The organism is Cognatundibacterium rugosum, assembly GCF_014284365.1.
Taxonomy (GTDB): Bacteria; Pseudomonadota; Gammaproteobacteria; order Burkholderiales; family Burkholderiaceae_D; genus Undibacterium; species Undibacterium rugosum.
The window spans coordinates 1-57,671 of record NZ_JACOGG010000010.1 but is presented as its reverse complement, the minus strand read 5'-3'; the positions used below and the strand labels follow the sequence as shown (position 1 = coordinate 57,671).

At 49.9% G+C, this 57,671-nt stretch carries 56 protein-coding genes and 1 pseudogene (1 of these 57 running past the window's edge); 30 read left to right on the top strand and 27 right to left on the bottom strand.

From position 1 onward, the window contains the following. The 10 genes from H8K47_RS10765 to H8K47_RS10720 all read left to right on the top strand — a co-directional run. Positions 1 to 323, top strand: partial view of a 23S rRNA (adenine(2030)-N(6))-methyltransferase RlmJ gene (locus tag H8K47_RS10765; RefSeq protein ID WP_186881412.1) — the 3' portion only. The gene continues 610 nt to the left of window position 1, outside the view; only the last 323 of its 933 coding nucleotides appear in the window; its start codon lies off the left edge, out of view; it ends in the stop codon at positions 321 to 323. A 249-nt stretch (positions 324 to 572) separates the two neighbouring features. Further along, complete coding sequence (locus H8K47_RS10760) at positions 573 to 2,225, top strand: 3-(methylthio)propionyl-CoA ligase (protein WP_186881411.1); 1,653 nt, start codon at positions 573 to 575, stop codon at positions 2,223 to 2,225. Positions 2,226 to 2,404: 179 nt separating this feature from the next. Continuing rightward, positions 2,405 to 3,646, top strand: coding sequence for a branched-chain amino acid ABC transporter substrate-binding protein (locus H8K47_RS10755; protein ID WP_186881410.1), 1,242 nt, complete (start codon positions 2,405 to 2,407; stop codon positions 3,644 to 3,646). Positions 3,647 to 3,754: 108 nt separating this feature from the next. Further along, entirely contained in the window at positions 3,755 to 4,702 is a 948-nt protein-coding gene (locus H8K47_RS10750; protein ID WP_186881409.1) for a branched-chain amino acid ABC transporter permease, read from the top strand. Between the two features lie 3 nt (positions 4,703 to 4,705). After that, positions 4,706 to 5,992, top strand: coding sequence for a branched-chain amino acid ABC transporter permease (locus H8K47_RS10745; protein ID WP_186881408.1), 1,287 nt, complete (start codon positions 4,706 to 4,708; stop codon positions 5,990 to 5,992). Continuing rightward, positions 5,989 to 6,753: an ABC transporter ATP-binding protein gene (locus tag H8K47_RS10740; RefSeq protein ID WP_186881407.1), complete on the top strand. Its 765-nt coding sequence runs from the start codon at positions 5,989 to 5,991 to the stop codon at positions 6,751 to 6,753. Before H8K47_RS10745 ends, H8K47_RS10740 begins: the two co-directional genes overlap by 4 nt. Continuing rightward, entirely contained in the window at positions 6,750 to 7,457 is a 708-nt protein-coding gene (locus H8K47_RS10735) for an ABC transporter ATP-binding protein (protein WP_186881406.1), read from the top strand. Before H8K47_RS10740 ends, H8K47_RS10735 begins: the two co-directional genes overlap by 4 nt. A gap of 267 nt (positions 7,458 to 7,724) precedes the next feature. Then, complete coding sequence (locus H8K47_RS10730; protein ID WP_186881405.1) at positions 7,725 to 9,803, top strand: 3-hydroxyacyl-CoA dehydrogenase NAD-binding domain-containing protein; 2,079 nt, start codon at positions 7,725 to 7,727, stop codon at positions 9,801 to 9,803. Between the two features lie 198 nt (positions 9,804 to 10,001). Beyond that, complete coding sequence (locus H8K47_RS10725; RefSeq protein ID WP_186881404.1) at positions 10,002 to 10,691, top strand: histidine kinase; 690 nt, start codon at positions 10,002 to 10,004, stop codon at positions 10,689 to 10,691. 217 nt (positions 10,692 to 10,908) lie between these two features. Next, positions 10,909 to 12,513, top strand: a complete 1,605-nt coding sequence (locus tag H8K47_RS10720) for an ABC-F family ATPase (protein WP_186881403.1) — start codon at positions 10,909 to 10,911, stop codon at positions 12,511 to 12,513. Positions 12,514 to 12,582: 69 nt separating this feature from the next. Here the strand turns inward: H8K47_RS10720 and H8K47_RS10715 are convergent, their stop codons facing one another. The 6 genes from H8K47_RS10715 to H8K47_RS10690 form a co-directional block, all read right to left on the bottom strand. Beyond that, the gene (locus H8K47_RS10715) at positions 12,583 to 12,954 is read right to left on the bottom strand and encodes a VOC family protein (protein ID WP_186881402.1); all 372 of its coding nucleotides are present in this window, start codon (positions 12,952 to 12,954) and stop codon (positions 12,583 to 12,585) included. A gap of 115 nt (positions 12,955 to 13,069) precedes the next feature. Continuing rightward, a complete protein-coding gene (locus H8K47_RS10710) occupies positions 13,070 to 13,759 on the bottom strand; it encodes a helix-turn-helix transcriptional regulator (protein ID WP_186881401.1) in 690 nt (229 codons plus the stop codon). Positions 13,760 to 13,805: 46 nt separating this feature from the next. Continuing rightward, positions 13,806 to 14,381, bottom strand: a complete 576-nt coding sequence (locus H8K47_RS10705; RefSeq protein ID WP_186881400.1) for a hypothetical protein — start codon at positions 14,379 to 14,381, stop codon at positions 13,806 to 13,808. Positions 14,382 to 14,786: 405 nt separating this feature from the next. After that, positions 14,787 to 16,676 carry a ferrous iron transporter B gene (gene feoB, locus H8K47_RS10700; protein ID WP_186881399.1) on the bottom strand — a complete coding sequence of 630 codons (1,890 nt, stop codon included), beginning with the start codon at positions 16,674 to 16,676 and terminating at the stop codon, positions 14,787 to 14,789. Then, positions 16,676 to 16,963, bottom strand: a complete 288-nt coding sequence (locus tag H8K47_RS10695) for a FeoA family protein (RefSeq protein WP_186881398.1) — start codon at positions 16,961 to 16,963, stop codon at positions 16,676 to 16,678. The genes feoB and H8K47_RS10695 overlap by 1 nt, the downstream gene beginning before the upstream one ends. A 245-nt stretch (positions 16,964 to 17,208) precedes the next feature. Continuing rightward, positions 17,209 to 18,291: a DNA-binding protein gene (locus H8K47_RS10690; protein WP_186881397.1), complete on the bottom strand. Its 1,083-nt coding sequence runs from the start codon at positions 18,289 to 18,291 to the stop codon at positions 17,209 to 17,211. Between the two features lie 196 nt (positions 18,292 to 18,487). Between H8K47_RS10690 and H8K47_RS10685 the strand changes: the two genes are divergently transcribed. Beyond that, entirely contained in the window at positions 18,488 to 19,513 is a 1,026-nt protein-coding gene (locus H8K47_RS10685) for a site-specific integrase (protein ID WP_186881396.1), read from the top strand. Between the two features lie 37 nt (positions 19,514 to 19,550). On the opposite strand, the gene H8K47_RS10680 is transcribed toward H8K47_RS10685, so the two are convergent. From H8K47_RS10680 to H8K47_RS10640, 9 genes are all read right to left on the bottom strand, one after another. Beyond that, positions 19,551 to 20,663: an HAF repeat-containing protein gene (locus H8K47_RS10680; protein ID WP_186881395.1), complete on the bottom strand. Its 1,113-nt coding sequence runs from the start codon at positions 20,661 to 20,663 to the stop codon at positions 19,551 to 19,553. 153 nt (positions 20,664 to 20,816) lie between these two features. Then, the gene (gene urtE, locus H8K47_RS10675) at positions 20,817 to 21,515 is read right to left on the bottom strand and encodes an urea ABC transporter ATP-binding subunit UrtE (protein ID WP_186881394.1); all 699 of its coding nucleotides are present in this window, start codon (positions 21,513 to 21,515) and stop codon (positions 20,817 to 20,819) included. Positions 21,516 to 21,587: 72 nt separating this feature from the next. Next, complete coding sequence (urtD, locus tag H8K47_RS10670) at positions 21,588 to 22,442, bottom strand: urea ABC transporter ATP-binding protein UrtD (RefSeq protein ID WP_408057892.1); 855 nt, start codon at positions 22,440 to 22,442, stop codon at positions 21,588 to 21,590. Continuing rightward, positions 22,439 to 23,524, bottom strand: a complete 1,086-nt coding sequence (gene urtC, locus H8K47_RS10665; RefSeq protein WP_186881393.1) for an urea ABC transporter permease subunit UrtC — start codon at positions 23,522 to 23,524, stop codon at positions 22,439 to 22,441. Before urtC ends, urtD begins: the two co-directional genes overlap by 4 nt. Beyond that, positions 23,521 to 25,140 carry an urea ABC transporter permease subunit UrtB gene (gene urtB, locus H8K47_RS10660; RefSeq protein ID WP_186881392.1) on the bottom strand — a complete coding sequence of 540 codons (1,620 nt, stop codon included), beginning with the start codon at positions 25,138 to 25,140 and terminating at the stop codon, positions 23,521 to 23,523. The genes urtC and urtB overlap by 4 nt, the downstream gene beginning before the upstream one ends. Positions 25,141 to 25,308: 168 nt before the next feature. Next, the gene (gene urtA, locus H8K47_RS10655; protein WP_186881391.1) at positions 25,309 to 26,562 is read right to left on the bottom strand and encodes an urea ABC transporter substrate-binding protein; all 1,254 of its coding nucleotides are present in this window, start codon (positions 26,560 to 26,562) and stop codon (positions 25,309 to 25,311) included. A gap of 516 nt (positions 26,563 to 27,078) precedes the next feature. Further along, on the bottom strand, positions 27,079 to 27,348 hold the full coding sequence (locus H8K47_RS10650) for a hypothetical protein (RefSeq protein ID WP_186881390.1): 270 nt from the start codon (positions 27,346 to 27,348) through the stop codon (positions 27,079 to 27,081). A 170-nt stretch (positions 27,349 to 27,518) separates the two neighbouring features. Continuing rightward, complete coding sequence (locus H8K47_RS10645; protein WP_186881389.1) at positions 27,519 to 28,892, bottom strand: aldehyde dehydrogenase family protein; 1,374 nt, start codon at positions 28,890 to 28,892, stop codon at positions 27,519 to 27,521. Positions 28,893 to 29,009: 117 nt separating this feature from the next. Then, a complete protein-coding gene (locus H8K47_RS10640; RefSeq protein ID WP_329604166.1) occupies positions 29,010 to 29,780 on the bottom strand; it encodes an SDR family oxidoreductase in 771 nt (256 codons plus the stop codon). A gap of 314 nt (positions 29,781 to 30,094) precedes the next feature. On the opposite strand from H8K47_RS10640, the pseudogene H8K47_RS18380 reads away from it, so the two are divergent. Next, positions 30,095 to 30,271: pseudogene (locus H8K47_RS18380) on the top strand (helix-turn-helix domain-containing protein); the annotation flags it as partial. 30 nt (positions 30,272 to 30,301) lie between these two features. Further along, positions 30,302 to 31,003 (top strand): LysR substrate-binding domain-containing protein, encoded by a 702-nt coding sequence (locus H8K47_RS10635; RefSeq protein ID WP_329604169.1) that lies wholly within the window; start codon positions 30,302 to 30,304, stop codon positions 31,001 to 31,003. Between the two features lie 149 nt (positions 31,004 to 31,152). On the opposite strand, the gene hmpA is transcribed toward H8K47_RS10635, so the two are convergent. From hmpA to H8K47_RS10615, 4 genes are all read right to left on the bottom strand, one after another. Further along, positions 31,153 to 32,322 carry an NO-inducible flavohemoprotein gene (hmpA, locus tag H8K47_RS10630; protein WP_186881386.1) on the bottom strand — a complete coding sequence of 390 codons (1,170 nt, stop codon included), beginning with the start codon at positions 32,320 to 32,322 and terminating at the stop codon, positions 31,153 to 31,155. A 67-nt stretch (positions 32,323 to 32,389) separates the two neighbouring features. Further along, positions 32,390 to 33,388: an alternative oxidase gene (locus H8K47_RS10625; protein ID WP_186881385.1), complete on the bottom strand. Its 999-nt coding sequence runs from the start codon at positions 33,386 to 33,388 to the stop codon at positions 32,390 to 32,392. A 21-nt stretch (positions 33,389 to 33,409) separates the two neighbouring features. After that, positions 33,410 to 33,868: a group III truncated hemoglobin gene (locus tag H8K47_RS10620; RefSeq protein ID WP_222612773.1), complete on the bottom strand. Its 459-nt coding sequence runs from the start codon at positions 33,866 to 33,868 to the stop codon at positions 33,410 to 33,412. Positions 33,869 to 34,129: 261 nt separating this feature from the next. After that, entirely contained in the window at positions 34,130 to 34,585 is a 456-nt protein-coding gene (locus tag H8K47_RS10615) for a hypothetical protein (protein WP_186881384.1), read from the bottom strand. A gap of 332 nt (positions 34,586 to 34,917) precedes the next feature. Here H8K47_RS10615 and H8K47_RS10610 point away from each other — a divergent pair, with 332 nt between their 5' ends. Continuing rightward, positions 34,918 to 36,477, top strand: coding sequence for a sensor domain-containing diguanylate cyclase (locus H8K47_RS10610; protein ID WP_186881383.1), 1,560 nt, complete (start codon positions 34,918 to 34,920; stop codon positions 36,475 to 36,477). 318 nt (positions 36,478 to 36,795) lie between these two features. Next, positions 36,796 to 37,866: a lactonase family protein gene (locus H8K47_RS10605; RefSeq protein WP_186881382.1), complete on the top strand. Its 1,071-nt coding sequence runs from the start codon at positions 36,796 to 36,798 to the stop codon at positions 37,864 to 37,866. A gap of 97 nt (positions 37,867 to 37,963) precedes the next feature. Here the strand turns inward: H8K47_RS10605 and H8K47_RS10600 are convergent, their stop codons facing one another. After that, a complete protein-coding gene (locus tag H8K47_RS10600; RefSeq protein WP_186881381.1) occupies positions 37,964 to 38,350 on the bottom strand; it encodes a helix-turn-helix domain-containing protein in 387 nt (128 codons plus the stop codon). A 130-nt stretch (positions 38,351 to 38,480) separates the two neighbouring features. Beyond that, positions 38,481 to 38,726 carry a hypothetical protein gene (locus H8K47_RS10595; RefSeq protein WP_186881380.1) on the bottom strand — a complete coding sequence of 82 codons (246 nt, stop codon included), beginning with the start codon at positions 38,724 to 38,726 and terminating at the stop codon, positions 38,481 to 38,483. A 240-nt stretch (positions 38,727 to 38,966) separates the two neighbouring features. Here H8K47_RS10595 and H8K47_RS10590 point away from each other — a divergent pair, with 240 nt between their 5' ends. The 10 genes from H8K47_RS10590 (at position 38,967) to H8K47_RS10545 (ending at position 46,175) form a co-directional block, all read left to right on the top strand. Then, entirely contained in the window at positions 38,967 to 40,235 is a 1,269-nt protein-coding gene (locus H8K47_RS10590) for a replication initiation factor domain-containing protein (RefSeq protein ID WP_186881379.1), read from the top strand. A gap of 3 nt (positions 40,236 to 40,238) precedes the next feature. Further along, positions 40,239 to 40,538 (top strand): hypothetical protein, encoded by a 300-nt coding sequence (locus H8K47_RS10585; RefSeq protein ID WP_186881378.1) that lies wholly within the window; start codon positions 40,239 to 40,241, stop codon positions 40,536 to 40,538. Between the two features lie 2 nt (positions 40,539 to 40,540). Next, positions 40,541 to 40,738, top strand: a complete 198-nt coding sequence (locus H8K47_RS10580) for a hypothetical protein (protein WP_186881377.1) — start codon at positions 40,541 to 40,543, stop codon at positions 40,736 to 40,738. Between the two features lie 8 nt (positions 40,739 to 40,746). Beyond that, on the top strand, positions 40,747 to 40,986 hold the full coding sequence (locus H8K47_RS10575) for a hypothetical protein (protein WP_186881376.1): 240 nt from the start codon (positions 40,747 to 40,749) through the stop codon (positions 40,984 to 40,986). Further along, positions 40,976 to 41,173, top strand: a complete 198-nt coding sequence (locus H8K47_RS10570; protein ID WP_186881375.1) for a major capsid protein — start codon at positions 40,976 to 40,978, stop codon at positions 41,171 to 41,173. Before H8K47_RS10575 ends, H8K47_RS10570 begins: the two co-directional genes overlap by 11 nt. A gap of 1,414 nt (positions 41,174 to 42,587) precedes the next feature. Next, the gene (locus H8K47_RS10565) at positions 42,588 to 42,917 is read left to right on the top strand and encodes a virulence factor TspB C-terminal domain-related protein (RefSeq protein WP_186881374.1); all 330 of its coding nucleotides are present in this window, start codon (positions 42,588 to 42,590) and stop codon (positions 42,915 to 42,917) included. Between the two features lies 1 nt (position 42,918). Beyond that, complete coding sequence (locus H8K47_RS10560) at positions 42,919 to 43,218, top strand: DUF2523 domain-containing protein (RefSeq protein ID WP_186881373.1); 300 nt, start codon at positions 42,919 to 42,921, stop codon at positions 43,216 to 43,218. A 241-nt stretch (positions 43,219 to 43,459) separates the two neighbouring features. After that, positions 43,460 to 44,623 (top strand): zonular occludens toxin domain-containing protein, encoded by a 1,164-nt coding sequence (locus tag H8K47_RS10555; RefSeq protein ID WP_186881372.1) that lies wholly within the window; start codon positions 43,460 to 43,462, stop codon positions 44,621 to 44,623. Continuing rightward, positions 44,620 to 45,747, top strand: a complete 1,128-nt coding sequence (locus tag H8K47_RS10550) for a methyltransferase family protein (protein ID WP_186881371.1) — start codon at positions 44,620 to 44,622, stop codon at positions 45,745 to 45,747. Before H8K47_RS10555 ends, H8K47_RS10550 begins: the two co-directional genes overlap by 4 nt. After that, a complete protein-coding gene (locus H8K47_RS10545) occupies positions 45,747 to 46,175 on the top strand; it encodes a hypothetical protein (RefSeq protein ID WP_186881370.1) in 429 nt (142 codons plus the stop codon). The genes H8K47_RS10550 and H8K47_RS10545 overlap by 1 nt, the downstream gene beginning before the upstream one ends. A gap of 662 nt (positions 46,176 to 46,837) precedes the next feature. Here the strand turns inward: H8K47_RS10545 and H8K47_RS10540 are convergent. Then, a complete protein-coding gene (locus tag H8K47_RS10540) occupies positions 46,838 to 47,764 on the bottom strand; it encodes a LysR family transcriptional regulator (RefSeq protein WP_186881369.1) in 927 nt (308 codons plus the stop codon). A 200-nt stretch (positions 47,765 to 47,964) separates the two neighbouring features. Here H8K47_RS10540 and H8K47_RS10535 point away from each other — a divergent pair, with 200 nt between their 5' ends. Beyond that, positions 47,965 to 48,987, top strand: coding sequence for a zinc-binding alcohol dehydrogenase family protein (locus tag H8K47_RS10535; RefSeq protein ID WP_186881368.1), 1,023 nt, complete (start codon positions 47,965 to 47,967; stop codon positions 48,985 to 48,987). Between the two features lie 81 nt (positions 48,988 to 49,068). Here the strand turns inward: H8K47_RS10535 and H8K47_RS10530 are convergent, their stop codons facing one another. Beyond that, on the bottom strand, positions 49,069 to 51,156 hold the full coding sequence (locus H8K47_RS10530) for an esterase-like activity of phytase family protein (RefSeq protein WP_186881367.1): 2,088 nt from the start codon (positions 51,154 to 51,156) through the stop codon (positions 49,069 to 49,071). Positions 51,157 to 51,444: 288 nt separating this feature from the next. On the opposite strand from H8K47_RS10530, the gene H8K47_RS10525 reads away from it, so the two are divergent. Further along, a complete protein-coding gene (locus H8K47_RS10525) occupies positions 51,445 to 52,173 on the top strand; it encodes a hypothetical protein (RefSeq protein WP_222612772.1) in 729 nt (242 codons plus the stop codon). Between the two features lie 132 nt (positions 52,174 to 52,305). Here H8K47_RS10525 and H8K47_RS10520 read toward each other — a convergent pair whose 3' ends face one another. Continuing rightward, positions 52,306 to 53,292: an integron integrase gene (locus H8K47_RS10520; RefSeq protein WP_186881366.1), complete on the bottom strand. Its 987-nt coding sequence runs from the start codon at positions 53,290 to 53,292 to the stop codon at positions 52,306 to 52,308. Between the two features lie 105 nt (positions 53,293 to 53,397). On the opposite strand from H8K47_RS10520, the gene H8K47_RS10515 reads away from it, so the two are divergent. Then, a complete protein-coding gene (locus tag H8K47_RS10515; protein WP_186881365.1) occupies positions 53,398 to 53,880 on the top strand; it encodes a GNAT family N-acetyltransferase in 483 nt (160 codons plus the stop codon). A gap of 85 nt (positions 53,881 to 53,965) precedes the next feature. Continuing rightward, positions 53,966 to 54,370: a hypothetical protein gene (locus tag H8K47_RS10510; protein WP_186881364.1), complete on the top strand. Its 405-nt coding sequence runs from the start codon at positions 53,966 to 53,968 to the stop codon at positions 54,368 to 54,370. 372 nt (positions 54,371 to 54,742) lie between these two features. Here the strand turns inward: H8K47_RS10510 and H8K47_RS10505 are convergent, their stop codons facing one another. Together H8K47_RS10505 and H8K47_RS10500 are read right to left on the bottom strand one after the other, a co-directional pair. After that, positions 54,743 to 55,783, bottom strand: coding sequence for a hypothetical protein (locus H8K47_RS10505; RefSeq protein WP_186881363.1), 1,041 nt, complete (start codon positions 55,781 to 55,783; stop codon positions 54,743 to 54,745). 122 nt (positions 55,784 to 55,905) lie between these two features. Continuing rightward, positions 55,906 to 56,181: a phage integrase N-terminal SAM-like domain-containing protein gene (locus H8K47_RS10500; protein WP_186881362.1), complete on the bottom strand. Its 276-nt coding sequence runs from the start codon at positions 56,179 to 56,181 to the stop codon at positions 55,906 to 55,908. A 608-nt stretch (positions 56,182 to 56,789) separates the two neighbouring features. On the opposite strand from H8K47_RS10500, the gene H8K47_RS10495 reads away from it, so the two are divergent. Then, on the top strand, positions 56,790 to 57,275 hold the full coding sequence (locus tag H8K47_RS10495; protein ID WP_186881361.1) for a hypothetical protein: 486 nt from the start codon (positions 56,790 to 56,792) through the stop codon (positions 57,273 to 57,275). Positions 57,276 to 57,300: 25 nt separating this feature from the next. On the opposite strand, the gene H8K47_RS10490 is transcribed toward H8K47_RS10495, so the two are convergent. Next, a partial coding sequence (locus H8K47_RS10490) for an IS66 family transposase (protein WP_186881360.1) occupies positions 57,301 to 57,671 on the bottom strand: 371 nt, incomplete at its 5' end.

Sequence of the window (57,671 nt, the reverse complement as noted above, 5' to 3'; positions counted from 1 at the left end):
GCGGCACCTATGCAGTGTGGTACCCCATTTTGCAACGCATGGAATCCCGTGAATTGCCAGAAAAACTGAAGCGGGTTGAATGTAAAGAGTGGCTCAATGTGAGCTTATCGATCAGCGGTCCCGCACCCGATGGCTTTGGCTTACACAGCAGCGGTATGTTTATCCTGAATCCACCCTGGACCTTGGTGGCAACTTTAAAAGAAGTCATGCCTTACCTGGTCGCTGTGCTGGGGAAAGATAAGCAGGCCAAGTTTGAAATTCAAACTGGCACACCCTTAACGGGGCAAAATCCTCGCTTTAAGAAACCCGGAACTGCTGCCTGATCAGCGACACACAAACCGTAGCGTAAGCTGCGGTTTTTTTTTACATTCTCTTGATTGCTCACCGCACAGTCAAAGCAAATTGAAATCAGTGCGTCAGATTTTCAATACATCGGAAACAGTTGTTGCATTGCAGAATGAATAAAGATTGACCTTTCCGCACGGTCGTACAAAAATCTGCCATAAATTTAATTTAGTATTTTCGCTCTAAAACCAACGAAACACCAACCAGAATTGATGCGAGGAGAACAGATGTCAGCTTACCCAAAGAGCCCGTTAATGGGTCAAATGATGGAAAAACCGATGCTGATTTCCAGCATTATTGAGCATGCTGACCGCTATTTCGGTACGAGTGAAATTGTTTCCCGCCGCGTAGAAGGGGATATACATCGCTATAACTATCGCCAGTGCCATCAACGCAGCAAGCAGTTGGCAAATGCATTGACACAGCTTGGGGTAAAGCTTGGAGATCGCGTGGCGACGATTGCCTGGAATGGCTACCGTCATCTGGAGGCTTATTATGCAGTGTCGGGCTCAGGTGCGGTGTTGCATACGATCAATCCACGTCTCCATCCTGAACAAATCGTCTACATGATCAACCATGCGGAAGATCAGTATCTGTTTTTTGACATTAGCTTTCTTCCCATCGTGGAAGGGATTGCCGCCCACTGCCCAGGCGTGAAAGGCTTTGTGATGATGTGCGGCAGATCGCATATGCCTGCCGAAAGCAAGCTCAGCAACTTGCTGTGCTACGAAGAGTTATTGGCGGCACAAAGCAGCGACTACGACTGGCCCTTGTTCGATGAAAATTCTGCGTCCAGCCTGTGTTACACCTCAGGCACGACCGGACATCCGAAAGGTGCACTGTATTCTCATCGTTCAACCGTCCTGCATTCCTATGCGTCTGCGTTGCCAGATGGGCTGAATGTTTCCGCACGCGATACCGTATTGCCTGTCGTCCCTATGTTTCATGTCAACGCTTGGGGGCTGCCTTATTCGGCACCATTAACAGGCGGGAAACTGGTATTTCCTGGTCCATTCCTGGATGGCAAATCTTTGTATGAATTGTTTGAGCAAGAGCGTGTCACGTTCTCTGCCGGCGTTCCTACAGTCTGGCTGGGCCTGCTCAATCATGTGAGCCAGCATGGCCTGCGTTTTTCCAGCTTTAAACGTACGGTGATAGGCGGCTCAGCTTGTCCACCGGCCATGATGCACACCCTGCGTCATAGCTATGGCGTTGAGGTTGTCCATGCCTGGGGAATGACAGAAATGTCGCCTTTGGGTACGTCCTGCACTTTGCTTGCAAAACACATGGAGCTGCCGGAAACTGAAAAAGAAGCAGTGTTGACCAAACAAGGTCATGTCCTGTACGGCGTAGAGATGAAGATCGTAGATGATGCTGGTAAAGAACTGGCGTGGGATGGCAAAACCTATGGGAATTTATTGGTTCGCGGCCCGTGGATCATCAGTGCGTATTACAAAGGTGAGGGCGGCGATGTGTTGCACAATGGCTGGTTTGCTACCGGTGATGTGGCAACCATAGACGCCGATGGTTTTATGCAAATCACAGATCGCAGTAAAGATGTCATTAAGTCTGGCGGCGAATGGATAGGCAGTATCGATCTGGAGAATGTGGCGATGGGCCATCCTGCGGTGATGCAGGCAGCCTGTATTGGTGTATTTCACCCTAAATGGGATGAACGTCCACTGTTGCTGGTTGTGAAAAAGCAGGGTGCAGAAGTCACAAAAGAAGAGCTTCTGCAATTTTTTGAAGGTAAAGTCGCCAAGTGGTGGATACCGGACGACATTGCCTTTATTGATGCGCTGCCACTGGGAGCAACCGGCAAAATCCTGAAAAATAAATTGCGTGAGCAATTTAAAGAGCATCAGTTGCCGACTGTCTGATTCGGCGTTCAAGCGCTCAGGCCCGATTGGGTCTGAGCCTGTGCAGCACAAACAAGCTCAGGTTTCGCTGCTGGTCAAGCTGTAAAAAAACAAGTCAAAAATGAGCACCATAGTTTCATGCAAGGCTGTATCCGTCCTTAAGTTGTTCCATCAGACCATCTATACCGGAGAGTGAGCATATGACATGTAGCAATCGTGCAGTACGCATCGCAATAGGTACCTTGTTTTGCGCCAGCGCTTCCCTGAGTCAGGCCGAAACCATCAAAATCGCCTATATCGATCCACTCTCTGGCCCATTCGCACCGGTCGGACAAAACATCCTTAACTCGTTTCAGTATGTGGCAGACAAGGCAAACGCCGAAAAATGGGCGGGCGAACATAAGCTGGAGGTGATTGGCTTTGACAACAAAGGCAGTCCGCAGGAATCCCTGAATGTGTTGAAAACGGTGATAGATAAAGGCTTTCGCTATGTCACCCAAGGCAATGGATCGGGCGTAGGAATGGCCTTGCTGGACGCGATCAATAAACACAATGAGCGCAATCCCGGCAAAGAAATTGTTTACCTGAACCACGCCGCAGTCGATCCGGACATGACCAATAGCAAGTGCAGTTTCTGGCACTTTCGCTTTGACGCTAATTCCGACATGAAGATGGAAGCCCTGACCACCTATATGGCGGCAGATAAGAACATCAAGAAAATCTACATCATTGGCCAGAATTACTCCTTTGGACAGCAAGTGACCCGCGCCGCCAAGGAATATCTGGCCCGCAAACGTCCCGATATCCAAATAGTCGGTGATGATTTGCATCCTATCGGTCAGGTCAAAGATTTTGCCCCCTATATCGCTAAAATCAAGGCTGCGGGTGCAGATACTGTAATCACGGGTAACTGGGGTGCTGATTTGGCGTTGCTGATCAAGGCCGCCAAAGACGCGGACTTGAAAGCGAACTTCTATACCTATTACGCATCGACCACGGGGGTGCCGACAGCGATGGGCGCAGCCGGTATCGATCACGTGAAATATGTCGCCTATTGGAATCCGAATAACGAAACCTTCTCAGGTAAAGATATCGTGGAAGGATTCAAGGCGAAGTACAAAGACGACTATTATTCGATTGCGACATATTCCGTGTTGCTGGGGCTGTCAAATGCGATGAAACAGGCCAAGTCCACTGACCCGGTTAAAGTCGCTTTCGCCATGGAGGGACTGAGCTACCGCAGTCTGAACGGGGAAGTCACCATGCGTAAAACCGATCATCAGTTACAGCAGCCGCTCTATATCGCCACCTGGGTAAAAATCAATGGTAAAGACGTCAAATACGACCAGGAAAATACAGGGTTGGGCTGGAAAACCAATCAAAAAATTGACGCCTTCGTCGCTTCACAACCCTCTTCCTGTCAGATGAAGCGGCCATCATAAGTGAGCCCGAAAGAGAGCCACACGACGGTGTCGGCTCTCTTTTTTTGCCTGAAAATGCTGAATCACGCAGCGTTATGTACGCATACCAGTGGCTGGAAAGGATGTGTTGTGGAATTTATTTTGATAAGTCTGCTCAACGGCGTCAGCTATGGACTACTGCTGTTCATGCTGTCATCAGGGCTGACCCTGATTTTCAGTATGATGGGTGTGCTGAATTTTGCCCATGCCAGCTTTTATATGCTGGGCGCCTATTTCGCGTATATGCTGAGCAGCTATTTCGGCTTTTGGACTGCTTTTTTTCTGGCACCGCTGTTGGTTGGCATCTTGGGAGCAATGGTGGAAAAATACGGTCTGCGTCGTGTACACCGTTACGGTCACATCCCGGAGCTGCTGTTCACCTTTGGCTTATCTTATGTGATCGTAGAGCTGGTGCAGTTGATTTGGGGACGATCCAACGTCCCGTATGCGATTCCAGCTTCGCTGGAAGGTTCCTTATTTACTATTTACAGCACCACCTTTCCTGCTTATCGCGGTTTTATGATGCTGGTTGCACTGGCGATGCTGCTGGCGATTTATGTGCTGTTGACCAGAACCCGCATCGGTCTCGTGATACAAGCGGCGCTGACCCATCCTGAAGCGGTTGAGGCGCTGGGACACAATGTGCCACGCGTCTTTATGCTGGTGTTCGGCGGCGGCTGTGCGCTTGCCGGTCTGGCTGGCGTGGTGGGGGGCAATGCCTTTGTGACTGAGCCGGGAATGGCAGCCACGCTGGGCAGTATCATCTTTGTGGTGGTTGTCGTGGGCGGTATGGGCTCACTGGCCGGTGCGTTTGTCGCCTCGCTGCTGATAGGGATCGTGCAGACATTTGCAGTGGCCTTGGATCATTCGCTTGCCAGTATTCTGCTCAAAGCAGGCATGCCGCTGTCGCCGGATTGGCCCGCTTATGCCTTAGCTCAGGTTACCATCTCTCAGGCAGCACCGGTGCTGCCGTATTTGCTGCTGGTGTTAATACTGATCTTCAGGCCACGCGGCTTATTAGGTAACAGGGAGGGGTAGGCGATGCTGACGACGATAAGATATCAGCCGCTGAATTTGGCACGCTGGCTGATCTGGAGCAGTTTTGCGCTGCTGTTACTGATCGCACCCAAGCTGTTCACGCATGGTGCTGCGCTCTCGCTGCTGTCACAGATAGGCACGCTGATGATTTTTGGCCTGTCTTTTAATATGCTGCTGGGGCAGGGGGGGATGCTGTCCTTCGGACATGCCGTGTATTCCGGGCTGGGCGCTTTCTTTGCGATTCATGCCATGAACCTGGCCGGTGCGGGACAAATCCCGTTGCCTCTGCCTTTAATACCTTTGGCCGGCGGCCTGGCCGGGATGGGTTTTGGCATTCTATTTGGCTATGTAACTACAAAAAAATCGGGTACGACATTTTCCATGATCACCTTAGGAATGGTGGAGCTGGTATTCGCGTGTTCGCTGATGTTCCCTAAATTTTTTGGTGGAGAAGGCGGTATCTCGTCTAACCGGGTATATGGCGAAGCCTTATTCGGCATCAATTTCGGCCCCCAGATACAAGTCTATTACCTGATTGCGGTTTGGCTATTTATCTCTACCGTCGCGATGTTTGCATTTACCCATACGCCGCTGGGACGTATCTGCAATGCTGTACGCGACAATCCGGAACGTGCCGAATTTGTCGGCTATAACACGCAGTGGGTACGCTATCTGACGCTGATCGTATCGGCTTTTTTTGCTGGCGTATCAGGTGGCTTATCAGCGATTAATTTTGAAATCGTCACTGCTGAAAACGTCAGTGCAGTGCGTTCGGGTGCGGTGTTGCTGTTTACGTTCATCGGTGGCATAGGCTTTTTCTTTGGGCCGATGATAGGGGCGGTAATCGGCGTGTTTCTGACAGTCATGCTATCTGATCTGACCAAGGCCTGGCAGTTGTATCTGGGCGTCTTTTTCATCGTGATCGTCATGTTTGCGCCGGGTGGTATCGCCAGCCTGATCATGTTGCAGTTGCGTGTGATGGTGCATGGGATGCTGCGCAAAATTGCCCTGCCTTTCCTCAAAGTCAGTCTGAGCTGTGTACTGGCTTTCTGTGGCTTAGTGATGCTGACAGAGATGCTGTATCAACGCTCACTGGAACAGGCTGCGGGACCAATATTGCATTTGCTTGGGATGACACTCTCTGTACAAAATTGGCAGGACTGGGTACTTGCAGTACTGGTCTTGCTGACTGGGACCACTGGCTTCTTTTTCTTTAGCAAGCCCTATATGTATGTCTGGAACCTCGTTAACACCGAGATAGAAGATAAAATCAGGAGGTCACAGGCATGAGCTTCGCTTTGGAATTGCAGGATGTCAGAAAAAGCTTTGGACAGGCTGAAATTATCCGTGGAGCGAGTTTACAGGTTCCGGCTGGCCAGCGTTTCGCTATCATTGGCCCCAATGGCGCCGGAAAATCGACTTTATTCAATCTGATTTCGGGGCGCTTCGGTATCAGTAGCGGTGATATACGCTTAAACGGGCTTAGCATTGCGAACCTTGCACCCTACCAGATCAACCGGCGTGGTCTGTCACGCAGTTTTCAGATCACAAATATCTTTCACAGGCTCAGCGTATTTGAAAACTTACGCTGTGCTGTTTTATGGTCACTGGGCTACCGCTATTCGTTCTGGCACCGCCTCAATGCGCTGCGCAGAGTCACAGATCAGGCGGAGCAGGTTCTCGAAGAGATAGGCCTGAAACGCAGACGCGATGTGATCGCCGGTTCGTTGACATATGCAGAACAACGCGCACTGGAAATCGGTATCACCATTGCCGGTGGTGCGCAGGTCATTCTGCTTGATGAGCCAACGGCGGGCATGAGCCGTTCAGAGTCAGATGCGGCGGTCGAACTGATACGTCGTGTCACTAAGGGTAAAACCTTACTGATGGTAGAGCATGATATGAGTGTGGTGTTTGGTCTGGCCGACCAGATCGCGGTGGTGGTCTATGGACAGGTGATTGCCTGCGATACACCACACAATATCCGTAACAATCTCCAGGTAAAAGAAGCTTACCTCGGTGGTCATGCCCACACGGGAGAACCGGTATGAGCCATTTACTGGAACTCAGCGATGTACACGCGTTTTACGGTAAAAGTCATGTGCTGCACGGCGTGAATCTGCATGTTAACGCGGGCGAAATTGTGAGTCTGCTCGGGCGCAATGGTGTCGGGCGCTCGACTACAGTCAAAGCAGCCATGGGACTGGTCGATGCGCGTGGGTCCATATTGTTTAAAGGACAGCAGCTGTTAGGGCTGAAGGCCTTTGAGATCGCCCATAAGGGGCTGGGCTATGTGCCTGAGAACCGCGATATTTTCCCAACCCTGACGGTAGAGCAAAATCTGCGGCTGGGTGAAAAGTCGGGCAAAGCCGCTTCTTCACGCTGGCAGATCGATGATATGTATCAGATGTTCCCAAGATTAAAGGAGCGCCAGCATACCCAGGCTGGTGTGATGTCGGGTGGCGAACAACAAATGCTGACACTGTGCCGTACCTTGATGGGTGATCCGGATCTGATTATGATTGATGAACCCACAGAAGGGCTGGCGCCCAAAATTGTTGATCTGGTGGCTGAATACCTGATGACTTTACGACAGAAAGGCATATCTGTGCTGTTGGTTGAGCAAAAACTGGCAATTGCGCTTGATATTTCACAACGCGTGTATGTCATGGGACATGGCAGCATCGTATTTGAAGGTAGCCCGGCAGACTTAAAACAAGACCTGCGCATACGTCAGGAATGGCTGGAAGTGTAAAACAAAGACGCTGCGCCCGCTCGCTGCCGCGATATCATGGCGGTCATTCCGTATTTTCCTGCTCCGTGCATGACCATAATCTGAAGATTTTCGTCTGAAAAAACAATAAATAATACGATCGTACTATTTTTAATGTATAGTCAGACTCAGACCGGAAAATGCATGGCTGGCACAACGCTTACATGTAGCCAATAATAACCATAGAATGACCGGCATGTAGATCTGAGCTAACACATCCAATCTATCCAACAAAGCTGAGGAAGAGACATGAGTGCAGAATATCAAGTACAGGGCAATCTGGCAGTCATTAGCCTGAATAATCCACCGGTCAATGGCCTGGGTCACGCGACCCGCCAGGCCATTGTGCAGGGTATCAGCCGCGCACACGAAGATGCGGCCGTGACCGCCATTATCATTACCGGTGCCGGGAGAGCATTTTCAGGTGGTGCGGATATCAAGGAATTCAATTCACCAAAAGCCTTTGCAGAACCTAGCCTGCATACCGTCATCAGCGTGCTGGAGGACGCAGAAAAACCAGTCATCGCCGCCATCCATAGCGTGTGCATGGGTGGTGGACTCGAGCTGGCGCTGGGCTGTCATTACCGCATAGCGAGCCCGGGAGCGCAGATTGCGCTGCCGGAGGTGAAGCTTGGTATCTTACCTGGTGCCGGTGGTACGCAGCGCTTGCCACGTGCCGTCGGGCTTGAGACCGCGTTGAATATGATTGTTTCCGGCAATCCCGTGAGCTCAGAAAAACTGGCGCAGACTGCACTTTTTAATCAAATCGCCGAAGGGGATTTGATGACTGCCGCTACCGCCTTTGCCAATCAGGTGGCTGCCGTTCGCCCTTTGCCTAAGGTACGTGATATCCGGATTGACTATCCTAACTACGAAGCTTTCCTGCAGTTTTCCAGAAACACCGTCAAAGCCATGTCTGGCCCGTTCCCGGCGCCATTGGCCTGCGTGGACGCCGTCGCTGCCGCAGTCAGTAAGAAATTTGACGATGGCATACAGTTTGAACGCGAGTTATTCCTGAAACTGGTACAAACCACAGAATCGAAGGCATTACGTCACGCGTTTTTCGCAGAACGCGCGGCCAGCAAGCTGCCTGACGTGCCAGACGATACCCCGGTACGCACCATTAAATCGGTAGCTGTGGTTGGCGCTGGCACCATGGGTGGCGGCATTGCAATGAATTTTGCTAACGCCGGCATACCGGTGCGCATACTCGAAATGAAGCAGGAAGCGCTGGACAAGGGCCTGGCGACTATCCGTAAGAATTACGAGAACACGCTCAAAAAAGGCAAACTGACGCAAGAAAAATTCGACCAGCGCGTAGCACTGATCAGTGGCACGCTGGATTATCAGGAAATTGCCCAGGCAGATATTGTGATTGAAGCCGTATTTGAAGACATGTCGGTAAAGCAGCAAGTGTTTCAACAACTGGATGCAGTTATGAAGCCGGGAGCGATACTGGCCTCCAATACATCGACCTTAGATGTAGACAAGATCGCTGCCTTTACCCGGCGTCCGCAGGATGTCATCGGTACACATTTCTTCAGTCCGGCCAATGTGATGAAGTTGCTGGAGATAGTCCGAGGTAAGCAGACTGCGAAAGACGTATTGGCCACCGTCTTGGCTTTATCGAAAAAAATCCGCAAAACCGGCGTGGTATCCGGCGTGTGTGATGGCTTCATCGGTAACCGTATGATAGAACAGTATAGCCGTCAGGCTGGGTATTTGCTGGAGGAAGGCTGCACGCCTGAGCAGGTTGACAAGGCGGTGGAAAAGCTTGGTTTCGCGATGGGGCCGTTCCGTATGGGGGATCTGGCAGGTAATGATATAGGCTGGTATATCCGCAAACGCCGTTATGTGGAGAAGCCACATATCGTGTATTCGAAAACGGCTGATTTGCTGTGTGAAATGGGGCGCTTTGGCCAGAAAACCGGCGCTGGCTGGTATGACTACAAACCAGGGGATCGCAAGCCCTATCCATCGGCAGTGGTCAATGAGATGATCGTTAAGCACTCTGCAGATATAGGCGTGGAACGCAGAAAAATCAGCGACCAGGAAATCACGGAACGTCTGATTTATGCGCTGGTGAACGAGGCCGCCTATATCCTCGAAGAAGGCATTGCTAATCGCGCTTCTGATATCGACATGGTTTACCTGACCGGCTATGGCTTCCCGCTACATACCGGTGGCCCTATGTTTTATGCCGACACAGTAGGTCTGAGCAATGTGGTGAGAGCGATGGAAAAATACGCCAAGGGCCGCCACGGCGAAGCCTGGAAACCCGCGCCATTGCTGGCTAAGCTCGCAGCGGAAGGTAAAACCTTTAACTGAAACATAAACTCAATCTGAGTCGCTTTGATTCGCTGACTCAAACACTGGCCTCCTGCACTATGACAGGAGGCTTTTTTTGTAACCGATTTATCTGCCAGGCAATATCTGAGCATTTCTGCTAGACTCAGCCAAATCACAATCCAATCTCAACCCAATCTCAGCTGAATTCTACTGACATCAATAAATTACATTTGCACTATGGACCTGAGCACTTATTTAGAACGTAGCGGCCTTCAACAATATGCAGCTAACCCAGAATTTGAACAACAAGTGTTGGCTTACGCTGCGGACCTGAAGCTGGTTTTGGCGCACAGTGACGCAAACGATGTGCAATGGCAGTATCAGGTACCGGAGCTGGGTGAAGGTGGCGCCTGTTCTTTGTTTGGGCAATTAGCAGCGCAGCCTTTTGATCTGGCCAGTGCACTGGGCGGCATCAATGCGCAAAATACACAGATGCTGCAGAAAGTCACTGCACTGGTTCAGTTTTATCAGGCTCGCAGCACCAGTCACTGGTTTGGTGTGTACCGCAAACAGGAGCGTGCAGGTGCGGATGCCGTACTGATGAAACTGGCTTACTTCGGCGCTGCGTCACGCGCAGAATTCCCGTTGACCCCCGAATTTGCTGCAATCAGCAACAACAGCACGGTGGGTTTATCTGGACGCGGCAGAATTATCAATGATGTGGCCAGCTATGTTGCAGGCGGTGGCGAATACTATACCTGTGATCCTAAAGTGCAGGCGGAGGCCTGCCTGCCCTTGCTCAATGAACAGGGCGAAGTAGTGGGTATTATCGACTCGGAAGCTTTTGAGCAAAACCTGTTCACTGGACAAGAGTTGGCCTTATTGCTGGCTGTGGTGCTCGCATTGCCTGACATACTGCAAGCCTGAGCCTGCTTGCCTACACCAATCAGCAGACAGTATCCATGAATAAAGACGGGAAGCCCACGCTGGCTTCCCGTCTTTTTGGTCTATGACCCTCGCAAGCGATGTTATAATGCAAGGTTAAATCCCATTCGTAATTGCTTTGTATCCTACAGATCACGCAGCCCTATGCAGCGCCTGACGGACGCAATGCAGTTCACTTTCTATTGCAAAAGGTTCTTCAGTGCTCTCAACAGCTAATATCACCATGCAGTTTGGCCCCAAGCCACTGTTTGAAAACATCTCCGTTAAGTTTGGCGAAGGCAATCGTTATGGTCTGATTGGCGCCAATGGCTGCGGCAAATCCACTTTCATGAAAATCCTGGGCGGCGATCTGGAGCAATCCTCCGGTACTGTTATGCTGGATCAGAACGAACGTCTGGGTAAGTTGCGTCAGGACCAGTTTGCATATGAAGAAATGCGTGTACTCGATGTGGTCATGATGGGCCATACCGAGATGTGGGCTGCGATGTCTGAACGCGATGCGATTTACGCCAACCCGGAAGCAACGGACGAAGACTACATGAAAGCGGCTGACCTGGAAGCCAAATTCGCTGAATACGATGGCTATACAGCTGAGGCGCGTGCCGGTGAGTTGCTGTTAGGCGTAGGCATACCGATTGATCAGCATCAAGGCCCGATGAGTGCCGTTGCACCTGGCTGGAAGCTGCGTGTATTGCTGGCTCAGGCACTGTTCTCCAATCCTGATATTTTGCTGCTGGACGAACCGACCAATAACCTGGACATCAATACCATTCGCTGGCTGGAAGAAGTGTTGAATCAGCGCAACTGCACCATGATCATCATTTCCCATGATCGCCACTTCCTGAATCAGGTCTGCACCCACATGGCGGATATGGATTATGGTACGTTGAAAATCTATCCGGGCAATTACGATGACTATATGCTGGCATCGTCACAGGCACGTGCGCAGCAATTGGCGAACAATGCGAAAGCCAAGGAAAAAGTCGCTGAATTGCAGGATTTCGTACGTCGCTTCTCCGCCAACAAATCCAAGGCGCGTCAGGCTACTTCACGTGCAAAACAGATCGATAAAATCAAGATCGAAGAATTCAAACCATCCAGCCGTCAGAATCCTTTCATCCGCTTTGACGGTGAAAAGAAATTGCATCGTCTGGCAGTAGAAGTCCAGGGGCTCACCAAAAAATACGATCGCACACTGTTCAGCGGCTTTGACCTGATGGTCGAGGCTGGTGAGAAAATCGCGATTATCGGTGCTAACGGCGCGGGTAAAACAACGCTGTTACGCTGTATAGGCGGCACAGGCATCGCTGGTCTGGAAGCAGATCATGGCGTGGCAAAATGGGCTGAAAACGCCAATGTCGGTTATATGCCTCAGGATCCTACCGAAGAATTCGCAGTCGATAAAAACCTGACTGATTGGATTGGTGAGTGGACTCAGGAAGGTGACGATGACCAGGCGGTACGCTCTATCCTTGGACGTTTGCTGTTCGGTGGCGATGATGTGAAAAAATCCGTCAAGGTGCTGTCGGGTGGTGAAAAAGGACGCATGATGTACGGCAAGCTGATGTTGGGCCGTCACAATGTCTTGTTGATGGATGAACCAACCAATCATATGGATATGGAATCCATCGAATCACTGAACGTGGCGCTGGAAAAATATGCAGGCACGCTGATTTTCGTGTCGCATGACCGGGAATTTGTGTCCTCGCTGGCAACCCGTATTCTGGAAATCAAAGATAAAGAAATTATCGACTTCCATGGCACGTATGAAGAATATCTGAACAGCCAGGGCATCGAGTCTTAATTGCTTCGGTTTCAAGTCACAACAAAAAAGCCAGGTTAGCCTGGCTTTTTTATGCGCATTACGAAATGCTTAGTGCCCGGCGGGGGCAAATACACGCAGGCGATGACCATCCGGGTCGAGCACCACAAAGGTATAGCCAAAATCCATGTGAGTAGGCTCCTGAGCAACAGTCAGTCCACGCTGATGCAGAGAGGCGTATGCTTCATTGACCTCATCATTGCTGCCAAGTGCAAAAGCCAGCTCACCACCCACTCCATGACCAGCTACTGAGGGTTCCACCGTCTGACGGCTCCAAAGTCCGAGCATCATACCTGAGGACAGCATAAACATGGCAAAAGTAGGGGATGCTTCTATAGGGGATTTGCCCAACAGGTCTGTATAGAAGCGGACGCTGGTCTCTGTGCTGTTGACGTACAAAAGAATGAAGTTTGGATCGATCATTGAATTCTCCGCAATAGTGAATGAAGTCGGTTTGTACTGTAAAGACGGGTTTGCAGCCCGTTAATCAGCATCATAAGGTGACCTACTGTCATTTTCTGTCAGTAGTCAGCTTTCTCTATTGCGGCGGAATGTTTTCAATTTCACGCCAGGCTTTAAGTAGTACCTGACGACGTTGCGGATAGCGTTGACCGCTGACGCATAGAGAAACAATACGATCAGTTCGAAAATGCCGGTAGCTACTGCGCATTTCGCACCAGCCAATTAAAACCAGCACCTGATCGAAGTAGCCCATTGCGAATGGCCATATCGTACGTACCGTCAATACGTCCTTGAGATCGACATAATGTATTTCTAATTTGCGCTCAGCCCGGATTGCCTGGCGAATTTGGCGTGACATCTCATCATGTCCGCTTAGATTTTTGCATGGACCGACCATTAGGGTCGACGCATCAAGAATATGCCTGAGTTCATCCGGCAATACGGAAGCGATCTTAACAAGGGCATTTTTTGCTGCAGCCCCAAGTTTATCGTCAGTACGCTGTGCAACCCAGCGTGAGCCTAATACCAAAGCTTCAATTTCTTCCTCTGAAAACATCAGTGGGGGCAGCATGAAACCAGGGCGTAACACGTAACCGAGTCCAGGCTCACTTTCAATGGGTGCACCTTGTTGTTGAAGGCTTGCGATATCCCGGTACAGAGTGCGCAAACTAATGCCTAGTTCAGACGCGAGCTGCGTGCCTGTGACAGCCAGGCGACGACTGCGCAATATCTGAATCAGATCCAGTAGACGTTGGGCGCGTGACATGAAATGGCTATTAAATTAAAAAAATAGCCATATTTTGGATGATAAGCTAGTCTTCGTCCAGTGCCGTGCGCCCCTGAACCTGACGTCCCTGATACAACAAAACATCAAGCTGATCACGTAAGTTACGCGCAAAGTCACGCCCCTTGGCTTTCATGACGGCTTCCAGAAAGGGGATGCGTAACTGTTCAAAATCACCCAGATTACTTGCCCGCTCAACTTTGAGCTGCAAGGCGAATCCACGAAATCCCAGGTTAGCTTTGATTGTGTCATTGAAAAAACGGTAAACAGCATGGAACTGTTCTGGCCCTGACAATTCTGGTATGGACGAATCGCTAAGGTAGCTGGTTTCAGTAGATATATCTGGATTTGCATTTGGTGCAGTTTCCGCAACTTCATTGACCGGCGCAACGATCTCCATCGGCGAAATAAAATCACCGTCAATTAACTCTTGGACGCTGTTTTCATCCAAACCCAAGGGCTGAACTTTACGCAATAAATCAGCAGCACTTTGTTTGCCATCGACCATCACCAGCAAGGTACGTAAGCGGTTTGGTAATTGAAATTGTCGGGTGGCGATTTCCTGGCGCCCTTTGTCGGTTTTATCGTAAATACTGGCAAACATGCAACTGCATCTCCATCGGTTTTTCATTCAGGCAGCCCGCCGAATGATGATTTTCGGAAAGCATACCCGAGCGCCATGAATTTGGCTATCAATCGTGGGAGGTAGTGCGTTTTTGCAGTGAAAGTCTATTGTTTCTTCAGATAAATCACGGATCTGGACTGTGATCCTGCTGGCAAATCAGCTGTCGCCGGGTTACGGACCGAGGAGGATGAACATGCGCCACAACTGCTTGAGCAACTGTCACCGCAAGTACGGGATAAGGAACGGAAAAGGCTGGCCAGTGCGGGCGAGGATGATTGCAGATATAAATGCAAACGACTGGCCCATGGTCCCGGTAGCCACTTGAGCAACAAGTACGCAGCGGCCAGGATAAGCAGAGATATCGAGATCACGTTTTGCAGCATATTAGCCTCCAAAAAAGGTACGCGACACTTGATAAGTGATAAATGAAGCTGTATATGCAAGCCCAAACAGATAGGCGACCATCAGCAAAGGATAGCGCAGGGTATTTGTCTCACGTCTGACCACGCTCAGGGTGGCAATACATTGAGGTGCAAACACATACCAGGCCAGTAAAGATAAGGCCGTTGGCAGGCTCCAGGATTGGGCGATCAATGGTTCCAGCGAGCGCGCGAGCTCATCGCCGTTCTGCGACAACGCATACACCGTACCCAGTGCGGCAACAGCCACTTCACGTGCTGCCAACCCGGGCACCAGCGCAATACAAATTTGCCAGTTAAAGCCGATAGGCGCAAACACCACTTCCAGCATGCGGCCCAGATAACCAGCGATACTGTAGTAAATCGCAGGCTGAGTGGCATTATCCGGTGCGCCCGGGAAGCTGCTTAGGAACCACAGCAAGACCATGAGTGCAAGAATGATGGTGCCGACCCGGGTGGTAAACACTTTGACGCGCTCCCACAAACCTAGCAACAAATTGCGGCCATTTGGCAGGCGGTAATCGGGTAATTCGAGCATTAAGGGATGCTTTTCAGCGCTACCCCATTTTTTCTTGAACACCAGCGCCACTAACATGGCAGAGACAATACCCGCCAGATACAGTGCAAACAATACCAGCCCCTGCAGGCTCAACACCCCCAACACTTCGCGCTCAGGGATGAAGGCGGCAATAATTAAGGCATATACCGGCAGGCGTGCCGAGCAGGTCATCAGCGGTGCGATCATGATGGTCACCAGCCGGTCGCGCGGGTTTTGTATGGTGCGGGTGGCCATCACGCCCGGAATGGCGCAGGCAAAGCTGGACAGTAAGGGAATAAAAGCACGACCGGATAATCCGACCTTACCCATCACTCTGTCCAATAAAAATGCAGCTCTGGGCAGATAGCCGGAATCTTCCATCACCAGGATGAAGAAAAACAGGATGATAATTTGCGGCAGGAATACCAGCACGCTACCGGCACCACCGATCACACCCTTGACCAGTAAGCCCTGCAACATCCCTTCAGGCATATGGGTTTCAACCAGCCTACCAAAGGTTTCCATGCTGGACTTGATAAATTCCATGGGAATCTGGGCCCAGGCAAACACCGCCTGAAACACCAGAAACATCAGTATGGCAAAAATAAACGGGCCAACGACAGGATTTAATACCCACTGATCGATACGGAAACTCAGCCTGTGCAATGCCGCCTGTTGTGCAGCCGGACTGCGTACGCACTTCTCAAGTACTGCATTGACTTGGGCCTGTATCGCCTCTGGTGTCTGCTTGTCCAATGCCAGCGGCAAGGCACGTTGCTCAAAGCTTAGTTGTTGCGCTAATACTTCGAGTTCACTGAGCAAATTATCGATACCATGGCTGTCCACTGCGACCGTTTCCACAACTGGAATGTCAAGCTCTGCCTGCAGGCCAGCCACGTCAATTTCCAAGTGGTGGCGGCGCGCCACATCCATCATGTTGACGGCCAGGATGCAGGGCAGATTCAGGCTTTTTAGTTCAAACACCAGGCGTAGCCCACGTTTGAGATTGCTCGCATCCACCACGCACAGCACTGCATCCGGTAACGCTTCATTGGCGCGCTGCCCGGTAATGACTTCTTCTGTGATTTTTTCGTCCGGCGTAATCGCATGCAGACTATACGTACCGGGCAAGTCCAGCACCTGCCAGTGGCGACCGGAAGGAGACGTGAACTTTCCTTCCTTTCTTTCTATGGTGACTCCAGCGTAATTGGCGACCTTTTGGCGCGCACCGGTCAGGCGGTTGAATAATGCAGTTTTCCCGCAGTTGGGATTTCCTACCAGGGCAATACGGGGTGAGGCGAGGGTGGAACTTGTCATTAGCAGCTACCAGGCAGCGCCACACCGATCAGCGCAGCTTCAAAATGTCGTAAAGCAAAGGTGGATTGACCGACGCGGACGGCGACCGGCTCACCACCGAAATATCCCTTGTGCAAAATTTGCACCGTTTCACCACTGACAAAACCCAGCTCTTTCAGACGCCTCGCAATTTCAATATGATTTCCGGGCTGGTCATGTTGCTGGCTGCTGACATCGGTCACAACCGCTTGCGTGCCGACACGTAAGCGGTCCAGCGTAGTGGGAGCGCCATTCAAAAAAGCTTTCATAGAGAGCTGTTCCAAAGTAGGGTAAGGGAAGCGGAGCATAATTTGATGCAATGTGAACAAGAAACAACAAGCTCAGCACAGGCACATTAAATTACTGGTCTTTTCCACTTCTAAATGATAATGAGAATATATCTCAATATCACTCAGTGTACAACACTTCTATGGCTGATGCTGAAAATGCCCCACTTATCGCCGACTCCAATGATCTGCATCAATCAAGATGTACCACAATGCAGCCCGCTGAATTATTTGCTTTGAGCTGTGCCAGCGAGTCTGGCTGCTGCAACTGACATTTCTCTTTGCATGTCCTGTGTCAGCTTCAGCAGGCTGGCTTCGTATTGACGCCTTTCTGACTCATGCAATTCACGTATTTCTTGCTGTTCGAGCTCTAATTTGCGGCATTGTTTTTCTTGCTGTGCGTGCATGTGGCGCAAGATTTGCAGCTCGTCATGCAATTGCTGGCGTTTTTCTTCACTGATTGCCGTTTTCTCTGTGCTTGCGGCCAATTCCTGATCGCGCAGTCTTATCGTGAACTGCAACTCTTGCAGGTCGAGCTTGCTTTGCTCTGCGCTGGTTTTTAATTGCTGATGGCTATTCAATAGTGCCTCATACAGTTGCATCAGACTGGATTGTTCTGAACTTTGACGTGCAAACTGTTCTTGTAGTGCCTGCTGTTGCTGGCGGGCTTGCTGTAACTGCACGTCGAATTGAGATGACCTGGCCTCGAAGCTTGCACGTTCCTCCTGGCGCTGCGTCAGCGCTGCCTGTTGCAAGTGCTCGAACTGCCTCAGTTGCTGCGCATTTTGCTGCTTCAATTCACTTACTTGCTGCTCCTTATCAGTGAAACGCTGTGATAGCGCCTGATGCTCAGCATCCAGCTGCTGCAATGATCTGGATAATTGCGCACCTTGCTTTTCTGCATCTCTTGCGGATTGCCGCCATTCCGCAAGCTCTGCGTGCAATTGTTTAATGGTTGCCTGTAGTTGCTGTTGCTCGGCTTGCCAGTCGCTGCGCTGCGACGCAAAGCTTACCTCTTTTTCTGCAAATTCCGTCTCCTGCGTCCGCACGGCCAGTGCGGCGTCTTCTTTTAATGTTGCGTATAAGGCCTTGACCTGATTCAGTAAGCCTTCGGGCAGGCTGGCTTGCTGTAAGCGCGCCTCGCCTTCCTGACTTTCTTTCCATTGTTTGAGATAGGGAGCGATCGTACTTTTACTGCCGGTATCACCCATGGCTTTTCGTACATTGTCGACCGTCACGGTTTTTCCCGCCACCAGCAATTCGGTCGCTGCGCGGACTACATCTGAATACAGTATGCCAGCTCTAGCCATGATATCCTCAAATAAGATTCTAAATTACGTAATACGTAATATTACATTGAATTTAAATAAAATTCGATTTTAAAAATCAGAAAATAACAATCGATAATGTATATTATCGCGTGTTATAATTCGCAATAAAGCAAATCCAGGTGTAATGAAAAGCTATTAAAAAGCAAAACCTCATGTTCGGAATTTTCGCCACAAAATGAACCGTAGTCGCCAATCTAACCAGGAAAATGTTGTCCTTCCCGAGGAAAAGACGAGGGCGGCGATCACAAATGGCGGGGTAGGGGAGTTGGCATTGCGCCAGGCAACTTATATCCAGGCGGCCAGCTCAGACAACACAAGGCGTACTTATCAATCAGCGGTGCGACACTTCCTGACCTGGGGCGGCGTATTGCCAGCGAGTGAGCAGCAAATACGAAATTACCTGCTTGCGCATGCTGAACAGTTGAATCCGCGTACACTGGCATTACGATTGACCGCACTTTCGCAATGGCATCGCCATCAGGGCTTCGCCGATCCGACCGCGCATAGCGGCTTACGTAAATTACTGACAGGCATACAGCGCGTCAGCGGCAAGCCTAAAAAGAAAGCCAAGGCCTTAGAACTGGAGCAATTAGAGGTGCTGGTCACTTATCTGGACAGCCGGGATGAACTCAGCGCAAAGCGTGACAGCGCATTGCTGCAGCTCGGCTTTTTCGGCGGTTTCCGGCGTTCAGAACTGGTGAGTTTGCGCGTCGAACACATACAGTGGGAAAAAGCCGGCATTCGCATCTTGCTGCCACGCTCTAAGACTGATCAAAGCGGGGAAGGGATCAGCAAAGCCATCCCTTACGGTGAGCATATCTGTTGCGCCGCACTCGCCTTGAAAGTCTGGCTGGCCGCCGCCGGCATTTCGCAAGGACTGATTTTTCGCGGAATTAACCAATGGCAGCAAGTCGCAGAACTGGGCCTGCATCCGGCCAGTATGAATACCATCATAAAAAAGCATGCTGCCAATTGCGGTCTGGGCGAGACAACGGGCTTCAGCAGTCATAGTCTGCGACGTGGTATGGCGACCAGTGCTTATCGCGCCGGAGCCAGCTTCCGCGACATTAAACGTCAGGGCGGCTGGCGTTTTGATGGCACGGTACACGGCTATATCGAAGAGGCGGATTTGTTTGAAGAAAATGCGATGAAGACTTTACTCAGCAAATCAGGCGTAGGGAAGACTGGCAATAACAAATAAGTGCTACGCCCATTGTCCGTTCAGATTTCTTTCTGATTCACCCCGGCATACGATCAGAGTAAAAAATCCCTTTGAGCCGCTTTCTGAAAATCGCCATCAGTAATGCCAGGCTGAAAAAGACCATATTAAAACCGAGTATCTTACTGCCACCATAATCCACAAATGGCACGGAATTCGATGGCATGGTGGCAGCATTCAATCCACGGTCATAGCTGGCACCGATGACATGACCCTGATTGTTGATGGCATTTGTCAGATACAGACTTTTCCCGCTAGGATGCAAAATCATTTTATTGTCACGCCAGACAAAGGCGAGGCGCATATCCGGAACATCAACGATACCAACCACATGACCCTGATTATTGATGCCTGTCGCAAAGCTGTCACCAAATCCGATTTTTGCCCCCAGATCGATCATGCGCGTGCCGTCGTGGATGAAAGCATGCCAGCGTCTGTCTTTGGTTAGGGAGGAACCGACGACAACCCCATGGTCATTGAGTGCTGTCGCTGAGCTGAGTTGTCCACCCAAGGTACCCAGATCCTGCATACCTTTCGTTTCGTCATATAAAAACGCATGACGGTAACCTTCACTATCCATTGCGGTGCCGACAACCTGATCACGCGCGTTGATACTGCTGGCGTAACTGACTTTACCACCCAGGGTGCCCAAATCTTGCACCGCTGTTCCTTCTCTCTGGATGAATGCATGCCAGTCGCCATCTGGGGTATCAGAAAACCCCACTGCGGTGCCGCGATTATTCAATGCAGCACCATAGCTGTGGCGGCCGCCAAGGCTGGCTATTTCACGCCTGCCGTTTGCATTGCTATAAATAAATGCCCGCCAAATTCCATCGCGCTTAACCGAGCCGACGATTTCACCTTTTTCATTGATACGTTTGGCTTCACTTTCAGACTCGCCATTACCTTCCAGGCGCGTGAGTTTGCCTTTATCGAGAACGACTGCATGTGAAATGCCGTTTTTTTCCTTGATCACCGCAGCTACCTGGCCGGATGCATTCATGTCATAGGCGATAGATTCGCCGTAGAGCTTGCGTTCTATGCCAAGTGAATGAGTAGTTGCCAGGGTCTCAGCGCAGAACGCGCTCAACATCAAAGCCAGCAGGGCAGGGCGGTAAGATTTGCAGCGCATAACACATCCTCAATCAGCGAGTTGAATTAAGTTAGTGACGGTAAATTGCTTGGCACCAAATGATTTAACAGAATTGCAAATATACGGCGTTTTTACTTGATAGCAAGCTATTATTGCGCTGCAGTTGCTTGTATCTGACACATGACATTCATCTCAGACTGAGAGATGCCGTTTGACCTCCTCGTTGTCCATCATGTGCTGTGCCCCTGAGGCGACGACTTCACCTCGCGACAACACCACAAAGTGATCTGCCAGCTCACGCGCAAAGTCAAAATACTGCTCACACAGGATAATGCCCATCTCTCCGCGTTCGCGCAGTAAGCGAATCACGCGTGCAATATCTTTAATGATGGAGGGTTGGATACCCTCTGTCGGCTCGTCCAAAATAATCAATTTGGGTTCGGCGAGCAGAGCGCGCGCGATCGCCAGCTGTTGTTGTTGCCCGCCCGATAAATCCCCCCCGCGCCGGTGTAGTATATCCTTTAAGACCGGGAATAACTCGTACACTTCTGCTTTGATGGTTTTCGCACGTGCAGCGGGCAAAGTCGCCATACCCATCAGCAGATTTTCTTCCACAGTTAAGCGGGCAAAGATATCCCGTCCTTGTGGCACATAAGCGATGCCAGCCCTGGCACGCTGGTGAGGTGCCAGATGCAATACCGACTTTCCCTGAAACAGAATTTCGCCACCGGACGCTGGAAGTACGCCCATTATGCTTTTCAATAGCGTCGTTTTTCCTACCCCGTTACGCCCCAGCAAAGTCAGGCATTCACCGCGCTGTACCGACAGCGAAATGCCGCGCAGGGTATGACTGGAGCCATAGTGTTGATGCAGTTGCTTTACTTGGAGCATAATTTTTCCATGAAAATGACGGGTGTGAAGCGCATATCTTTGCGATCCCAGGTCTGGTTCTTCGCTGCTTATTCAACGTCCCAGATACACTTCGATGACTTTCTCATCGGACTGCACCTGTTGCATGGTGCCCTGAGCCAGTACAGCACCTTCATGCAAGACTGTGACTACGCCTTGCTGAGCAATCTCAGCCACGAAGCCCATGTCATGCTCGACTACCATGATGGAATGTTTACCCCTGAGGTCATTGAGCAATTCGGCGGTTCTGGCCGTTTCCGCATCTGACATGCCCGCCACCGGTTCATCAAGCAATATCAGTTGCGGCTCCTGGATCAGCAGCATACCGATCTCCAGCCATTGTTTTTGCCCATGAGACAGCAGGCCTGCCTGCCGGTAGGCTTGCCCAGACAAGCGAATCAGCTGCAAAATGGCAGCGATTTTGTCGCGTTGCTCGCTGTTAAGCCGAGCGAACAGGGTAGTGCCGACGCGCTTATCCATCTTCATCGCCAGTTCCAGATTTTCAAACACGGAATGTTGTTCGAACACGGTAGGGCGTTGAAATTTTCTGCCTATCCCGGCATGAGCGATTTCCACCTCTGTCATGCGCGTCAAATCCAGGCTTTGCCCGAAATAGGCCGTACCAGAGCTGGGCCGGGTTTTGCCTGTGATGACATCCATCATCGTGGTTTTTCCTGCGCCATTCGGACCGATAATGCAACGCAACTCCCCGACAGAAATATCCAGATTTAAATGCTTGATCGCTTTAAAACCGTCAAATGAGACGACTACATCTTCCAGATACAGGATGGCGCCGTGACGGGTGTCGACCCCCTCGGGTCTGACCCTGCCATAGGAGACGCCCTGATCGCCAACTGCAGACACATATTGCTGCCCCGGACGCAAGATGCCACTCATTACATAGCTCATACGATCTCCTTAGGTTTTTTCAATTGCGAGATCAGACCGAGTATGCCTTGCTGCATAAACAGCGTTACGAGGATAAAGAGCAAACCCAGCGCATAAAGCCAGAGATCAGGAAAAGCGGCGGTGAACCAGCTTTTCAGACCATTGACGGTGAAGGCTCCGATCACCGGACCCAGCAGGGTGCCACGCCCACCAACCGCGGCCCAGATCACCATTTCTATCGAATTCGCGGGCGACATTTCTGAAGGATTAATCATGCCTACCTGCGGCACATACAAGGCACCGGCGATACCGCACAGTACGGCAGACAAGGTCCAGACGAAGAGCTTGAACCACAATGGGTCGTAGCCGATGAACATCAGACGTGATTCCGAATCCCTGACGGCCTGTAACACCCGACCCAGTTTAGAGCTGACGATCCAGCGGCATAGCATTAAGCTGGCCAGCAACACGCTCAGCGTCACCAGATATAGCACTGCCTTGGTGAGCGGTTCAGTCAGACTGAAACCCAGTATGCGTTTAAAGTCAGTGAAGCCATTATTGCCACCAAAGCCAGTGTTGTTACGGAAAAACAGCAACATAAACGCAAAGGTCATGGCCTGGGTAATGATGGAAAAATACACGCCCTTAATTCTGGAGCGGAATGCAAAATAACCAAACACAAATGCCAGTATCCCAGGCACCATCACTACAAGCAGCATGCAATACCAAAAGTGTTCAGTCAGAGACCAGTACCAGGGATAGGTTTTCCAGTCGAGGAAAACCATAAAATCGGGCAAATCGCTCTGATATACGCCCTCGCGACCTATTGCCCGCATCAGATACATACCATGGGCATAAGCGCCCAATGCGAAAAACACACCGTGACCGAGTGATAAAATGCCGGTGTATCCCCAGACCAGATCCAGTGCCATGGCGGCCAACGCATAACACATGAATTTGGCGATGATCGCAATCGCGTAGCTGGACACATGCAAGGTATGGCCAGCCGGAAAAGCCAGGTGCAGTAATGGTAAGCTTGCTGCAAGTACCGCAATGACCAGGATGCCAGCCCATGCGGGACGGGAAAATAATTGAGACCTCATTCCACGCTCCTGCCTTTGAGTGCGAACAGACCCTGCGGCCTGCGCTGAATAAAGATAATGATGAAGATCAGGATCACGATTTTTGCCATGACTGCACCCGCCACCGGCTCCAGGAATTTATTCAGCTCACCCAGGCCAAAAGATGCAATCACTGTACCGGCCAGCTGACCAACGCCGCCCAGGACCACGACCATAAAAGAATCGACGATATAGTTTTGGCCCAGATCAGGCCCGACATTACCCAGCTGCGACAGTGCGACGCCGCCCAATCCTGCAATACCTGAGCCCAGACCAAAGGTCAGCATATCAATACGGCCAGTCGGTACACCGGTACAATCGGCCATGCGGCGGTTCTGTGTCACTGCACGCAGAAACAATCCGAGCCGGGTTTTATTCAGAATCAGCCAGACTGCCAGCACCACAGCCAGCGAGAAAACGATAATGACCAGCCGGTTATACGACAGTACCAGCGAGCCCAATACCGTAACACCTCCGCTCATCCAACCCGGATTGGACACTTCTACATTTTGTGCACCGAACAGGGAGCGCACACCCTGCATGAGTATCAGACTGATGCCCCAGGTGCAGAGCAGGGTTTCCAGAGGTCGTCCGTATAACCAGCGGATCACGCAGCGCTCCAGAATGATGCCAACTCCGCCAGACACCAGGAAGGCGGCGGGCAAGGCCAGTAACAGATACGCATCCAGCGCCGCCGGGAAATAGGTGCGAAACAACAACTGGCACAGATAGGTGGTGTAGGCGCCTATCATCAGCAATTCACCGTGAGCCATATTAATGATGCCCATCAGGCCAAAGGTGATCGCCAGCCCGAGCGCGGCCAGCAATAGCACGCTGCCCAGTGAGATGCCATAAAACAGGTTTCCGGCGAATTCCATTCTGGCCAGCCGGGCTTCTATTGCATGCAGCGTCGTGACCGCGGCGATACGTATGCCTTCGTCCGGTTCGCCATAGCTGCCATCCGCTTGTTGAGCCAACATGGCTTGCAGCACCGGGATCAGCTTGGGATTCGAACTATTGACCAAGGTTTTGACAGCGGCTTTTCGTAAGGCGGGATCATCTGCGTGCAGATTGGCGGTCGCAATCAGCATTTGCAACAGATTGCCTATCTCAGCATCGGTCTCTTTAAGATAGGCCTTATTCAGCAGAGGGAGCTGTTCCGGTGTCGCTTCTTTTTGTAAATCGAGTGCTGCCTGTAAGCGTACGTTGCGGTCGGCGGAAAATAACTTCATGCCGGATAAAGCGCTGTCCAAGACTGCGCGTAGCCGGTTATTCAATGCGATGGGCTCGGCACCATCGGGCAGCACAGCGAGGCCGCCATCTGCCAGCGCAGTGATGCGTTCTCCATCGACGATATACAGCGCATCGTCTTTCGCATACAGCGCTTCGTTTTTCATTGCATTGAGGATGGCAACAGCCTGTGCATCAGCCTGGGCTGCCAATTGACTGACGGCCTGTATACGTGCGTCAGTATCGTCACCGCTCAACGCATTACGCATGGCAGGCGAGAGCGTTACGGTTGCGTTCGCCCATGCTGCTGTACACAGCAGCACCCAGGTCAGAAGCAGCAAGGTAGTACGAAGAGGCTTTATAGGCATAGGTGATCGTAGTTGTTTTGGTTCGCTGCGGCATCAGAAGCACAGCGAACCCGACATGCATCAGCAGCGCCCCGGATATGGTTGTTGGCTTAGTGTGTGATATCCGGAGCGGGCAGGGTGTTGGCTAATAGCCGGTGCTGCGCTTCAATTCACAGCGCCGGCAACGGCTTACATTTTTTGTTTACCTTCATTCCCGGCTATGTAAGGGCTCCAGGGCTGAGCGCGGATCGCAGCCTTGGTTTTGTAGACCACACTGAACTGTCCATCTGCCTTGATCTCACCGATCATGACTGGCTTATGCAGATGATGATTAGTTTTATCCATCGTCAGCTCAAAACCCGATGGTGCCTTGAAGGTCTGGCCACCCATGGCAGCGATGACTTTATCGGTATCGGTGGACTTGGCCTGCTCCACTGCCTGCTTCCACATATGAATGCCGACGTAGGTTGCTTCCATCGGATCATTGGTGACGACTGTGGCGGCATTCGGGAGTTTTTTGGCGACGGCATAGGCTTTCCACTTTTGGATAAATTCGGTGTTGACCGGATTTTTAACTGACTGGAAGTAGTTCCATGCAGCCAGATGACCGACCAGCGGTTTGGTATCAACGCCGCGTAATTCTTCTTCACCGACAGAGAATGCCACCACAGGTACGTCAGTTGCTTTCAACCCGGCGTTTCCCAGCTCTTTATAGAAAGGCACATTCGAGTCACCATTAATTGTTGAGATCACTGCGGTTTTGCCACCGGCTGAGAATTTTTTGATATTGGCAACGATAGTCTGGTAATCCGAGTGCCCAAATGGTGTGTAGACCTCATCAATGTCGCTGTCTTTCACGCCTTTGCTATGTAAGAAGGCGCGCAGGATTTTGTTCGTCGTTCTTGGATAGACATAGTCGGTACCAAGCAGCACAAAGCGTTTCGCTGCGCCGCCTTCCTTGGACATCAGATATTCGGTCGCCGGTATCGCTTGCTGATTTGGCGCCGCACCGGTATAGAAAACGTTTTTCTCCAGTTCTTCACCCTCATACTGAACAGGATAGAACAGCAAGCTATTCAATTCTTTAAACACGGGAAGCACCGATTTACGTGATACCGAAGTCCAGCAGCCAAATACCACTGCCACTTTGTCCTGTGCGATCAGTTGACGTGCTTTCTCTGCAAACAAGGGCCAGTTTGACGCCGGATCAACAATCACAGGCTCCAGTTTTTTACCCATGACGCCGCCTTTGGCATTAATTTCGTCTATCGTCATCAGGGCCACATCTTTGAGCGAGGTTTCTGAGATGGCCATGGTGCCGGACAGGGAATGCAAAATACCGACTTTGATGGTGTCGGCGGCCAGAGCCTGCGACATCCAGCCGCTGGCGGCCAGTGTCATTGCTGCGACTGCGGTTGCTTTCAGAACGATGCGACGTGTCATGGTGACTCCTCTGCGTGGTTGATAAATAAGAGACTGCGGGTTTTTAACTCTTATTTAGCAGATAGTGTGCCAGCCATTGTGCGACGCAATAACACGCTCACCGGCAGAGCCGGAATCACTCGCAAACAATCTATACTCAGCCTGGGCAGGTCGCTGCAGGCTGTCGTCCGCTACTCTGTGACAGCTATTAAGGAAATCACTCAGATGTACTTACATCTGAGTCCGTCGGTATAAGTACTTTGCTGCCTTATCTTCAGTAGATTGTGCCAAAACAGGGATGAAACTTTCCCGATGAAAACTCTTGCGAAAAATCTCTACATTTCAGTGCGATTCCGCGCCAAACATGTGCGCCTGTGTTTTGTACTTAGGGTGAGTGCATCTTGCCGGCCTGTTTAAGACTGCCTGGTGCAGATATCGGGCTTGAAAGGAGACGGGGACGCCTTGGAGGGCAAGCGGTGTAGTGTGCACATAGCCGCTTGTTCAGGGTGGATAGCATCAATACGATTCAGCAACCAGTCAGGTACGCGAGAGTTGCCAGAATGTGTAGGCAGCGATAGTTGCTGGTATCAGGAAATTCAGCAGCAGTATAGGTAGCTCACTCTTGACACTGTAACCCGCATGCAGCACACCGACCGCCATATTCACCGCAACGACAACCAGCCAGAATGGGATGAATACCTTAGCAGCCAGCGCCATGCTCGCTGCAGAATTTCCCCATAGCCAGGCAAACAAAACGAAAATACCCAATTGTATGATTCCGCCAATGATCACGAAAATGATATGCATTTGTTTTACCTTATCAATAGTAAAGATACGCCCAGCTATTTAAACTGGGTTCAGCAGGTATTCTGCTACCGCTGAAGCTGTGCAGCCAATATCGTATTCACGTTTCCATGAATACGAAACAAAAATACCACGCGCAGATATGGTCCACATCAGCGAACACAGAACAAGCCCTAAGCAAACAAGCTCAGACTGGCCGCAATATCTTTCCCCGCATAGGGGGGGAATACATCAAGCACCAAATCTGGATTGCCGATCAGCAATGCTTTTGTATTGGATAAAGCGTCAAAGCCAGCTTTGCCATAATATTTACCTATACCGGAGTAACCGACTCCGCCAAATGGCAGACTATCAATCCAGCAATGTAAATTAGTCTGATTGACGCATCCTCCACCAAATGACACGCCAGACAAAAATAAATCAATTGCAGCCTGATCCTTGCTGAAGATGTAGGCTGCCAACGATTTGGGTTTGCGCTTAATGATATGTACCACCTCAGCCAAATCGTCGTAGGGCAGTACAGGTAATACCGGACCGAATATTTCTTGCTGCATGGCAGGGTCATCCCAGGTACTTGGATAGAGGATAGTCGGTTCAATAAAGCGGCCGTCAATATCAAAGTTACCGCCATGCACCACTTTGTCAGGCAAGATATAGGAACTGACCCGCTGTGTGTCGCGTTCTGTAATCATGCGCGCAAAATCGGGGCTCTGCTGTGGTTTTTCGCCGTACATTGTGACCAGCGAACGCTTCAGGCGACCGATAAATTCATCCGCAATTGAGCGATGGACATACACGTAGCCAGGTGCAACACACCATTGTCCCGAAATCGCATTATGCCCCCACGCGATACGGTCTGCCGCGACGTCGAGATTCGCGGTCTGGTCGACGACGGTCGGATTTTGCCCACCCAGCTCCAGCACCATTGGCGTCAGACGTTCGGCCGCTGCGCGCATAACGACTTTAGCAACGGTGGAGCTGCCGGTAAAGAAGATGAAATCGAAGGCTAGTTCCAGCAACGCTGAAATCTCTTCACGTCCACCAGTGACAACGTTGACCGCTTCGGGTGAAAAATATTTTGGAATTAACGCCTGAAACAGTGACGCAACTTTAGGGGTGGTGTTGGCAGGTTTCAAAATGACAGTATTGCCCGCTGCCAGCGCGGCGATGGCGGGATCGAGCAAGAGCAAAATAGGGGCATTGAACGGCCCTATAACTAAGGTAACGCCATATGGCTCCTTGTAAATCACGCCGGCGTTTCCGCTGGCTTCCAATCCCTTGGGAATCGCTACATGCTGTGGTTTCATTAATTCCACCAGATTTTTTCGGTAATAATCAATTACCCCCAGCGGCACAGTGATCTCAAACAATTGCTCAAATGGCGGTTTGTGAAAATCTTCATATAGCGCACTACAAAATGCCTGTTGATTTTCACGTAGCATACGCTCCATCCTGTCTAGCTGATCCAGCCTCCAGGCAAGGCTCTTGGTGGCATCGCTAAGGAAAAATTCTTTCTGACAGTTCAGTATTGATGCGTAGCGATTCATGTGCTTATCCTCTTCTTTGCGATTACGTAGTGCAGTTCCTGGCAGTAGGCATCGATTCCACCGTGAGTGGAAACAATGCCTACTGTTACATCCATGATTTCAAGCTGGAACGAGTGACTAGCGGGTGGTATATCCGCCATTTGCAAAGATAGTTTGTCCAGTGATCCACCAACCTTCAGTGACGAGGAAGCGGATCAGGGGAGCGATATCTTCAATGTCCGTCAACCCGGTTTTTGAATATTTACTCAAGGCAGCACCGGCTTTGTTGTAGGCCGTAGAATCGGCATTCTCCTGACCGTAAAAGAAGGGCGTGTCCATCGGACCGGGACCAACGGCATTCACAGAAATGCCTCGATCACCAAACTCTTTCGAGGCTGCACGTGTGTAGTGTTCAACAGGTGCTTTGCTGCCAGGATAGATACTGTAAAACGGTGTATAAGCGGCCAGCAATGAGCTAACGATGGTGACAATACTGCCGCGATCTTCCAGTACCCTTCCTGCTTGCTGGAGAAAGAAAAACGCTGCTTTTGAGTTTGCATCAAAACTCTTGTTGTAATCCGCTTCTGTCACTTCCAATATCGGTTTTTTAATCACAACGCCTGCCGTGTTGATGCCAATGTGGACTGCACCGAAGTGTGACTTGGCGAGATCAAAAAGTTTGTTGTTATTGTCAGCGACCGACAAATCACCCTGAAAAATAATTGTGTCTGCACCTTTCTCTCTCAATGCTGCTGCCGTTTTTTCAGTTTCCGCTTTTGATGATCCGCTATTGTAGTGCAGCACAAATCCACTCGCCCCAACGCTTTGCAGTTCATGTGCGATCAGTGCGCCCAGATTTTTACCGCCACCAGCGATGACCGCAACTTTACCGTTTAAGTCCTTTGACACTTGAGTCTCCTTGAAAAATGTGAGTACAAGGCCCGAGTATATGGACGAAAGTATGATGGAAGAAGTAGCGATATGACGACAACTCAATTCAGATAAATTTAACAATAATGCAGGGAAATATAAGTACAATCGGATGTAACAAATTCGGCCATACGTCAATACCAAGCTATATTTCATGAGGAAATTTTTTGTGCTTATTGATGAGTCAACAGAGCAAAAAAGCAGCTGTGAAAAAAATGTTTTTGTGTAAATATAGAGCTGGCTGTGGTGCCTTGAATGACCAATCGTAATTTACCTTAACTGAGCCGTGTAACATGGATCGCATACAGCATCTTCACATCTTTGTACGCGTTGCTCACAGCGGCAACTTTTCCCAAGCGGCAAGCCAGTTAGGCATTTCGCGCGCAGCAGCATCTTCGGCGATACAACATCTTGAAGAATGGCTGGGAACGCGACTACTTCATCGAACAACCAGGCAAGTGAGCTTAACCCGGGATGGAGAGGAATTGCTTAGTCGGGCAGTGTCCCTGATCACAAAAATGGATGAGTTAAGGCAAGAATTTCATCCGGATCTACAAGGTGTCGCAGGAAAAGTACGTGTTGATATGCCGAGCAGAATTGCGAGGTGCTTTGTTGTTCCTGCATTGCCTGATTTTTTCACGGCGTATCCCGGCATAGAATTAGAATTAAGCGCTGGTGATCGCATCACAGATCTGGCTCAGGAAGGCGTAGATTGTGCGCTACGGGTAGGGCAACTGAATACGACTAATGTTGTTGTCAGTTTCGTTGGCATGCTGGAATTAATCAATTGCGCCAGCCCAACTTACCTTGCTCGTTATGGCAAACCCGAACGCGCGGATGAGCTGGATCAGCATTTGTGTGTCAATTACATTTCCTCGCCTAACGGACGGATTGCACCTTGGGAATGGGTGGAGCAAGGTGAAGTCAAGACACGGCAGCTCGATTCCATAACAACGGTGAACAATGCAGACATTTATATTGCCAGTGCGCTGGCCGGCATGGGCATGATACAGGCGCCTCGCTTTGACGTTCAGCACCACCTCGACAGCGGAGATTTAGTTGAGCTGATGCCACAATGTAAGCCGTTGCCGATGCCTGTGCATCTGGTTTACCCGAGCAGGCATCAGGCAACCAAGCGCGTTAAGTCATTTACCACCTGGCTCGAGCAATTGCTAAGCCCGTATTTGTCGTCCGCCGCCTAGCGATAGCGAACACGGTGTGCCTGGTGTTGCCAATGCGCGTAAGCTTGAGAGTCGTATCAGGCAAACCAGTCCTGCTGTTGGGTGGATCAGGACTGGAAGTAGCTAAAACTGAGCACTGTCTTTGCTACTTTACCTCATGACCACATACTTTATTGCAAAGCTTCGGCCGGACCAAAGAATTCATAGTGACGCTGTTCTTCAGGCAAACCAATCGCAGCTAAGGCCTGATTGATAAAACGCATGAATGGCTTAGGTCCTAAGAAATAAGCATGAGCGTGAGCCGGTATCCATTGTTTCAATTGTTCCAGCGTCGGTCGACCGCTCACTGTGTCATCGGGCGTTCCATCTTCCAGCACAATGTGTTTGCGGAACTGCGGATGCTCACGCTCCCATTGATGCAGAGTTGAACCGAAAGCCTGCACTTCCGCATTGCGTGCATAATGGATGAACACGACCTCGCGCTCTCCTGCTAACAAGGCCGCCTCACTCATTGCCAGCGTAGGGGTAATACCGACGCCGCCAGAAATTAACACTAAGGGCGCTGCACTGTCTTTTAATACAAACTCGCCAGCAGGTGGAAATACCTCCAACACCTGACCAAGCGTGACCTTGTCATGCAGATAGTTTGAAACTACGCCACCGGCTTCACGTTTGACACTGATGCGCAAAGAGCGGCCGTCCGCATGCTGCGACAACGAATAATTACGGCGCATTTCCTGTCCGTCTATCATTAACTTCAGGCCCAGGTATTGGCCAGGCTGATAACGAATCACAGCGGCGCCATCCATGGGCTCCAGGTAAAACGAGGTGATTTCGCTACTTTCTGTTTGCTTAGCGACGACTTTGAATTGACGGATACCACGCCAGCCGCCGGGGGCTGAAGCGAGTTTGTCATATTCTTCCGTTTCTGCCGCAATCAGGATATTCGCCAACTGCCAATACGCTGCACCCCAGGCGTCAATCACCGCATCGGTAGCAACTTCCGCACCCAACACTTCGCGGATCGCACGCAGCAGACAAGTGCCAACGATAGGGTAGTGCTCAGGCAAAATCTGCAGCGCCACATGCTTTTGAATTATTTGAGCTGGCAAATTTCCCAACGCGCCCAGATTGTCGATACAACGTGCGTAGCGCAAAATCGCGTTCGCCAGCGCTCTGGCCTGAGTTCCCTGTTGCTGATGGGCCTGATTGAATAAGGAGCGGACTTCCGGATAGTCGTTCAACATGATTTTGTAGAAGTGCGTGGTCAACGCCTCTCCACCGGTTTCTAAAATGGGTACTGTGGCTTGAATAATAGAAATTTGTTCAGGAGACATCATCGTTGACTCTTTTCTTAATAAAGGTGGATAAATTAAAGGATTAAAGGAATGCGCTGTTACTGCAGGCTCAGGCCACGCGGGGATCGCTGTGATAAAACTCAACACAGACACTGACTTTGCCTAAGGGCTCTACAAAGTGCGCTTGCTGAGGAGCCAGGTAGCCGGGATGACTGGCATCAAGCACTTGTTCGGAATGGGGTTCCAAAAAAGTCAGTTTCAACTGCCCCTGTTTCACCCGGACCACGCCCCACACGCCGCTGGCAGTGTTATGACGTCGTTTCAATGCAGCCGGCAAAGTGTTCTCATCGAAATCAGCAGTTTGACGGTAGGGCGCAATCGCTGGTTTCTCAATTTCATCGGTTGATGCATGCCAGGGGTAGGGCGCCAAATCAGAGTTGAGACCGGGGTTGATAGCGGAGTGCCCTATATGATCGCCAAGCTGCGCTGCAAAGCTGTGATTCACATCACGATGATGCGCCTCATCTGCCCTGACGACTAAAACCACGTCGCGTAAAGTCGCATTGCCAGGCAATCCCCAATACTGCAGCGCGATTGCCGGTGCTGCTACATTGGGGCTGCGGCCAGCATCGATTTCATTCAGGTAGTGGGTATAACTGACGACCGCTTCTTCTTCGAAATAGCCAACCAGGCGGTGCGCAGTACGTGCACTGAACAAATATAAAACAAAGAAGCCGATATAAAACAGCCATTGCACCAGCAATATCAGCCAGCGCTCCAGCAGCGTAGGCTTAGCAATGGCGACAAAGGTCATCAAATGCATGCGTTCGTTTTCTGCTTCTTCCATTAAGGTACGGATCCAGCCGCGGTCCGCTTCCAACTTCCGCAAACAACGTAAGTGGGTCAGCGTTGCGCCTACCATGCTGGGTACCGCGGCAACCGTTTCTAATACGATTGCTCTGTGGCCATAGCGCTTCGCAAAAAACGTATCTGCACACCAGCGCAGCAGTTTGGTGATACCTAAGGCAAAGCGGTCGGATATATCACCAGGTTGGTGATGTACGCTCAGGTCAACCGCTGGAATAGTGGAGGTGTTATCTCGTTTCATGATCATGTCCTCTTCAATGACTCAATGCATTCCTGTTGTCAGACTTGCCGATACCGGTAAATTGGCAGCAGAGCGTGGAATGTCCTGATAAATACCGAACAGCGAAAACTGCAGACTCTTGGCGATGTTTTCCGCCTTGCCCAGCATTGCCTCAGCCAACTCAGGCACCAGTAACTCCTTACAGGTTTGTGACCAAAGTCCTAGCCAGTTAATAAACATTTCCGGCTGAATTGATGCCAAATGGCGCATATGTGCCTGCATAGGTTTGCCGTGGTAACGCCCACTACCCAACATGATGGAAGACCAGAACTCAGCCATCAGCGCCAGATGCTGCGGCCACTTATCTGCGGGAATAACCGCTTCAAACACAGCCGATAATTCCTTATCCTCACGCACGCGATCGTAAAACCGATGTACAAGCTGGGTAATCTGTTCTTCGCTTACAGACTTAGCGACTTCATTACTGTCAAATGCCATCATTCACTCCATTAAAAGTGGATATCAAATACATTCATTTAAAATGAATTTTAATGCCAAAATCAATTAGATGCAAATTAAATGAATCTTTAATGCTGTGATTTTCCATGCCCAGTTAATCAGCAAATGCGAAAAAAACTGTTTGCAGGGGTTGCTGACGATTGTTACATCAGCGCATATGTAGAAAGGGTAGTGAGAATTGGAGGGATTTATTCCTGCGCTGTTTCTATCGGAAGGTTTTGAATTTGACCGTACTCGCGACTTTTAGCGTTTAGGCACCCAAAATGATGTGTTAAGAATATAGCTCTTGAATATATAAGCCCATGGCAAAACTACAATTGGAAGAATTACCCACAAAAAAGCATCGGTCATTCCCTCCACAGCTGATCCAACGAGTGTGTTCGACTTCCAAAGAGGGTAAGCGACAATCGAAAGCCATAGCACCTTGTAAAATACCTCAAAAAGTAGCAGTGGGATCATTTTCACGGGATGTAAGAATCCTAGCAGAGCCAGCGAGGAGAAGGCTGCCCAAACGCTCCAAGCCATTCCATCCGCAGCTTCCCATGCCCCTTGGTGAGCGAGAATGTGGGACCACGAATCTTTTCCCAGGAAACAGAGCATTAAAATATATACCAAGCGCATCAAATAAATATTGATTCTGCGAATTCCATCATATCGGTCGTAATCTCGTTGAAACATACTCTTTACGTTCAAAAACATCACATTTCTCCTTTAATTCGATGAAATCTGCACGGGTAATTTATCGTATCACGCAACGATAGTTGCAACAAATTCCATTTATTACCAAACCCACAATCAGTCCTTGATTGCCGCACTTAAAGTGACCAAATTACAATAAATTAAAATTACATACTTCATATATTTCAAGTAATGTTTCCTTTTAACCTTGTCAATTCTTGTTAAAATATTGCAAGGCAGTTAAATAAGTAAAATTACATTTGCTATCAAGTGGATACATAAACCGTCCAACTATTTATCTCCGTCGATGCTTTAGTCATTGAATAGAGCCGTCTTTCTTTTTTGGGGGAGCTATGTTTTCAAAATATAAGTTGGAGCAATTTTCCCCATCTCAATCTTCGAAGGGTGGAGTAATTCGGCTAACCCTGTTTTTTATTTTTATCGTTTGCATCACTATTTTGATGCTAGATGGTTGGCGTAGTTGGTCTTCGCGGGAAATTCAACTTCGTGAGGCTGAGGTTTCGACAGCAAATATGGCTCGTGCTATCTCACAGCATGCAGACGATACGATTAAATCCGCAGATATAGCAATAACAGGGATTGTTGAGCGGGTCGAACATGATGGTCTTGGTTCAGCTTCACTACGACGATTGCATGATGTTTTAGTTCGAGAAACAAAAGAGTTGCCTCAGCTTAAAGGTCTGTTTGTGTTTGACAGCAAAGGGAACTGGCTGGTTAATTCGCTTTCGAACGCACCAACAAATATTAACAATGCGGATCGAGACTATTTTATTTTCCATCAACATCATATTAGCAACGAGCCTTACATCGGCATACCGGTACGCAGTCGCTCAAGCGGCGTATGGATAATTACTGTGTCACGACGAATTAATAACGCCGATGGCAGTTTCGGCGGCGTCGCTCTGGCGACTCTAGACGTCAATTACTTCAATCAATTCTATGACAAGTTTAATATTGGAAAAAAAGGGGCGATCGTACTTGTTTTAAACCAAGGAATTCTATTGACCAGAAGACCTCTTTTAGCAGATTCCATTGGGAAGAGTATGCAAGGTACAACTGTTCTGAAAGCGAGTACTGAAAAGCAAAATGGAACTTTCGTCGTCAAGTCTGCCCAAGATGGGGTAGTAAGAATTAATGGGTTTCAACGACTCGACAAGTATCCACTTTTTGTATCTGCAGCATTGGCAAAAGAAGAAGTACTGGAAGAGTGGCTTAAGGATGTGTACTCACATGCAGCTACGGTAGCAATTTTAATTCTTGCACTCGCTTCTTTTGGGTTTTATTTGATAAAACAAATGAAATTACGCCTTAACGCGGAAGCTGAAATACTCAAAGGGCAGGCCGCAATGGCAGCTTTAAATCGGACTTTGGAGCGTCTTTCTTTGCAAGATGGACTGACAGAGTTAGCCAATAGGCGAAACTTTGATATGACCCTTAAGGAGGAATTTGCCAGAGCGATTCGCAATTCAAGTTCTCTTGCACTTGTTATGATCGACGTTGACCATTTTAAACAATACAACGACTTATACGGGCATGCAGAAGGCGACGAATGTTTGAAAAAAATTAGTGCTGCGATCCAATCATGTCCGCGCCGCGCCGGTGATTTAGTCGCACGCTTTGGCGGGGAAGAATTGGCCGTTATTCTACCTGTAACAGACTTAAACGGTGGGGTAGAAGTAGCTGAAAAATTACGGCTCTCAGTTCAACAACTCGGAATTTTACACGCAGGAAATGAATCTGGCGTGGTGACGATTAGTGCAGGAGTTGAAGCAATGATTCCCGTTAAGGACTTGAATAACCCCATTGAGCTCATTGAAGCAGCAGATAAAGCGTTGTATAAAGCCAAGCACAGTGGTCGCGATAAAGTCTGCACCATCACTACAATTGTTTAGTTTAATTTTTACGCAAATCGCAATTATAGTGGTCCTGCATATCCGGACCCTGATTTAGGCGAAAATACTCGCTATGGAGAGGAGTTTGACGACCAAGAAAAACGTACATTCCGCCTACCGAAGCGGCAGCTTACTTAGTCTGGCAACTGGTGCTGCCAAACATGTTATAAGCGACAAAGATCGTCCTTTGTCATTGTCTTGCAGCTTTTATCCGGCACCATCCAATTGTGCGATTTCGACATTACGACTCTTTAAGTCGAAGTGGCATTCCAGGTCAAAAGTTTATCAGAGCACACAAAACCACGATAGGGGCACATCATGACAGTTGCTTATGCTGTAAATACACAAGCTGATTTTTATTCTGTTGATCCAGTACTGGCGAGCGTCAATCCGGCGAACCTGACTCAACTGAAATCGGCAAAGTTCAAAGATCATCCTAACGCGATCCCACAGAATGTTGTACTTTCGCATGATGGTAAATTTGTCATCCTACTGGCGAGTGAACAAACTGGCTCCCGCGTGATTGCCTTCAGTGTCAATGCTGATGGAACGTTGGCGGAGTGTCCCAGCTCCGTCACAACCGCGCATATGGCAATGAGCATTGCGGTTCATCCTAAGCGTGCCTTAGTATACGTAACGGAATGTGGCACAGGTTCTGATCAGAAAACAATTTACGTTTACTCATGTGATACGACTGGACTAACGCTAAGTCAAACCGTTCAAACCACTGGGGTGCCGGAAAACATTGCCATTGCACCAAACGGCAGGACGGCCTATGTCACTGAATTTGTGTCGACCCCACAAGGCTTGAGTGCGGCTCTCGTAGCCTACGGTAATGCAAAGGGCACATTTGGCAGCCAAATTGGCTCATATCCATTATCGACCGGAAACAGTGGTGAAATTGCGATCGATAGCAACGGCGAATGCCTGTTTGTCCTCACGCCAAATAGTGCAGCAACGGGAATGACGCTCCTGTCCTTTACCATTTCGACAGATGGCACGCTTACAGAAGTAGGCAATTCAGGGCTGACGAGTACGCCACCTTTATCGAGTTTAATTGCGGTGCATCCTACGGCGAGTTATCTTTACTTGCTTACACCACCTAGTAGTGGGAATGAGGTCGTTGAAATTACACCATTTCCATACAATTCAGATACCGGCATAATCAGCGATGCGGGTGATGGCTATACCTACGGTAACCAGAAGACTAATCCCGCTGCAATGGCGTTCAGTGTGGCTGGTGACATGCTGTTTGTGGCTAATAGTGTTGGTAGCGAACCTAATTCAACCGGCAATATCAAGATGATACTGGTTGAAGAAACATCGGGTTCGCTGAGTCTCGGCAGCAAAATATCGGCGCTTGTACCAATGAACGTGTGTGCATCATAATAGCCAACAGTTCTGATCAAACGACCAGGTAGCGCCTGGTCGTTCTTCAATTATAGATTGATGCATTTTTTTTGTTCAGATACTTACGAAGTACATTTTACATAATATAAATTGAACAATTCTCAGCCTTAAGGATTGGCGCGGCATTCGCGGGGGTAGGTGTCAAAAACATACTGACAACCGCGAAAATGAGGGCAGCGCTCACGCCAGCAGATTTAACATTTGCTGTCCTCATCATAAAAACTTCCCAAAGCGATTTCTGTCCGCTTTTCTCTGCGCGATCAATGCAAGCCGCGCCAATTACTTCCATCGGATTGATGCTTAATTGCAAAGCAATTGCTAAGCAAGTTTCGTCATCCATTACCCGCACACCTGATTTGTACTGACTAACAGCAGCCTTGCTGATATTCAATAATCTTGATAATTCGGCATCACTTAGATGCTTTTCTTCTTTCAATTTTTCCAAGTATTTGACGCTTTTCATTTTTTTGCTCCTTGACATCGTTAACAACCGTGAATTATCGTTCACGTATGTTAACGGTAACGGGTGTGAACTAACGAGACTGTATCACGCCTGTTTATTGCTGCAAGTTTACTTTTGCAGCGTGTTGTAACTACCGGACGCGGTTTTCTTGCTTTTTGATTCGGTCTTGCTGCTTTTCGCGCTGTTCTCGGTTTCGTTGTCTGGCTTCGGCGCGCTCATTTTCTTGCCTTTGGTATTTGCGGATTCGGACTTCTTTCTTGATCTTCGCGAGCACGAAAAGCCAGATAACAGCAATAACTACCGCGCCGATTGCATACGGTTTGTAGCTCGAAATGATTTGAGTGACCACTTCAAGTGGGTTTGGTGGTGTTGACATAGGGACAGGTGAAAAACATGAAGCAATCAACAGACAAATTTACACGTGACGCTTTTGAGGCTCCGCGTGTAGGGCGTCCACCAAAGCCAGACGCTAAGTCTCAAGCACAGCGCGCCCGTGAATATCGCGCTCGCAAAAAGGCTAAACGTGGTGAGTCTGAATCTTTGGCTTAGTCGCTTCTGGATTAATCAAAGATAAATATTGTATCGAATTTCCGTGACGCGTCACAAAAATACTTAAATGACAATGACTAAAGACCTGAAACCATCGTTACCACACCAAGCCCTGAGCGGCAGCGCGTGCGCCTTGGCGCACAGCGACGCGCAGGGCGCGGGGGTTTCACCACAGTCAAACAGTCCGGTAACTGCCCCCATTAATAACATGGGGGAAAACGTAGCCGAAACGGTCGAGCAGCAGGTTTTAAAAGGTCGCCGCATTTTGACCACTTTGGCGAAAAAGCCAGCTCATAAGCGCTTAGCCATTATCGACTGGCTCAATATCACGGTGCATGAGGATACCTGGTTAAAGACAGCAGGCAGAGGCTTGATCTGTACCGATGATTTCATCGTCGAAGCAAGTCGCCAGCTTGAGAAAATTTTCGGTTATGGCATCACAGCTAAGCGTGACTACGGCATGAATTTCTATCGTGAAGCGTGGGTGCTTGGTGAAGAAATGGGACATGTTTGTTTCGGTGGCCAGCGTGAAACGATGCTTATCACTCTGACAGGTACAGGCTGCATGAATGCGGCTAAAGGCTGGGAGATTCGACTTTATGACTTTCTTTCTAAAACTGCTGTTCGCCCTAATATTTCCCGTATTGATCTTGCGCACGATGATTTACAAGGCGCTTATATATCGGTCGATTGGGCTGCAGACCGTTGGGCAGGGCGTGGCTTCAATTCAGCTAAAGGCGGTCGGCTCGTTAATATCGAACGGCTCGGTAATTGGGATGCTCCGACCGGAGCAGGTAGAACGCTTACGCTCGGAATTCGTGACGCTGGCAAGTTCTGCCGATTCTATGAAAAAGGCAAGCAACTTGGCGACCCAAACAGCCCATGGTGTCGTGCCGAAGTCGAATTTAAATCCTCAGATCGCATAATCCCGCTCGACATTCTTCTGGAACCGTCCGCCTATTTTGCGGGCGCTTATCCCTGTTTTTCTGAGTTCTTCGACCAAGAACACGCACAGCGGCTAGAGCTGAAAACAAAGACAGCGGAAATTTCAATAGACGCCGCCGTCCGTGTCGTTAAGCACCAGTTCGGCAAATACAACTCATTTTTCCGTCAGTTTTTCGGTGATGCCGATTGGCTGGAAAAAGCCTGCTCTGATGATCGCTCAGCAGTACCTAAAAGGCTTAAGCCCGTCATGGCAGGCATGGGCAAATCAATGGAATACATACACGAAATCGTCATAAGCAAAGTCTTTGACGTGGACACCGATTTTTTACCCGCGCTTGACAACCGCCAGTCATGCAGCAAGCGGGAATATTTGGCGCATTCAAGGGGCTAAGACATGAAAGCAATGATTACAGGCATGAAGGGCAGCAAGGGCAATCTCGAAAACGGTCAAGCATATGACAGTACAAAAGTCTATGTGCAGACACGGCTGGACGACTCCAAGGGCAATGCAAAAGGTTTTGCTATCGCTGAATACAACTTTGGCGACTCGTCGAATTTTGACAAGTTTAAGCATTTACCTTTTCCGTTTAATGCTGAAGTCGAATACGAAAACATTACGTCTGGTCGCGCCACTAAGACAGTGATTATAGGTATTCAGCCGTTGCAGGTAGCTAAGCCTGACGCCAAGGTGTAACCGTGTCGGCGGGGCGTGTGGCGTATGTCGTGCAGGATTTAGAAAGTTACCTGTTTCTGATGGCTCAGGATGGTGATGTTGGCTATACGCCCGAGCTGCATAGAGCGGGGCGCTTCGACCACTACGAAGAGGCGTTCGATACAGCCAAGCTGGTGTTAGGTGACGGTTTCAAAATTTCGACTGTGTGGGTGGTTGCATGAGCCAATGCGTGAAGGCCACGCAAAATCAGGACGGGTCTTTACGTCTTGAGCCAGACACACAGCCAGATTTACAGCAGTGTCAGTTCGTGCTGCAAACAGGTGCTGAAGCGGGAAATTCGCTTACCGCTTTAACGCCTGCTCAAGGTGCTGAGATTTCCGCTTATGTTGGGGCGATCTGGGCATTAGCTTGGGGATTTAAGCAAATAGCGAAAACTCTCAATTCTGGAGATTCACAAAATGAAGACTAACTTTAAAAAAATCGCTGGTGGTCTGGTTGCTGCCGTTGCTGCTGGTTCCGCTTCTGCTGCTACTGATACAGCGGCGGTGACTTCTGCCATTACCGATGCTGGTTCAGCTATCGCGGTCGTCGGTGCGGCTGTGCTGGTCGTGCATGTCGGCATGAAGGTGTACAAGTGGATTGCTCGCGCTCTGTAATGCGGTAAATCATTTTGTACAGGGGGCGATTTTCGCCCCTTTTTTTATCTCTCAGAGAGGATTTATGAATCATGGGCTTAATCGTCTTGTTGGCTGTGCTTGGGGCTTACTGGTTGCTCTTCTCCTGATCGTGTGTACGCCGTCAGCTCACGCCGTTGGCGGAAATGGCGGTGTATGGAAGCCCGAAGGGGCGGTTTGTGATGCGACAGTAATTTCGAGTAAGGTTCCGACTGGTTGGTCAATTGACTGGTATTACGTCACACCAACTAGCCGTCAGTGCTGTTTGATTCGCGAGAACGGGTCTAGTTTTTCGTGTGCTCCGGTCGGTCAGCAAATGAGTTCTACGCAGTGCGTACCTGGCTATGAACCGACACAGTACGGCTGTCGTCGTTCTTGTCCTGCGCCGTCTTTTAATTTTCCGGCTGATTCAGATAGTTGTGTAACTAAGCCCGAGTGTAAAGCTCCTGCTGAGTATCACGCGCCTACCAATGGTTGCCGCACTCCTGAATGTCCAACGGGTACGGGGCGCAATGCGGTTACTGGTGCTTGTGAGGCTCCGCCTTCTGGCGGTACAAGTAGCTCCTCTGGTTCTGGTACGTCTACGACCAGTAACGGGTCGGGCGGTACATCGTCAAGTAATAGCACTTCGTCAGGTTCATCCAGTGGTGGTAGTGGCAGCGGTAGTTCTGGATCGTCTAGTAGCGGCAACGGTTCGACTGGTTCAGGTGGTTCAAGTAGTACGACTACGACTTCTGGCGGTGGTTCGACTGGTGACACAGGGTCGTCGAGTGGTGGCAGCGGTTCTAGTGGTACGACCTCCACTGGTTCCGGTTCGTGGTCAACTACTGGCTGGACTAATTCCTCCACAAATTCAACTACCTCTGGTTGGTCGAATTCGTCAAACGGTGACAGCTCGTCTAACGGTAGTTCTGGCGGTGGGTCTACGTCTTCAAGCAATGGCTCAAGTGGTTCGAATTCCTCTAGTAATTCCTCGTCTGGTTCTGGTGCGTCTGGCTCGTCTAGTGGGTCTGGTAGTTCTGGCACATCAAGCGGCAGCTCGGGGAGTTCTGGCTCTGGCGGAAGTTCGACGACCACTACCACGACGACGACAAGTTCAGGCGGTTCAGGTAGTTCTACTTCCGGTCTGGCTAGTTCTAACGGTTCTCCCTCTAGTGCTTCATCAGGTGATACGTCCGCCAGCTCAGGTGGCTCCGGTAGTGGGTCAGGTAATAGCTCAAGCGGTCAGCCATCGGGCAAGCCTTCTGGTTCTCCTTCCGGCGATCCAGATTCGACCGATTTCTGCAAGAAACATCCTGACCTAAATATATGCAAAAACTCGTCTGTCACTGGTCGCTGTGACTCTACGTCATGTGATGGAGACGCGATTACGTGTGCCATTTTGCGGACTCAACAAATGCGGGATTGTCAGGACCATGATGAAAATGACCCGCAGGTGAAATACGGTAAGCAGTTGTTAGGCGGCGATGACCCTATGCGCGATCGCTTGCCTAGTGTTGATAACGCGCGCGAGATTGACTTGTCGAATTTAAAGCTTGATGCGACAGGGTGGGGCGGTGGTGGCAGTTGTCTCCAAGATCGTCAATTTTCTGTGATGGGTAAAGCGATCGTCATACCGCTGTCTAAGTTGTGCGAATACCTGATTATTTTGCGCTACGCAATCATGCTCATCGCATCGATTGTGTCGTTTCGTATGGTCTCTGGTTCCATCCTAAAAGAGGTTTGACATGAATTTTTTAGTGGCTGCATTGTTGGGCGGGTTGGCACAGGTCGCCGCATCCTTGGTTGGTCGTGTATTGCTTGCGCTCGGTATGTCCTACGTCACTTATAAGGGCGTAACAGTTGCGACTGATTGGCTGGTCGAGTTGATGAAAAGCAGTTATGCCGGCATCGGTGGGGATATTGGCGGGCTGGTGCAATTCCTCGGCGTTGACAAGGCTTTGTCTTTGATTGTGTCGGCTTTTGCTGCGTCGCTGGCGGTCAAAACGTCAACGGGCGCCATTACTAAACTGGTCGTTAAAAAGTAGCTTATTCAAAACGTCGCATGTTACGAAAAACTAGGTGCAATCATGGGTAGAAAAAAGCTCTATTCGTCGGATGCAGAAAAACAAAAAGCCTATCGAGAACGAAACAACTTATCCAGCGTGGTCGTACAGCTACCAGCGGATTTAGTGCAAAAGTTTGAGGACTTTTTGAAATTCAAAGACCTGACGAAATCTGAAGTAATCGAAAGACTGATTAGAACTCAACTGTTAAGGAAACGATGACATGCTTACCTTGGTGACTGGTTTGCCTGGCAATGGCAAAACACTGTACGCCCTAAGCTATGTGAAGCAATGGGCTGAAAAAGATAACCGTCCGGTCTTTTATTCTGGCATTAAAGATTTGGCTTTACCGTGGACAGAAATAGACCCGCAAAAGTGGTTTGAATGTCCTGCTGGCTCCATCATCGTGATCGATGAATGCCAGACGGTATTCCGTCCGCGTTCCGTTGGTAAAGAGCCGCCAGATTATGTATCTAAGCTCGAAACGCATAGGCATCAGGGTTTGGATATTGTGCTGATTACACAGCATCCTTTGCTGGCCGATTCAGCGATCAGGCGGCTTGTCGGCAAGCATATGCACGTCATCAGGACATGGGGCGCAGAACGCGCAACCATTCATGAATGGGCATCAGCCCGCGAGAACTGCGACAAGCCAGCAGGTCGCGCTGACTCGATAAAGCACCATTGGAAGTACGACAAATCAGCATATGCGTACTACAAAAGTGCTGAAGTCCATACCGTCAAAAAGTCAGTACCTATGCGCGTTTATCTCATGGTACTGGTTCCGGTCTTCATTGTTGCCGCTGTTTGGTACGTGAAGGTTTTTACGGACAAACAGCGGCAGGGCGGACAGGTAGAACAGCAGGCACAGCAAGGCATACCGCAAAACCAGTTGCCGCCGTCTGGTGGCTCTGGTGCCCGCGCTAAGGTGTCCTATAAAGAGGCGTTAGACGACGCGAAACAATACGTGTTCGAGAAAACAGCCCGTGTAGAGGGCTTGGAACACACCGCACCACGCTATGACGACTTGACAAAGCCTGTAGAGGTTCCTGTACCTGCTGGCTGCGTGTCAACTTCATCCGGCGGTTGCAAGTGTTTTACTCAGCAGGCGACTCCGTTACCTGTGCCGCATGATATGTGCGTCGATATCGTTAAGCATGGCTTTTTTGAAGACTTTGAACGCAGCAAGCGCACCAAGGAAGAAAAGAAAGAACCTATCCGGCAAGCAAAGGCTGAGCCCAAGCCGGAATCTAGACCAGAACCGCGAGTAGAGGCGCAACCAGAGCAGGGTGGGCAATGGGTCGCGCTTGGCAATCCAGAGATAAAGCGGCTTAGCGGCAGATCAGCCGAAGCCAGGACAGACACAAAACCGAAGGGGGCTTTATGATTTCTCAATTGATGAAAACGGGTCAATTTGATGCTGATTCAATCAAACAATTTGCTGTCAATTATGTGTCAACGATGGCCTTTATTTTGCTGGGCTACTGGTTTTACACGACTTTTAGCGGCTTTCATATTCAACATTTTGCGCACAATTGGCGGCCAGCTTATGGGCAAAATATGCTCGATATATTCATCTATACGCGGGGCTTCTGGCGCGGCTTCGTCGTCGTTTTTGCGGTTGCGCTAGTACCGTATTTTCTGATCGAAGAAAAGGGGCTATCTAAGGCCGCGCTGAGCTGGTCAGGTGCAGCTAAAGCGTTGTTTCCGCGCTTGGGTGCAGTCTCGGTCGAAGAGCATCAGGCGATGCTTGCCAGCGCCTTAAAATTCTTCTTCGTGCCCTTCATCCTTGATGCTTTTATCGCGCATGTTGCTGCAGTAAATTACCGCACTGCTGACCTGATCCGCTGGGTGTTGTTGCCTGAATTCGATCGTTCCTTGTTCATCAAGGATTTTCCGCAGTTTCTCTGCGGTCTTGCACTGGCTTACATCTATTTTTTTGACATAGTGCCGTTTGTCGTTGGTTATCTGGTTGACTCTGAGCGCTTGGGTTCAAAGATAAAGTCTGTTGAAAACACTTGGCGCGGGTGGTTTTTTTGCCTGATCTGTTACCCGCCTTTTAATAGCGCTTTTGGCAATTTCTTCACTACGCATTACGACGAATACGTTAAGCCGTTTGATGGGTTGCTATACGCTGGTGGGCTACACACTGCATTAAATATCGGCGCGCTTTTCCTGCTTGCTTTGTATGCGTCTGTTTCAGTGTCGCTGGGTGCTAAAGCATCTAATCTCACAAGTCGCGGCATTGTGACAACAGGGTTATTCCAATACGTCCGCCATCCTGCCTATGCCGCTAAAAACGGCGCGTGGTGGCTTTTTTCGATAGGTGCAGCAATCCACACTTACAGGGCTGGCGGTAATTGGCTTTATCCGTTGATTGCGCTGGTATTCTGGACTTGGGTTTATTACAATCGGGCGATAACTGAAGAACAACACTTGTTAAGAACTGATCCTGAATATGAGTTTTATATGGGTCAGGTCAAATGTAGATTTATTCCGAAGGTGTTTTGATGGATTTAGAGCAATGCTTCAAACAGCATGAAAGCCAACGTAAGGAATGTGTTGATTCAATACTGAGTAGCATGAACGTGCGATCAGAAATGCAAGCTATTCAGGCCAAGAAGGGATTGTTTTGGCAAAAATATGTCATGGTTTATGAGTCCCCACCGTCTTTTCATTTTAACTATTTATATTTTGATGATCGTTTGCATTTTGATTATTATGCCGATAATTTTGTCGCGCTTAAGTTGCCGCAAGAGCTGGTTGTAGACGTGCCTAAAACGCCGTCTTACATTTCCGGCATCGAGCAATTATGCGCCGTGGTAGCTCTTTCATTAATGCTGATTGTTTCCGCAGCTATTGCAACGTACAAGCGGCGACAGTCGCAGGCTGGCGCAAAATATCCGGCTATTCCACGAAGCACTAATTCCTTTCGATAGAAAAATCCGTCCGGTTGCCGCCCGACTTAGGGCGGGTGCCGGATTTTTAGCGGGCACACCGTGTAAGCGTTTTGTCCGTGTTCGTTACTCAGGTAAAGCCCCCCAGTTGCAGACCCTTCAGCGGTAAATTATTCCCAGCGGTTTTTATATGCAGCAGTTAGATTTTTTTGGATATGTCTATTTATCCGTCTCAGAAAAACAACAAATTTACAAAATAATTCGGGCGCATTATTGGATAGTTAGGAACTCCAGAAAATGGCGCTTTGGTGATGCACCAAGGCGCAAGGCGTATCGGAAAATTGAGGCGCAAAAAAAACGCCTACTCGAGGCAGGCGTTTCAAAAAGAGAAGTTCTCGACCTTTTACAGTGTTGCAGGCTTCGCTGCAAAATGGGCAAGAACTGTCCTTACTGCATTTAACAATTTAGCTCTATATTTTGATGCATATTTGCTCAGATACTTACGAAGTCCATTTAACATAATATAAATTATGCGAAATATAGGCAATTATCAGAATCACGCCCATCCCAGAAATTTACCGCAACACCTATTCGATAAAAAGTATGTTTAAGCCTTACGTTCTCGCTTTATTTTTCTAAGTCATTGATTTTAAAGGAGTCATTACTTGCAATGTTCTGATTAGGTGATGTTTTCCCCTCCGAACCTACAACGTGCCTCCGCGAACAAAATGAACCATCCGCATCGTCTGAAAACGATTCAGCAGAAATTCTCTGAGTAGCTGCACTGCGGGACTAAGCTGCCTGCGGTCAGTGCATAGCAAATGCAACGGTGTTGCCTCGCCTTGCCATTGCTCACACAATGCAATCAGGCGTCCATGGCGAAGGTCCTCCCATACATCCAGTTCTGACTTATAGGCAATGCCACGCCCGGCCAAAGCCCAACGACGTACCGCGTCGCCATCGTCGCCAACACGGTTTCCACGCACGCTGACTATCACCGATTGCTGTTCGCGCTGAAATTGCCATTTATCGTGCACGTAGTCGCCCAGCATGAAACAAAGGCAGTTGTGATTGACCAGTTCTTCCGGTGATTCTGGCCGGCCGTGTTGGGCCAGATATTGGGGCGATGCGCATAAAATCCGTCGGTTGTCGGCAACTAAGGGTAGCGCCACCATCGTCGAGTCGGACAATTCGCCATAACGGATAGAGATATCCACCGGTTCCTTGTACAAATCAGCAATCCGGTCAGACAGTTGTATGCGCAATTGTAAGTCTGGATGTAAGTCCATGAAGTCATCCAGCCACGGCAACAGGCTGTTACGCCCCAGATCTGAAGGGATAGATAATTGCAGGCTGCCTTTTACCACGGTTTTACCGACGATCAGTGCTTCTTGTGCGGATGTCAGCAACTGCAGTGCTTCCTGGCAATGACGCAGATAGATTTCGCCTTCATAGGACAGGCGCTGACTGCGTGTCGAGCGTATAAACAATTGCATGCCCAAATGTTCTTCCAGCCGTTTCAGTGAGGCACTGGCAGCGGCTGGTGACAGGTCAAACATCCGTGCAGCCGCGCTCAAACTGCCGGACTGCGCCGTACGAACAAAAATTTCCAGATCTCGCAGACTAATCATTTTCAAATTTCATTTGTAAGTAATTCATACGTATCCTCATTTATCAAACAAATCTAGTCAAGGATAATGTACACATTGATTGATGCCGCGACCGAATTGCAAGCGAACCAGCGCAATTCCGCCCTCCTCCGGCGTCAGTCGTTTCAGTCAAACCGCTGTTTTATGCGACAGCTTAGCTACTAAATTTTTGGGAACTCTTTATGAAAGCCATTGCTTATCAACATGCTTTACCGATAGACGAACCGCATTCTCTGGTCGACATCACACTGCCCGCCCCCGTTGCAACAGGGCATGACTTATTGGTCGAAGTACGCGCTATATCTGTCAATCCTGTCGATGCCAAGGTGCGTGCCAACGTAAGCCCGGAACCAGGTGAGTGGAAAGTACTGGGATGGGATGTGGCTGGCGTTGTTCAGGCTGTGGGGCCGGATGTTACCCTGTTTAAACCTGGTGACCGCGTCTGGTATGCAGGTGATATTTCCCGTCCTGGTGCCAATGCAGAGTTGCATCTGGTGGATGAAAGAATAACGGGACACATGCCACAGTCGCTCAACTTTGCGCAGGCCGCCGCCCTGCCGCTGACCACCATCACCGCATGGGAATTGCTATTTGACCGCCTGCAAGTCTTGCCAGGAAAACGTACTACGCATGAAACGCTGCTCATCACTGGCGCAGCCGGTGGCGTCGGTTCCATTCTGACGCAACTGGCTAGCAGGCTCACTGCATTGACAGTCATCGGAACGGCATCCCGTGCAGAAACCAAAGAGTGGGTGAAAAGCCTTGGGGCCCACCATGTGCTGGACCATAGCCAGTCTCTCGCTGCTCAAGTTAAGGAAGCTGGATTAGGACCAGTCACCCATATCGCCAGCCTGACCCAGACCGACCAGCATTATGCGGAACTGGCTGATTTGATTGCCCCACAAGGCAAGCTAAGCCTGATTGATGACCCGGCTGTACCCATCGACGTCATGAAGCTGAAACGTAAAAGCGCCTCGCTACACTGGGAATTCATGTTCACCCGTTCGCTGTTCCAGACCAGCGATATGCTCGCGCAGCATCGCTTACTGACGGAAGTGGCCGCGCTGATAGACGCTGGCGTCATACGCTCCACGCTGGGTCAGCATTTCGGTAATATCAATGCGGGTAATCTCAAACGTGCACATGCACTGCTGGAAAGCGGCAAAGCACGCGGAAAAATTGTGCTGGAAGGTTTTGCTGAATAAGCACTGTTGATGCATCAGGATTTGCAAAAGCAAAAAAAGCCGCTGATTGCAGTCAGCGGCTTCTCAAAAAAATGGTTTGTATCAGGATGGCGTATTCAAATCCGCCAGTTTTTTATTGAACTTGAACAGCCAGATACGGTTAGGACGCTCGCTATCTGCGCCGCGCGCAACGCGCATGGTGTTGCCAGCGGTACAGCCCAAGGCACCGGCGGTCGTCGTCAGTGCGCCGTTCGCATCAACTGTACATTTCGTGACATCAGCCCCCGGAATAATCACTCCGTTAGGATCAACGATGACGGTTTTCATGCCAAAGTCATTGTCATTGGTCAGTGCCAGGGTGTAGTCATCGACCAGAGCCAAGCCTTCAGCTTTTTCTGCCAGCCAGCCTGCATTGTTCAGATCAAATAACTGCGTCTTTTTAAGCAGCACAATGTTTGCGAAATTGACGCCATTCACTGCTGCACCGGTCATGCTGCTCTTTTCCAGATCGGTACCCATGGCTGCAATATCCGTCACATTGGCTGGAACCTGAACCAGCATCAGCTTATTGAAGGCTTTGCCATTTGGATCTGTGCCCTGCTCGATCACGATGAATTTGCCATTGCCCAGCGAGACCATGTCACCCAGTTTGGCGTTACCCGTTTTGCCTGCGCTGTATTGCGTGCTGTCGATAGGATAGGCGTACAGTTTTGTTTTTTCAGTACTTGGATCAAACTCGACCCAGCGGTTAAATTTCGCGTAATCCTTGATGCTTTCATTGGTCGCGACACTGGCGCCGGGCACGACGTAGCTGGCTTTGCCATCATCCAAAGGGCTTTGTATGAAACCGTTGAGCTTGCCGCTCGCTACTTCCAGCGACAGGCCTTCCATGCCACGGTTAGCGCGGCGTTTCAGCAATACCGCAGGCAAATCACCTGCATTGCTGCCTGGTTGGTATTTTTTCTGGATGATGCCGGTATTCACATCGATCTTCAAAATAAAAGGACCGTACTCGTCAGACACCCACACCACACCGCGCGCCGCGTCATAGACGATGGATTCGGTATCGAGGCCGTAATCGCTGAACGTCGTTTTGCTATTTAGATCAAAACGCGCGGCGTCATTCAACGGCACCTCAGCGGTCGAACCCAATTTACCGGCGGCGATAGATAAGCCAGTCGCATTGATAGTGCTGCTGAACTTAATCGGCGTGCTTGATTTCAGCACTGCGCCGTCTTTTCCTATGCTGATCAGACCAAACGAAGGCGTAAAACTTGGCGATGGAAAGAATTTCGCATCGCTGCTACCAGTTGCACCGGGCGTCACGACAGAGTTCGGCACCTTAGGGCCGTCGCCATTTGGGCCACGGTCAGTGATACCGTAAAACTCCAGCGAGCCATCGGCCGCCTTGCCTTTGAAAGTCAGACCAGATCCATAAGAAGGCAGGAAACCCTTAGGAAACGCCGCCTTGACCGCAGCATTACTACCTTCGTAAGGAACGAAGAAATTATCTGCAGCCTGTATCTGATAACGGGTGACGCTGGCACTGATACTGCCCAGCGCATTGGTCTGGGTCACGGTATGCACCACAGGTGCGCCCAGTTTGGACGCCAGGGTGTCTTCAAAATGCTCACGTACCAGGGTGCGGCGATCGGCATCCACACCAGGCTTTTGTACATTCGCAGGCAGCTTGTCCAGCGTTGCCGTCAGCGCGGCATTAAAAGCAGTGGCACCGGCATTGAAATCCAGCGTCTGTGAAGCCAGTGCTGTTTTAACTGCTGCGGGGATTTTGATGCCAGTCGCCGTATCATTATCCTCATCCAGCAATTGCAGGAATAACAGACGATTGACCACATTGTCATCCATCACATTGGTGGATGATGCCAGTGTCAGTGGCGTGATGCTGGCAGCGCATGGCGCAGACCCCAGTGTGACACCGCCAACAAAAAACGTAACCGTTTCACCCTGATTGCAGCTAAATCCGCCATTGGCCGTGGTGCTGAGTTTGCTGCCTGCGCCTGCCGTATAGTCCAGGCCTTCTACTGCGGCATCCAGAAATACGCCATTCACCGCAACAGGCGGTGTAGCTGGCGTGCTGTTAGAGGTGCTTGAATTGTTGCTGCCACAGGCCGTCAGCAGTGTGGCAGCGGCCAGGCTGCTCAACATCAGGGTCTTGCTGCTTTGCTTCATTTGATTAACCTTAAGAGTAGAAAAGTTTGCACAGAAATGAATGCCCGCAATGTACCTTGACTGGATGACCTTACGATGACAAAGCCAAATTGCCCTGTCATCGCCAAGTCACCTTAGGCTCTTACAGTGTGCGCTCCTCATGCTATGGAGTCGCTACCATGTTGAATTCTGCTTCCCCCCCGTGTTCTTTACAGCGCCGCGCTGAGCTTAGCGCTCAACGTCGCGCTGCCACTCTGCCCTGCTGTCGCCGCCAGCAATATGGTGCCCGACTACGAAGTCAAGTTACTTATGAACCCGAATGTCGTGCTGGATGCTGACCACAAACTCAACAGCACAGTACTGGCCACCTTCAACATGCCCACCAGCGTGACCAAAATAAATGTGCAGTTCATGGATACCAATAGCAAAGAAATTTATAACAATGGCTGGATCGCGCGCATACGCAAAACCGAGGGCGACAAGGATTTTGAACTGAGCTACAAAAAACGCTACGCCATCGATAACGGCAATATCAATGAAGCCCTGTACAAGGCCAATGCAGAAGGATTTGACGCATCCGATAAGAATTACGACGCCCAGATCGAGTGGGGCTATCAGAAAAAAACCTTGAGTATTACTAATAGCAAGACGGATAGCAAAGCCGGTTACAGCGGCATGGACCTGCCATCCAACAGCGATGCGCGCAGCCTGCTCAAAAAGAATGTGCCGGGCAAAATGAATAACTGGCTGTATCCGGGCTGGGGCCTGTCCATGCTCGATAACTCGCGTAAATACGGCCCGGTACTGGCCAAACGCTCAGTCGGTAGCTGGAGCGGCATGACCCTCTACATCGAAGTCTGGCCCATCCTGAGCGCCTCCGGCACAGGCTTCGACTACATCGTCGAAGCCTCGTTCAAGACCAAAAGCGAAACCACCGCATCGGCCAAACACGACGAATTACAAGCCTACCTGATCGCCCGCGGCTGGTTCGTGGCCGAAGACTCCCTGAAAACCCAGCTCATCATGGAACGCTATTAAGCCTGCACTGGACTTCGCTAGCCTGCGGCACAAACAGCGACCTACGCAATCATAAACCGGGGCAGCTCAGGTGGCCTGGTTTGTCAGGTGCCTTAACTTTTTTTCAGGGCCGTGGCGTACTTCGCGGGAGAGTTATAAGTGATCGAGTGGGCTTTCGACGCCACGTCCACCTTTGTTTAGCACATGGGTGTAAATCATCGTCGTTGCCACATCTGCATGTCCCAATAACTCCTGTATCGTGCGTATATCTTGCCCACGTTGCAACAAATGGGTAGCAAAGCTATGTCTGAGCGTGTGAGGTGTTGCTGGCTTGCTGATCTTACTGGCCTGCACCGCACGCTTCATGGCTCTTTGCAGCAACTTTTCATCCAGGTGATGCCGTCTCGTTACACCACTACGCGGATCAACTGAGTAACTACCGGATGGGAAAATATATTGCCAGCCCCACTCTGTTGATGCATTGGGGTACTTACGCGCCAACGCATCGGGCAAATACACGGCAGCCATACCAATGGCCAAATCATCCTCAAACAACTGACGACGCCACCGTAAATGCGCCTGCAAGGAAGGGACGATACGACGAGGTAACATCGTCACCCGGTCTTTCGCCCCCTTCCCATCACGTACCACAATTTCACAGCGTTCAAAGTCGACGTCTTTCACCCGCAGGCGCACACACTCCATCAGCCGCATGCCAGTGCCATACAACAAGCGCGCCATTAAACCATACACATCCTGCATACACTCCAACACCGCAAAGACTTCACGTTCTGTCAACACGACAGGCAGCCGCGCAGGACGCTTGGCACGCACCACCTCAGTCATCCAAGGCAAATCCAGCTCAAGTACCTCACGATACAAGAACAATAAAGCCGATAAAGCCTGATTTTGTGTCGAGGCAGCGACATGATCGGTGACGGCAAGGTGACTCAAAAACGCCTCAACCTCAGCCGCGCCCATTTCTCTGGGATGGCGCTTGCCATGAAATAAGATATAGCGCCGCACCCAGTGTACATACTGCGCCTCTGTACGAATGCTGTAATGCCGCAAACGTATTCGAGCCCGCAACTGATCCAATAATTTTGGCGATGAAGAAGCGTGCGCAGGTGTACTATCCATAAGGCATCACCTAAAGCGTTGATTTATAGAGTATTAGCAATTAATATACACCTATTACAAACCGAGTATACACCTGCACAGGTGTATACTAAACGTTAGGCGTCTATGTATTCCATCCGAAAGGCAGACCCGAGCGATGCGTTGCAGGTTCATCGCCTCAGAAACGCCGCGATCCGCGCTGAGTGTTCCCGCAGCTATTCGTCCGAAATCATTAGTCTCTGGACAGAAGGTGACGTTCCTTCAGAGCAGTTCGCTCGAGTCATTGCGGAATCGTTTTACGTCGCGGAAGCCAACGGTGAGATCGTGGCAACCGGATCAATCGACCGAGCAACGGGAAAGCTCGATGCAATCTTCGTTTCTCCAGTTCATATGAGGAAGGGTCTCGCGCGCTTGATGGTTACCTTCCTCGAAAGAATGGCGCTTCAAGATGGCTTGCCGCGGCTCCATCTGGAAGCGACACTTAACGCCGTTGAGTTCTATATTCGGCAAGGTTTCGCGAAGGTCCGCGATGCAAAGTACCAGTCACCTCGAGGCTTCTCTATGGACTGCGTTGTCATGGAGAAGCCACTACAACCGTCGGCCGCCTAACCCCTCCGTCGAGCGGACGTCTATGAGTCCGCTGCGCGGCCCCAAAGCCGCCGCTCACGTCGAACGTTAGACCTCAGGAGCATGCATGTTCTTCGGTAAGTCAAAAGATACTCCACCCAAAGCCCATGAGCCGACAGGCACTCCTGCAGTTTTCTGGGGCGCTAGTGATCGTATGATCTGCTGCAAAGGCATTGCTGGCGAAGGCAATGAGTTCAACGTTACAAGTCACCCAAAGCTTCAAGACGGTGGTTACGTTTCAACGCTTGAGATTTCAGCCCCTGGAGAAGAACAAGGAATTTTCATCCATGCTTTTTACAGCGGGCACTGGTCATTCGCGGTCAGTCCATCCAGTGAAGTTTCGGACGAAATGCCTCGTTGGAGCGTTGCGCGAGAGTGGGGAACGATGAATTCGCACTCTGAAACACTGAAAATTTTCTGTCCAAAGGGTTCAAGCGTTAAGGTCATTGATCGCATTGAAGCAAATAGCTAACAATTCCGTCGAGAGGGACCGCGCTTGTGGGTTCCCTTCGCGGCTTCGCCGCTACGGCGACCCCTCACGTCAAACGTTAGAGTTCAGTCGAGGCATTAAGAACCTCTAGGTACACGACACAAAAAAACTAAGTTGGCGGGAGCGTTGAGCCTTTTCGCACAGCAGTACGCACAAGGGGTGGGATCCGAATGATAGAAATTACGATCGTAAGGTCGAGGAGAAGATGAAGCGACTCTCGCCCGAAGAGCTTTCTGACTTGCTTAGTGGCGACGACGTTGAGCCGTTGGAGCCGCGCGCCAAGAAAAAGGATGGTGTGAAATGAGCTAATTCAGCAAATTCAGTTCAACGGGCCGCCAACTTGCGGCGCGTTTTTCATCCCAAACTACGTTTCTCTGGTCGCCCCTGTTCATCAACCAGGACCACATGCCTCAAGCCTGAAAATCGATGGCGTTTAATGTCTTCTTCAACTCCATCGCTGTGCGTCAAGTTGACCCATAATTGATTTGCTTCGACTTGCACCACGGCTTGCATGTGCTTAAGTATGTCTGAGCGTCTGGATTCAGCGATATGTAAGGCATAACGATGTAAATCTGCGTTGGGCGTGAAGTGTGCTCCCCAACTGGTTTTATACCAAACTATGCCATTCCCAAACACCGGTGGCGTAATACCCAGATTAATCGCTGAAAAACCTAGCTCTATGTTTAGGCTGATCATCTTGTAATACAACAAGGCATTCAATTGACGCATACGCTCTTTGTCCGCATACACCGCTGGATGTAAGCCCAATTTATTGAAATATGTCACCCCTGAAATACGCGGTTTAAGCAATAGAAAGCCACCCAATCTCTGTCCATTTTGCGTAACAAAAATCAAATGCGAGCGTTCAGCTTGCGCATAGAGATTTTCAAGCGTATCCAAATATGCATGTTCGCCATGACGTGTACGCAAATAAGGAATCAACATTTGTGTATGAAATTCACGATAGTCGTCTAAGCTCAGGCCTTCTTCAAAGTAGACATCGCTTTTCAATGCCTGCTGTACGCTACGCCGTGTATTGCCGCGCAATTGGGCCATGAAACTCTCCATGCTGGCTGGCAGCGGCAGGATCGCCTCTAAATAGTCGGGCAACAGCAATGTTGGACGCGTTTGCCAAGGCAGATGCGGAGTCAAGACTACATCAGCGGAACCATAACGCTGCATTGCTGCTTGCAAGCGTAAAGGCTGAAAAAATCCCAAGGACTCTTGCTGATAGCCGGGATTCAAAAACGCATCGGCTAATAAGTTGCTGGAACCATAGAACAATACATTCAAAGGCTGATCGGTTTGCCTTAAGCTACCCGTAAAACGGGTGACGCTCCATTCTGAACTGCGCAATAAACTTTGAGCGTAGCGCAGGTATTTGCGTAATTCCAATAAGTATGCCTGCATAAAAAGCCGTAAAAAAAATTGATCAAATAACTTGCGAGCATTCAAGTTGGATTTGGATACGAGTCAAAGTCCTGTTCGATGAAAATTCACAATACTTGTGCCGCATTTTAATGAAGCCTGGCCTGCACCGCACGCTTCATGGCCCATTGCAGCAACTTTTCAACCGGTTGATGCTGTCTACTACAGCAATACACGGATTGACTCCCCGCCTCCCCCGCGCCCATTTCTCTGGGATGGCGCTTACCGTGAAATAAGATATAGCGCCGCACCCAGTGTACATACTGCGCCTCTGTACGAATGCTGTAATGCCGCAAACGTATTCGAGCCCGCAACTGATCCAGTAATTTTGGCGATGAAGAAGCGTGCGCAGGTGTACTATCCATAAGGCATCACCTAAAGCGTTGATTTATAGAGTATTAACATTTAATATACACCCATTGCAAACTGAGTATATATACACCTGCACATGTGTATACTAAACGTTATGCCCCAGTCAAAGAGAGCTTTCCATGCCTACTGTATTTCTCGCGATTTCACCAAATGGCCTCCGCGAAGCAATTAAGTTAGCATCAGCCATTGGAGGTGACGTTTGGTGTGGCTCGGATGCCGTTTCTGAAGCCGAGTATGAGTCGCTTGCTGTTTCCTCATCGGTGTCTCGCTTTAACTATCCACTGCAAGGGGAGTCTTTAGATGTACTTCAAGGTGCGATCTATACGGTCGAGGACCATCACCCGGGAGCTACCATCTGGACTGAACAGCCAAGATCGGGGGCATGAGTTTGACATGTCCTCTCAATGCGCAGACACATCCTATCGGTCCTAGGCCGGAATACTTCAGCCAAGCTCGTTGGCAATCAATGCAAAAGGCTCTACTCAATGGTCACACATGAAATACCGGGGCGGTTTTTATGTTCTCGATGCCCTCTCCTAACCCCTCATTCAACGGGACGCCTGGCGGCGCCCGTTAATTCGAACGTTGGGCGATTCTGTAAATGGCCGTTTGGCAATTCACCACCTGCCTGGTCCCAAAAAGTTGGGCCACTGCCAACGCCGGTAACGTAAGTTTGCTTTCCAGTGATGACTATTTTGATAGCTCGATTGCATGGATGGATTTGACTATTGATCGCTGTAGCTTCGATGAAGCGTTCGACAAAGTTCTTGGCAGACGCAAAGCCTGGCACGAAAATCAAACTGCGTGGGGTGACGAGCAACGAACTGATATCCAGCTGTGGATCGAGCACGGACATATTGAAGGAATCCAGCTTCGAATGAACCTAAATGAAGACTTGGAGCCATTTCTTTCTAGGTTCTGCGAAGCACTAGATGGACTCGACTGCATTGTCTTCGTACCTGAAACGAAACAACTACTTCCTCTTGCACTGGATGCAATAATTCGAGCAGCTTTAGCATCAACGGCCGCATCGTTCGTCAAAGACGTAAGCACCTCACCAGCACCGTCATTGACTTTTGTTGTTTAACGCGAAGTCTGACTCAGGCTGCTTTTTATGCCAAACGATCAGCGACATTCCAAGGCAACAAATCAGCTACACGATTGATCGGATAGTCTGCAATATGCGTAAACACATAGCGTAGGTAGGCTTCCGGATCAATGCCATTCATCTTCGCTGTACCGATCAGGCTATGCATGGCAGCAGCTCGCTCACCACCGCTGTCCGACCCAAGAAACAGGAAGTTCTTGCGGCCCAGGCAGCAACCCCGTAACGCATTCTCGGCAATGTTGTTATCGATCTCGGCCACGCCATCTTCACAGTAATAGTTCAACGCATGCCACTGGTTGAGCATGTAGTTGATGGCCTTGGTGGTCTCGGATTGTGTCGATAGTGTCAGCAGTCTGTTGCGCAGCCAAACTTCCA

Bases quoted from the DNA above. Each gene is read 5' to 3' on its own strand.
- H8K47_RS10565 (WP_186881374.1), top strand. From the start codon at position 42,588: ATGCGGGATTGTCAGGACCATGATGAAAATGACCCGCAGGTGAAATAC.
- H8K47_RS10605 (WP_186881382.1), top strand. From the start codon at position 36,796: ATGACAGTTGCTTATGCTGTAAATACACAAGCTGATTTTTATTCTGTT.
- H8K47_RS10615 (WP_186881384.1), bottom strand. From the start codon at position 34,585: ATGTTTTTGAACGTAAAGAGTATGTTTCAACGAGATTACGACCGATAT.
- H8K47_RS10690 (WP_186881397.1), bottom strand. From the start codon at position 18,291: ATGGCTAGAGCTGGCATACTGTATTCAGATGTAGTCCGCGCAGCGACC.
- H8K47_RS10550 (WP_186881371.1), top strand. From the start codon at position 44,620: ATGATTTCTCAATTGATGAAAACGGGTCAATTTGATGCTGATTCAATC.
- H8K47_RS10560 (WP_186881373.1), top strand. From the start codon at position 42,919: ATGAATTTTTTAGTGGCTGCATTGTTGGGCGGGTTGGCACAGGTCGCC.
- H8K47_RS10725 (WP_186881404.1), top strand. From the start codon at position 10,002: ATGGACCTGAGCACTTATTTAGAACGTAGCGGCCTTCAACAATATGCA.
- H8K47_RS10495 (WP_186881361.1), top strand. From the start codon at position 56,790: ATGGCCGTTTGGCAATTCACCACCTGCCTGGTCCCAAAAAGTTGGGCC.
- H8K47_RS10570 (WP_186881375.1), top strand. From the start codon at position 40,976: ATGAAGACTAACTTTAAAAAAATCGCTGGTGGTCTGGTTGCTGCCGTT.
- urtD (WP_408057892.1), bottom strand. From the start codon at position 22,442: ATGAGCTATGTAATGAGTGGCATCTTGCGTCCGGGGCAGCAATATGTG.
- H8K47_RS10595 (WP_186881380.1), bottom strand. From the start codon at position 38,726: ATGTCAACACCACCAAACCCACTTGAAGTGGTCACTCAAATCATTTCG.
- urtC (WP_186881393.1), bottom strand. From the start codon at position 23,524: ATGAGGTCTCAATTATTTTCCCGTCCCGCATGGGCTGGCATCCTGGTC.
- H8K47_RS10730 (WP_186881405.1), top strand. From the start codon at position 7,725: ATGAGTGCAGAATATCAAGTACAGGGCAATCTGGCAGTCATTAGCCTG.
- H8K47_RS10540 (WP_186881369.1), bottom strand. From the start codon at position 47,764: ATGATTAGTCTGCGAGATCTGGAAATTTTTGTTCGTACGGCGCAGTCC.
- H8K47_RS10520 (WP_186881366.1), bottom strand. From the start codon at position 53,292: ATGGATAGTACACCTGCGCACGCTTCTTCATCGCCAAAATTATTGGAT.
- H8K47_RS10535 (WP_186881368.1), top strand. From the start codon at position 47,965: ATGAAAGCCATTGCTTATCAACATGCTTTACCGATAGACGAACCGCAT.
- H8K47_RS10510 (WP_186881364.1), top strand. From the start codon at position 53,966: ATGTTCTTCGGTAAGTCAAAAGATACTCCACCCAAAGCCCATGAGCCG.
- H8K47_RS10745 (WP_186881408.1), top strand. From the start codon at position 4,706: ATGCTGACGACGATAAGATATCAGCCGCTGAATTTGGCACGCTGGCTG.
- H8K47_RS10695 (WP_186881398.1), bottom strand. From the start codon at position 16,963: ATGAAAGCTTTTTTGAATGGCGCTCCCACTACGCTGGACCGCTTACGT.
- urtB (WP_186881392.1), bottom strand. From the start codon at position 25,140: ATGCCTATAAAGCCTCTTCGTACTACCTTGCTGCTTCTGACCTGGGTG.
- H8K47_RS10705 (WP_186881400.1), bottom strand. From the start codon at position 14,381: ATGTTTGCCAGTATTTACGATAAAACCGACAAAGGGCGCCAGGAAATC.
- feoB (WP_186881399.1), bottom strand. From the start codon at position 16,676: ATGACAAGTTCCACCCTCGCCTCACCCCGTATTGCCCTGGTAGGAAAT.
- H8K47_RS10620 (WP_222612773.1), bottom strand. From the start codon at position 33,868: ATGATGGCATTTGACAGTAATGAAGTCGCTAAGTCTGTAAGCGAAGAA.
- H8K47_RS10740 (WP_186881407.1), top strand. From the start codon at position 5,989: ATGAGCTTCGCTTTGGAATTGCAGGATGTCAGAAAAAGCTTTGGACAG.
- H8K47_RS10500 (WP_186881362.1), bottom strand. From the start codon at position 56,181: ATGGATAGTACACCTGCGCACGCTTCTTCATCGCCAAAATTACTGGAT.
- H8K47_RS10735 (WP_186881406.1), top strand. From the start codon at position 6,750: ATGAGCCATTTACTGGAACTCAGCGATGTACACGCGTTTTACGGTAAA.
- H8K47_RS10610 (WP_186881383.1), top strand. From the start codon at position 34,918: ATGTTTTCAAAATATAAGTTGGAGCAATTTTCCCCATCTCAATCTTCG.
- H8K47_RS10625 (WP_186881385.1), bottom strand. From the start codon at position 33,388: ATGAAACGAGATAACACCTCCACTATTCCAGCGGTTGACCTGAGCGTA.
- hmpA (WP_186881386.1), bottom strand. From the start codon at position 32,322: ATGATGTCTCCTGAACAAATTTCTATTATTCAAGCCACAGTACCCATT.
- H8K47_RS10590 (WP_186881379.1), top strand. From the start codon at position 38,967: ATGACAATGACTAAAGACCTGAAACCATCGTTACCACACCAAGCCCTG.
- H8K47_RS10530 (WP_186881367.1), bottom strand. From the start codon at position 51,156: ATGAAGCAAAGCAGCAAGACCCTGATGTTGAGCAGCCTGGCCGCTGCC.
- H8K47_RS10715 (WP_186881402.1), bottom strand. From the start codon at position 12,954: ATGATCGATCCAAACTTCATTCTTTTGTACGTCAACAGCACAGAGACC.
- urtE (WP_186881394.1), bottom strand. From the start codon at position 21,515: ATGCTCCAAGTAAAGCAACTGCATCAACACTATGGCTCCAGTCATACC.
- H8K47_RS10680 (WP_186881395.1), bottom strand. From the start codon at position 20,663: ATGCGCTGCAAATCTTACCGCCCTGCCCTGCTGGCTTTGATGTTGAGC.
- H8K47_RS10600 (WP_186881381.1), bottom strand. From the start codon at position 38,350: ATGAAAAGCGTCAAATACTTGGAAAAATTGAAAGAAGAAAAGCATCTA.
- H8K47_RS10755 (WP_186881410.1), top strand. From the start codon at position 2,405: ATGACATGTAGCAATCGTGCAGTACGCATCGCAATAGGTACCTTGTTT.
- H8K47_RS10650 (WP_186881390.1), bottom strand. From the start codon at position 27,348: ATGCATATCATTTTCGTGATCATTGGCGGAATCATACAATTGGGTATT.
- H8K47_RS10525 (WP_222612772.1), top strand. From the start codon at position 51,445: ATGAACCCGAATGTCGTGCTGGATGCTGACCACAAACTCAACAGCACA.
- H8K47_RS10515 (WP_186881365.1), top strand. From the start codon at position 53,398: ATGTATTCCATCCGAAAGGCAGACCCGAGCGATGCGTTGCAGGTTCAT.
- H8K47_RS10685 (WP_186881396.1), top strand. From the start codon at position 18,488: ATGAACCGTAGTCGCCAATCTAACCAGGAAAATGTTGTCCTTCCCGAG.
- H8K47_RS10760 (WP_186881411.1), top strand. From the start codon at position 573: ATGTCAGCTTACCCAAAGAGCCCGTTAATGGGTCAAATGATGGAAAAA.
- H8K47_RS10710 (WP_186881401.1), bottom strand. From the start codon at position 13,759: ATGTCACGCGCCCAACGTCTACTGGATCTGATTCAGATATTGCGCAGT.
- urtA (WP_186881391.1), bottom strand. From the start codon at position 26,562: ATGACACGTCGCATCGTTCTGAAAGCAACCGCAGTCGCAGCAATGACA.
- H8K47_RS10585 (WP_186881378.1), top strand. From the start codon at position 40,239: ATGAAAGCAATGATTACAGGCATGAAGGGCAGCAAGGGCAATCTCGAA.
- H8K47_RS10545 (WP_186881370.1), top strand. From the start codon at position 45,747: ATGGATTTAGAGCAATGCTTCAAACAGCATGAAAGCCAACGTAAGGAA.
- H8K47_RS10555 (WP_186881372.1), top strand. From the start codon at position 43,460: ATGCTTACCTTGGTGACTGGTTTGCCTGGCAATGGCAAAACACTGTAC.
- H8K47_RS10645 (WP_186881389.1), bottom strand. From the start codon at position 28,892: ATGAATCGCTACGCATCAATACTGAACTGTCAGAAAGAATTTTTCCTT.